The organism is Mesorhizobium huakuii (assembly GCF_030160235.1).
GTDB lineage: Bacteria > Pseudomonadota > Alphaproteobacteria > Rhizobiales > Rhizobiaceae > Mesorhizobium > Mesorhizobium huakuii.
On record NZ_BSNY01000021.1, the window covers coordinates 225,646 to 281,498 of the forward strand.

Consider the following 55,853-nt stretch of genomic DNA (forward strand, 5'->3'; position numbering starts at 1 on the left):
TATCAGCGCCCGCTCGGTGATCTCGGCGCCGACCAGTTCGCGCTTGACCGCGCCGTCATAGAGCACCAGCACGCGGTCGCAGCAGCCGATCAGCTCGTCATAGTCGGTCGAATAGAACAGGATCGCTGCCCCGGCGTCCGCCAGCTTGCGCATCAGCTGGTAGAGCTCCTGCTTGGTGCCGACATCGATGCCCCGCGTCGGATCGTTGAGCAGGATGATGCGCGGCTGGCGCATCAGCCATTTGGCGATGACCACCTTCTGCTGGTTGCCGCCCGACAGCGCGCCGACCGGGATATCGAGACCCGCCGTCTTGATCGCGAGCAGGCCGACCATGTCGTCGATCAGCCGCTGCTCGGCGGCGCGGTCGATGATGCCGCCCTTGGACAGCCGGTCGAGCGCGGCGAAGGACAGGTTCTCGCGCACCGTCATCGGCAGCATCAGTCCTTCGGTCTTGCGGTCTTCGGGAATGAGCGCCATGCCGATGCCGTCCTCGCGGGCCGCCGAGGGACTGCGGATTGCCACCGGCTTGCCGTCGATCAGCACCTCGCCGGAAAGGCCGCGCAGCACGCCGAAGAAGGCAAGCAGCAATTCGCGCTGGCCTTGGCCGTCAAGACCGCCGAGGCCAACCACCTCGCCTGCCCTGACGGTCAGCGAGATGTTGTGCAGCCGGTCGGTCCACGAGAGCTTGCGGGCTTCAAGCCTGGGCGCGGCTGCAGCTGGCACGGCCGCCGGCTTGGGCGGAAAGATGTGGCTGTATTCGCGGCCGATCATCAGCTCGACCACCTCATTGTCGCTCTTCGAGCCGGCCTTGTAGCTGGCGACATTGCGGCCGTTGCGGAACACCGTGCACTGATCGGCAAGTTCGGCGATCTCGTTCATGCGGTGCGAGATGTAGAGCAGCGCCAGCCCTTCCGAGCGCAGCCGCTTCAGGACGCTAAAAATCTTCGAGACATCCGCCGCCGTCAGCGCCGAGGTCGCCTCGTCGAGGATGAGAATGCGCGGCTTTCTGGCCAGCGCCTTGGCGATCTCGACCATCTGCCGGCGTGACAGTGGCAGGTCCTTGACCAGCGCCAGCGGATGGATATCGGCCGCGCCCGCGCGGGCAAGGGCTTCCTCCGCGATGCGACGTTGCGCCTTGCGGTCGATCATGCCGAAGCGTTTGGGCGGATCGGAAATGACGATGTTGTCGGCGACGCTGAGATCTGGAACCAGCGACAGCTCCTGGAAGATGCAGACGATGCCTGCCTGGTTGGCGGCGGCCGGCGACAGGAAGGTCACCTCCCGGCCATCCATCGTCATGCGGCCCTCATCGGGCGCCACGACACCGGCCATGACCTTGATCAGTGTCGACTTGCCGGCGCCGTTTTCGCCAAGGATGGCGTGGATGCTGCCGGATGTGACGACAAGCTCCGCCTTTTCCAGGGCTCGCACGCCACCATAGCGTTTGGATATGCCTTCCATCTGGAAGAGCGGAACCGCACTGTCCATCGGCCCTCCCGGGGCGCTTTGATCACCAGCATGTCAAGTGACCGGCGCCGTGGGAAGTCCCACGGCGCCGGGAGTGCAGCTTACTGGTCCGCCTTGGTCTGCCCCATGATTTCCTGCGCGGTGAAATTGATGCCGCAGGTCGGGAAGGAATTGCCGACGAAGAAATTGTCGGACTGGTCGGGGAAGAAATCCTGCCCAGCCTTGAAGTTCGGATCCTCGACGATGGCAAGCGGCAGCTTGATCGACTGCGGGACGACATTGCCTTCAAGCGCTGCGATCGCCGTCTTGATGGCAACCGCCACCTGTGCGGGGCCGGTACCGGCGGACGAGCATTTCAACCCGTCGGCCGCGTGGGCCGCGCAGAATTTGCGGAAGCCGTTCTCGGTCTCGCCGCCGAACGGCACGAAGGGATGCTTGGCATCGATCATCGCCTGCACGATGCCGGTGTCACCGCCCTGCCCGGTGACGCCGTCGAAGGGGCCGTTGGTGGCGATCGCATCGGCCGAAGCCTTCTGCGCAACGCCGTCATCCCACTTGCCGACGACCTCGGTGACGGCCCATTTCTTGCCGGAGGCATCGAGAACCTCGTGGATGCCATTGTGGCGGTCGGTGTCGACCGATGTTCCGGCAACGCCGCGCACCTCGAGCACCTTGCCGCCATTCGGCACATGGGAGACCAGCCATTTGCCCCACAGCTCGCCAAGCCCCTTCTGGTCGACATTGACGTTGATGGCGTCCTTGGTGTCGAGGATGTTGTCGAAGGCAACCAGCACGACGCCGGCTTCCTTGGCGCGCTTGATCACTGGCCCGAACGCGGTCGGGTTCTGCGCGTTGACAACGATGGCGTCATAACCGGAATCGATGAAGTTGTTGATCGCCGAAATCTGCGCCGGGACATCTTCGCCGGTCGAGACGACCTTGAATTCCTTCAGCTTCGCGGCGACGTCCTTCTGCGCCGCGTAGGCCTTCGCGGTCTGCACCATCTGGATGCGCCAGGTGTTGGCGATATAGCCGTTGGCGAGCGCGATGCGATACGGCCCGGCCTTCTTGGGGAACTTGAAGAATTGCGTATCAGCGGCCCAGGGCGCGAAACAGTCAGGCTCGGCAGCCGGACCCTTGACGATTTCGGGGCCTGCGGCCATCGCCGACGAGCTCAGCATAACGAATGCACTGGCGGCAACGATGCCACCGACGAGTGACTTGATCATCGATAATCCTCCCGATTGCAGTTCTGATTTGTTGGTTCAGTTTCATGTAATTCCCGCGTTTCCGGCAGGCCCTCCCGCCTTGCCCAGTCACGCTTCCCAGGTGCCAACGACCTTCGCGCCCCCTCCCCTTTGCCGTCCCCATCCACCGAAGAAAAACTATCATATTATACATAATAAACAAGCGTGAGCTGTTGCTTATGTATAATAAACAAGCCCGGCGCCTCGGAAGCGGAATTCGTTCAGGAAAATGGTAGCGCTACCATTACGCAGTGTAAAGCGCCATTTGAGCGCGTTCTTAAAAGCGTGTTCAGCGGGCTGTGCTCTCGCGGCGCTTGAGCTCGAAGCCGAGATCGACGACCCGCTGCTCTGGCCGGTCGCCGGCGATCGCCGCCAGCGCCATGGCGACCGCCCGCCTGCCGATTTCGTAGCGGTAGGTGCGGATGCTGGTGATCGAGGGAAACGCCACCTGCATCATGTCGAGGTCGTTGAAACCAACGATGCCGATGGTCTTCGGCACGTCGATCGCGGCGCGATGGCACTCGAACAGCACGCCGAGCGCGATGTCGTCATTGTTGCAGAACACGCCGTCGAGCGACGGCACCTTGGCCAGGGCATCGCGGAACAGTTCCCGGCCGAGCGGCACGCTGGACAACAGCGGCGTGGTGGTGATCAGGCGGGGGTCGAACAGCCCGGCCTTCTCCATCGCCGCGCGGTAGCCGGCGAGGCGCCGCTGCGAGCGCGGGTCCATGCGTGCGCCGATGAAGCCGATGCGCCGATACCCCATTTCGATCAGGTGCTCGGTCGCCGTCCTGCCGCCGTCGAGATGCGAGAAGCCGACCATCATGTCGACAGGATCAGGCCCGGTCTCCATCACTTGCACCACCGGGCAGCCGGCATTTTCGAGCAGTTTTCTGGACGTTGGCGTCTGGTCGATGCCGGCGACGATCAGGGCTGCCGGCCGCTGCGAGCCGAAAAGTTGCAAGAGCCGCTCCTCCTCGAGGCCGGAATAGTGGGTGTTGCCGAGTTGGATGCGGAACGGGCTGTCCGACAGGCTGTCATAGATGCCGCGCACCACTTCGGCGAAGACGTTGTTGGTGAGCGACGGCACCAGCACGCCGAACACCTCGGCACGCGCCGAAGCCAGCGCCCGCGCATTGGGGTCCGGCACATAGCCGAGCTCGTCGACGGCGGCCTGGATCTGGCGGCGCAATTCTTCCGAGACGCGCTCTGGCTCGCGCAGCGCACGCGACACGGTGATGGCGCCGACGCCGGCCTTGCGCGCGACATCCGCTATGGTCGGGCGGCCGCCGCCCCGGCGCGAGCGCGGCTTGATCAAGGCCATCGCCCGCGCATATGGCCGCCGAAGCGCGCCCGCAATACGATCATCGCCATCTCACCGGCCTGTTGCCGCAACCCTTGGCCTCTGGGGTCGCGCAGCCCTTGCCCATTGTCAAGCCGAAGCGCCTCAGGCCGCCACGACGGCTCTTTGCCTTGCCTTCCACATGAACAGCCCGATCGCGACGATGTTCAGCAAATTCCAGGCGATGCCATTGAGGAAGGCCACGGCGTAGGAACCGGTCAGGTCGTAGATCCAGCCCGACATCCAGCCGCCGATCGCCATGCCGAAGATCGTCGCCATCATGACGATGCCGATACGCTGGCCGGCTTCCTTCGCCGGCAGGTACTCGCGCACGATGATCGCATAGCAAGGCACGATGCCGCCTTGCGACAGGCCGAACACCAACGACACGACATAGAGCGAGGCGAGCCCGTCGAAAGGGATGTAGAACAGCAGCGACAGGCATTGCAGCACCGAACCGATAAGCAGCGTCTTCGCGCCGCCGATGCGATCGGCGATGAAGCCCGAGGCAAGCCGGCTGACGACGCCCGCCGCCATCATGATCGACAACATGTCGGCGCCATGCGCGATGCCGTAGCCCAGATCCATGCAATAGGCGACGATGTGCACCTGCGGCATCGACATCGCCACGCAGCAGCCGAGGCCGGCGATAACCAGCAGCACCTGCAACGCCGCCGGCGACATGGGCATCGGCTGCACCGAACGGCTTCCCGGCGAGCCAGCGGCCGCGGCCTCCGGAGCACCACGCCGCAGCATCAGCACCAGCGGCACCATGGTGACCAGGCAGAAGATGCCGATGGCCGCATAGGTGAAGCGCCAGCCTTCCGCCTTGATCAGCGTCGGCATGATGGTCGGCCAGAGCGCGCCGGCGAGATAGTTGCCGGCCGCCGCCGCCGTGACGGCAACGCCGCGCCGGCGGTTGAACCAGTGCGAGATGTCGGCGATCAGCGGCCCGAAGATCACCGACGTGCCGACACCGATCAGCAACCCTTGCGCAAGGGTGAATTGCAGGATCGAGGTCGACAGTGCGGCAAGCAGCAGGCCGGCCGAGAGCGCCACGGAAGAAACCAGCGCCGGGATCCAGTACCCCATGCGGTCGATGGCGCGGCCGACCAGCACATTGCCGGCGGCGAAGCCCACCATGGTCGCGGTGTAGGGCATGGATGCAGCGGCGCGGTCGACGCCGAACTCGGCTTGCACCGCGGGCAGCACAACGACGACCGCCCACATGCCGACCGCACCGATCGTCGCCAGCACCATCGAGATGGCCAGCCGCATCCAGGCATAGGAGCTGTCGATGCCGGGGCTTGGCCGGCTCAAGTCGGTTCGGGTCAAAGGCGTTTCCTGTCGACGGTCGCGAAAACCGGCTGTCGTTTGCACCACTATCGGCACATTCCGAGCGCACAGCAGCGCCACAACTGGCAAATCCGTGGCTCCAGAGCGGCCAGGAGGGCGGGAACCGACGCCAATGTCTGGAGTTTCCGGTCATCAGCCCGCATAAGGAGTCTTTGCCATGCCCCCTGCCAGGCAAAAATGGTCGGCCGAGGTGACCGAGCACAGCGACGCCATGGATCTCGAGGAGCACATCTTCGAATCCGACGATGCCAGGAAGATCGCCGCCTCGCTCAAGCGGTCGGCCGAACACAGCCATCGCCGCAAGGCCGAACCGTTCCAATCCGCCATGTCGATGCTGAATTTCTACATCAACCGCGCCGGCAAGAACCTGCCCGCCGCGCGCAGGCGAGTTCTTGAGCGCGCCAAGGACGAATTGCGCGTGGCCTTCGGCCGCGAGAAGGAGAATTAGCGCCTAGCGCGACTTGATCACGTGGTCGGTGTTGGCAAGCAATTTCCGCACCGCGGCGCGCGCCGCGTCCGGGCGTTGCAGCCGGATGTTCTTCTCGATCGCCTCGTGCAGCTTCTGCACGTGGTTGAGGTCGTCGACCGCCCGCGTGGTGAAGGTGAAGAGATGGTCGAACGCGGATTCGATCAGCACGCCGAGCGGCACCAGAAGGTCGTTGCCGGAGGCCCGCAGGATGGCAAGGTGGAAGCGTGTGTCGGCGCGCGTGCGTTCCTGCAGGCTAACCGCCTCCCCCATCTCGCGGCAGGCCTGGCTGATCTCGGCCATCTGTTCGTCGGTCCGCCGCATGGCGGCGAAGGCGGTGGCTTCCGGCTCGATGATGTGGCGGAACTCCTGTACAGTCTTCAGGAACACCTCGCGGTCGGGCGACGTCGCGTACCAGGCGAGCACGTCACGGTCGAGCAGGTTCCAGCGCTCCTTCGGCTCGACCCAGCTGCCGATCTTGGGGCGTGATGCCAGGAGGCTCTTGGCCATCAGCATCTTGATCGCCTCGCGCACCGCCGAGCGGCTGACGCTGAAGGTTTCCGACCATTTGGCTTCGTTGGGCAGGATGGTGCCGGGCGGGTAGTCGCCACGCACGATCCGCAGGCCAATTTCGCTGGCCAGCGACGTGTGCACGCTGGCGCCGGGAATACGCGCCGCGTCGGGCCGGCGAACACCGGAGGGGCGTTCGGCGGATGCCGGCTTTTTCGGCGATTTTTCCTTGTTCGGCTTTGCGTCCCGCATAGGCTTCAGAAAGGCCGGTTTGTGAAAGCTGTCAAGCGCCAGCGGGCGGTTGGGCCGCAAAGCGCGTCGCTATGCACAACCCAACCCCGTTTGCCTGCTTAGTCAGGCGGTTTTGACATATTTGCGCCAGCTGTGCTCCGGACGGAAGCCAAGCATGTCGCGCGCCTTGCGGTTCGACAGCAACGTCTCGTACTCGCCGAGTTCGGCCTTGACCGGCACGTTGGGATAGAATCGCTTCAGGAGTTCGGCCGTCGGCAGGTCGGACGAGGTGTCGTCATTGGCGGCGTTGAACACCTGGTAGCCGAGCCCATCCTTTTCGATGGCGCGCAGCGTGATCTGGCCGAGATCGCGCGCGTCGACATAGCTCCAGGCGATGCGCTTGCGGAAACCCGGATCGGCGAACCATTTCGGGAACAGCGAATACTCATGCGGCTCGATGACATTGCCGATGCGAAGCGCATAGATGTCCGTGCCGTTGCGCTGCGCGAAGGCCCGCGCGGTCTTTTCGTTGACGACCTTGGACAGCGCATAGCTGTCCATCGGGTCGACGTCATACTCCTCGTCGAGCGGGAAATATTTGGGGTCGCGCGGCTCGTTGGCGAACACCAGGCCGTAGGTCGTCTCCGAGGAGGCGACGATCACCTTGCGGATGCCGAGCTTCACCGCGGCCTCGATGACATTGTAGGTGCCCATAGCGTTGATGCGGAACACTTCATTGTCGGGGGTGATCATGATGCGCGGGATGGCGGCGAAATGCACCACCGCATCCACCGGCTGCGGGCGCAGCGACGGGTCGAATTCGTGCAGGCCCATATAGCTCGACAGCGCGTTGAACACCTGCCCGCTATCGGTGATGTCGGTGATCAGCGTGCGCACCTTGGGATTGTCGAGCGGCTTGGTGTCGATGTTGAGCACCTGGCAGCCCTGTTCGACAAGATATTGCACGACATGACGCCCAGCCTTGCCGCTGCCGCCGGTGAACATGATCCGCTTCGTCATTGTGGTCTCCATACAGGCTCTGGAATTACCGTCTATTGTCAGACAATATTGCTTTCTGCAACCGCATAGGGCTAAAACAGCGGCGCAATTATCGATAATCCGGGATAGGACAGACGACATGAACACCTCCGCCGCACGCGAGACGATCGGCTTCATCGGCCTTGGCCTGATGGGGCACGGCATTGCCAAGAACATCGTCGACAAGGGCTATCCCCTGACATTCCTTGGCCGCAAGAACCGCAAGCCGGCGGAGGACCTCCTTGGCCGCGGCGCCAAGGAAGCATCGACCTCGCGCGATGTGGCGGCGGCGTCCGATATCGTCTTCATCTGCGTCACCGGTTCGCGCGAGGTGGAAGCCATCATCCGTGGCCCCGGCGGCCTCAAGGAGGGCTTGAAGAAAGGCTCGGTGGTCGTCGATTGTTCGACCTCGGACCCGGTCTCGACCGTGGCGCTTGCCGCCGAACTCAAGGCGCTTGGCATCGACTATGTCGACGCGCCGCTGAGCCGCACGCCGAAGGAAGCCTGGGAAGGCACGCTCGACGCCATGGTCGGGGCACCCGATGCCGTCTTCGCCAGGGTCAAGCCGGTGATCGAGACCTGGGCCGGCCGCATCGTCCATATCGGCGATACCGGCGACGGCCACCGCATGAAGCTGCTCAACAATTTCATCTCGCTGAGTTACGCCGCCATTTATTCCGAGGCGCTGGCCCTGGCCGAAAAGGTCGGCATCTCGCCGCCGCGTTTCGACAGCGTAATCCGCAACGGCCGCATGGATTGCGGCTTCTACCAGACCTTCATGCGCTGGACGCTGGAAGGCGACCGCGACGCCCACAAGTTCACCATCGCCAACGCCTTCAAGGACCTGACCTATCTGGAATCGATGGCGGGGGCCGCTGGCATCGCCAACCCGCTCGGCAACGCCACCAAGAACTCCTTCGCCGGCGCCCATGCCGCCGGCCCGGCCGAGCAGTTCGTGCCGATGCTGGCGACGCATATCGGCAAGGTCAACGGCGTCGACCTGATGCCGACCAAGGATGGCAAGAAGCAGACGATTTAAGGCTCACAAGGCCGGACGGCTACCGCCGCCGGCTTCCGATCCCCTCATCGGTGTCGGCGAGCAGCTTGTGCACGGCGTTGCGGGCCGCCGCCGGCCGCTGCAGGCGGATGTTCTTCTCGATCGCCTCGTGCAGTTTCTGCGCCCGGTTCTGGTCGCTGACCTGGCGTGTCGTGAAAACGAAGAGATGGTCGAGCGCGGACTCGATCAGCACGCCGAGCGGCACCAGAAGATCGTTGCCCGAGGCCCGCAGGATGGCGAGGTGGAAGCGTGTGTCGGCACGGATGCGTTCCGGCAGGTTCGCAGCCTCCCCCATCTCGCGGCAGGCCAGGCTGATCTCGGCCATCTGCTCGTCGCTGCGCCGCATGGCGGCAAAAGCGGATGCTTGCGGTTCGATGATGTGGCGAAACTCCTGCACGGTGCGCAGGAAGGTCTCTCGGTCGGGTGCCGTCGCGTACCAGGCAAGCACGTCGCGGTCGAGCAGGTTCCAGCGCTCCTTCGGTTCGACCCAGCTGCCGATCTTGGGACGTGATGCCAGAAGGCTCTTGGCCATCAGCATCTTGATCGCCTCGCGCACCGCCGAGCGGCTGACATTGAACGTCTCGGCCCATTTGGCCTCGTTGGGCAGGATGCTGCCGGGCGGATAGTCGCCGCGCACGATGCGCAGGCCAATCTCGCTGGCGAGCGAGGCATGAACGCTGGACCCGGGAAAGTGCGCCGCATCCGCCCTGCGCACGACCGCCGGATCGCGGCTGGCTAGCGCCTTGGCCCGGCTGGCTTGCTTCTTTGCCTTGTCCTGGGGCATCCACGTTCCAATAGGTCGGCCGCCTGTCGCCCGGAGATACTCCGAACCCTTTGGCACGCCGATCCCGTCACCGAAAAATCCGAACCACGGACGCGTCAAGGCCGGAGCCCGTTGCCCCTCGCCACGGCGTGCCGCTCAGGAATTGACGGGGCGCCCGTTGCCGAGCGCCCCGGATCGAAAGACCTATTTCTGGATGCAGGTGTCGACCGTGTCCTTGGTGCACTCGTCGAGGCCGGTGAAGACCGGATCGTCGACCTTCTTGCCCGTGATCAGGTCGATCATCACCGACGGCGCCTTGTAGCCCATTTCAAAGGGCCGCTGGCCGACCAGCGCGGTGACCAGGCCATCCCTGGCGATCGCCACTTCGTCGCCGATCGTGTCGGCGGCGCCGATGACGAAGTCGTTCTTGGCCAGCCGGTCCTTCAGCGGTCCGATCAGGTCACGATAAGGCTGCGGCGCGCCGAACAGCGGCCAGCCGCCCATGATGCCGAAGGCGTCGAGCTTGGGGTTGGCGGCGAGGATGTCGGTCATCGCCTGAACGCCCTTGGCGCCGTCGTCATTGGTGAACACCGGGCAACCGGCGACTTCGGTCCAGCCGCCTTCGCCGGCAAGAGCCGCGAGGCCTTCCTTGCCCGTCAGAGCGTCGCGCAAGCCTTGCGCGCGGCGCAGGATGTTGTCGGCCGCGGGATTGCCTTCGATCGTGCAGATCGTGCCGCCCTTCGGCTTGGCCTTCTTGATGTACTCGCCGATCTTCTTGCCCATCAGGTAGTTGTCGGTGCCGAGATAGGTCTTGCGCAGCGCGGCGTCCGCCTTCGCAAGATCGGCGTCGACGGTCATGATCGGGATCGACGGATTGGCGGTCTTGAGCGTCTGTGCGATCAGCGGTGCGTTGGACGGCGAAATCGCCATCGCCACGGTGTCGGGCTTGCTCAGCATATCCTGGACGATCTGTGCCTCGCCGGCCTCGTCGGAAGTCGACGCCGGACCGGTGTAGAAGCACTCATATTCCGAGCTGGCATTCTCCTTGTTCCATTTCTCGCAGCCCTGGTGGATGGCTTCGAAGAACGGATTGTCGAGACCCTTCACCACGATGACGAGCTGCTTCTTGGCCAAAGCCGGCCCGGCGCCCAGCGCCATGGCGGCGACGGCGGCGAGCAATACTGTTTTCCTCATGTCAGTCCTCCCTTGGAAACAGACGGACACGGCGTGCCCGCCACACAAATCGACCGGATGCGAGAAGGCAGAGCCAACGCTCGTGCCGCCAGGCAAGGCCGATAAGCATTTTCAGATGCGACCGGACCGGCAAGGTGCCGGAGCGGCCGATAACCTCCCGCGATCCCGCCGCGACGGCGGCCTGGGACCAAGTATCTTTCTCCGACCGTCAGCTAATAACGGCGCGGCGCCAACGTCAATCGCTATTTGTCCTACAAAACGGATTTTTCGAAACCGTATTTCGCTATTCGTCTGACAAATACCTGTTTCTTGTCGATCCGACAATTGACGCCCGCTCGGGCATTCGCGTAAATGCCGGTCAACGTTGCTTCCGGGAGGAATGGGGAGCACGATGTAAACGCTGCGACCCGGAGCAGGCTGGCAGCAAGGCATTGGGAGGCTATAGGCTGGTGGCGGTTCTCGAACTCACCAATATCTCGAAGCATTTCGGCGCCATCCAGGCGGTCAATGACGTGTCGCTGTCGATCGAACCCGGTCAGGTCGTCGGCCTGATGGGCGACAATGGCGCGGGCAAGTCGACGCTGGTCAAGATGATCGCCGGCAATTTCCACGCCAGCCATGGCACCATGCGCATGGACGGGAAGGAATTGATCCTGAACAAGCCAGCGGAAGCCCGCCAGCATGGGATCGAGATCGTCCATCAGGATCTTGCGCTCTGCAACAATCTGACGGCCGCAGCCAATGTCTATCTCGGCCGCGAGCTGCGGCGCGGCATCGGCCCATTCCGCATCCTCGACTATGCCGCCATGTACAAGCGCGCCGGCCAGCTCTTTGCCGAATTGAAGTCCGAGACCCGCCCGCGCGATCTCGTCAAGCAGATGTCTGGCGGCCAGCGACAGGCGGTGGCGATCGCCCGCACCATGCTGTCGCAGGCCAAGATCGTGCTGATGGACGAACCGACCGCGGCGATCTCGGTGCGGCAGGTCGCCGAAGTGCTTAACCTGATCCGCCATCTGCGCGACCAGGGCATCGCGGTGGTGCTGATCAGCCACCGCATGCCTGATGTGTTCGACGTCGCCGACCGCGTCATCGTGATGCGGCGCGGACGCAAGGTCGCCGACAAGGCAATCGCATCGAGCTCGCCCGAGGAAGTCACCGGGCTCATCACCGGCGCCATCGAGCAGGTCTCGTAAGCGCGGCTAATTTCACCAGGCTGGCGCGGATCGCAGCCGGCAGGAAAGGTCGATAATGGCAGTCACCCTTGACCAGACGATCGCACAGAAGCAGCACAGTTTCTTCTCGCGGCTGTTCTCCACCCAGACCTTCTGGGTGGTGATCGCCGTCATCCTCGCCTGCATTTTCCTGTCGTTCGCCACCGACGCCTTCGCAACGTCGAAGAACCTCTACAATATCACCCGCAACATCACCTTTGTCGCCATCGTCGCGCTCGGCATGACCTTCGTCATCATCACCGGCGGCATCGATCTGTCGGTCGGCTCCGTGCTGTGCCTGTCGTCGATGGTGCTGGCCGTCACCATGCATGCCGGCTACTCGATCGAAATCGGCATCCTGGCCTCGATCGCCACCGCGCTCGCCATCGGCGCCTTCAACGGCATCCTGACCGCCTATCTCGGCTTTCCACCCTTCGTGGTGACGCTCGGCATGTTGTCGATCGCCCGCAGCCTGGCCATGGTCGCCTCCAACAACACCGTCGTCTTCCAGTTCGGCCCGGACCACGACAAGCTGCTGGCGCTCGGCGGCGGCGCCTGGCTGTTCGGCATCGCCAATCCGGTGCTCTACATGATCCTGCTGGCGCTGATCACCGGCTTCATCCTGCGCTGGACCAAGTTCGGCCGGCACATCTTCGCCATTGGCGGCAACGAGCACGCGGCAACGCTGACCGGCGTCCCCGTGAAGCAGATCAAGGTCGCCGTCTACATGATCTCGGCGCTGTCGGCGGGCATTGCCGGCATCATCCAGACCGGATGGCTCGGCGCCGTCACCACCAATCTCGGCACCGGCATGGAACTGCAGGTCATCGCCGCCACCGTCATCGGCGGCGCCAACCTGGCCGGCGGTGTCGGCACCGCCTTCGGCGCCATTGTCGGCGCGGCCCTCATCGAGGTGATCCGCAACAGCCTTGGCCTGCTCGGCATCAATGCCTTCTGGCAAGGTACCTTCATCGGCGGCGCCATCCTGCTGGCGGTGCTGTTCGACCGCATCCGCAATTTCCGGCGCAGCGACTGACGTTCAAGTGCGGGTCCTTCTCCCACGACAAGGGAGAAGGGCAGTGCCAGGCGCTGTTCGTTCCGGTTCCTATCGATCAGTCTGAAAATCAGCCGGAGCGAGCCGCCACCGACCCGGGCCAACAGCCCGTGTCTTGACGGAAACCGGAAACCGGCCGCACAATCCTCGATGCAGGCGAAGGGAGGCCAGTCGTCTGCGGGAGGATATACCCATGACGGAAGCGATCAGGCTCTACTGGGGCCGGTTCGGACATGTTTCTGTCCTGAATGTCGCAAGCGACTTCGTCACCCATGCCCATGTCGAGGCGCATCTCATCATCTGGCTCGAAGGCACCGCCGGCGAGATGACCATCGGCCGCGAGACGGTGCGGCTCGGGCCCTGCACCGCCGCCGGTATCAATTCCTTCCAGCCGCACAGTCACGTCCTGTCGCAGAACGGGACGCCCGGTCTGTTTCTCGCCTTCTACATCGATCCCGACTGGGCGCGCCGCCGGCGCGACCTGCCCTCCTCCGCGCCGCTGTTTGCCCAGGCCGCGATCACGCTGGAGCCCTGGCTGCACCAGGCCGCCGCCAGCCTGCTCGATCACCTGACCGACAATGAAAGCATCGACGACGTCGCCAATTACGAGATCGAGCGCTTCATCGATTCGGTGCTCGATGCCGCCGATGCGTCGGCGCCGCAGGAGGCGCGCACCCGCATCAACACCATGCAGGATTTCCGCGTCCGCAAGGCCATCCAGCTGATGAAGGCCAACGTCTGCGAGCGCATTTCCTTCGACGATGTGGCCCGCAGCGTCGGCCTGTCGCGGCCGCATTTCTTCGCCCTGTTCAAGGAACAGACCAATCTGACGCCCAACGTCTACTGGAACACGCTGCGCATGGAGGAAGCGGTGCGGCAGTTGCAGTGGTCGCAGGAGCCGCTGATCTCGGTCGCCTGCAGTCTCGGCTTCACCACGCAAGGCAACTTCTCGCGCTTCTTCCGCGACCATGTCGGCGTGCCGCCGACGCTCTATCGCGAGGCCGCGCGGGCGAATGCCTGAGCCGGCCTGCCGGGCCTGTATTTTCAGACTCCCTCTATTTTCAGACTCCTTGATACGCGCATGAGACGCATTGATAAGCGTCGCCCGGGCCACCGCCCTACCCTTGCCCGACTGTCGCATTCGCAAGGGAACGTCCCATGGCAAAAGTCACCATCTCCAGCGTCATCGACGCGCCGGTCGAAAAGGTCTGGGCGCGCATACGCGACTTCAACGGCCTGCCGGGCTGGCATCCGCGCATGGTCGAAAGCCATATCGAGGACGGCAAGAACGCCTCGACGGTCGGCTGCGTGCGCAATTTCGAGCTGGTCACCGGCGCGCGGCTGCGTGAAAAACTGCTCGACTTTTCCGATGAGAACTTCCTCGTCAGCTACTCCATCCTGGAGACGCCGCAGCCGCTGACCAACCACAAGGCGACGCTGCAATTGCGCCGCGTCACCGATGGTGACCGCACCTATGCCGAATGGACCGCCAGCTTCGATGCGGCACCCGAAGAGGCAGACAAGATCGCCGCCGGCATGGGCGCCAATGTCTTCCAGGGCGGCTTCAACGCACTGAAGAGCCATTTCTCCGGCCAGGACTGAGAACAGGAGCGTTCCATGGCGCTTGCCCTCCAGACTTTCCCGACCGTGAAGGACGCCAATGCGGCGCTGAAGGCGGCCGGCACCCGCTATCTCGGCGGGGGTACACTCGTGGTCCGCGCGGCCAATGAAGGCGATGTTTCGGTCTCCGGCCTGATCAGGTCGACCGACCCGGCCCTGTCGGCCATCGCGGTCGCCGGCGGCAAGGCCCGCATCGGCGCTTCGGTGACGATGGCTGCGATAGCCCGTCATCCGGACCTCGGCGCCCTCGCCAAGGCCGCGCGCGCCGTCGGCGGTCCGGCGATCCGCAACACGGCGACCATTGGCGGCAATCTGTTCGCGCCGGCGCCCTATGGCGATTTCGCCGTGGCCTTGCTGGCGCTCGACGCCACCGTCGATACCGAGGATGGCGAATTGCCGATCGAGGCTTTCCTGGCCAAGCGGGACGATAGCCGTGCCATCGTCAGTTCAGTCCGTTTCACGCTGCCAAAGGCCGACGGCTTCCGTTTCCTGAAAGTGTCGCGGGTCAAGCCCAAGGGCGTTTCGGTGCTCAGCATCGCGGCCGTTCTGGAACGGGCCGCCGACGGAACCGTGTCCTCGGCGCGGATCGCGCTTGGCTGCATGGCCGACCGGCCAATGCGTGCCAAGGCGGCGGAACGGGCGCTCAAGGGAAAGAAACTCGACCAGAACGGCATCGCGGCGGCACTGGCCGCCGCCACCGAGGGCACCGCGCCGATCACCGATCCGATCGCCAGCGCCTGGTACCGCGCTGAAGTCCTGCCGGTCCATCTCGGCCGGCTGCTGCTGGCCTGAAATCACCTGTTGGGGGGCGCGCGTCTGTCCGATCCGTCGGGCAGGCGCGCAAGGAGGAAACATGGCGAAGGTCCCGGTTCAATTCACGCTCAACGGCTCCGAAAAAGCCGAATTCGTCGAGAGCGGTACGACGCTGCTCAACGCCCTGCGCGACAAGATCGGCGACACCTCGCCGAAAGGCGGCTGCCACCAAGGCACATGCGGCGCCTGCTCTGTCATCATAGACGGCGAACTCAGGCTGTCTTGCCTGACGCTGGCCGAAACCTGCAATGGCGCCGCCATCACCACGACATCAGGCCTTGCCGAAGGCGGCGTCCTGCATCCGCTGCAGCGCGCTTTCCTCGACACTTTCGCCACGCAATGCGGTTTCTGCACGCCGGGCATGATCATGGCCGCCAAGGTGCTGCTCGACCACACGCCCAACCCCAGCCGCGACGAGGTGGTGGAGGCGCTGTCGGGCAACATCTGCCGCTGCACGGGCTACGAGCCGATCATCCAGGCGGTGCTCACCGCCGCCCGCGCCAATTCGCAGAACGCGGCCTAGAGCCGGATGATTTCAGATCTGTTCGACCTGAAATCTGAATCCGGCTCTAAATCAAAGAGATAGAGCATGATGTCGTCCGAAAACCGCTTCACACTTTTCGGCATCATGCTCTGAGGGGCAAAAGAATGGAACTGCGCAAGAACTACTTCGCCGATGTCCGCAAGGACGATCTACACGAAATCGGCCAGCCCCGGCCCCGTTCGGATTCGCCCGGCCATGTCACCGGCAAGACCGCCTTTTTCGCCGACCGCAGCTTTCCCGGCATGCTGCACCTGAAGATGGTGCGCAGCCCGCACCACCACGCCCGCATCCGCTCGATCGACACATCGCAGGCGGAGAAACATCCGGGTGTCGTCAAGGTGCTGACCGCCAAGGACGTGCCGCACAACGTCTACACCATCCTGATCCTGATCCAGATCGGTCCCGAGGACGAGACGGTGCTGGCCGACGGCAAGGTGCGCTGGAAGGGCGAGGCCGTGGTGGCGGTGCTGGCCGAGACCGAGCGCGCCGCGCAGGAGGCCGCCGCCAAGGTCAAGGTCGACTACGAGGTGCTGCCGGCCGTCTTCGACATGGAGGAAGCGCTGAAGCCCGGCGCGCCGCTGGTCAACGAATATCACGGCCAGAACTACTACCTCTATGACAGCGGCGAATGCCGCAAGGTACGCTTCGGCGATGTCGAGGCGGGCTTCGCCGGTGCCGACCACATCCTGGAGCAGAGCTACCAGTCCTCGCCGATCGAGCATGCGCCGACCGAGACAACCGGCTGCGTGGTGGCGCCCGAAGGCAATGACCGCTTCACCTGCTACACCAACACGCAGGCGATGTTCTTCACGCTCGACAACACCTCGATCATCCTGCAGATGCCGGGCTCGAAGCTGCATTTCGTCGGCGGCACGGTCGGCGGCGGCTTTGGCGGCAAGGTCGACGTCATCGTCGAGCCGATCGCCATCCTTGGCGCCAAGCTAACAGGACGACCGGTCTGTTTTGTCTACAGCCGCGAGGAGGAGATGCAGATCTCCTCACCCCGCGCGGCCGAAAAGGTCGTCATCAAGGACGGCGTGATGAAGGACGGCCGCATCGTCGCCCGAAAAGTCACCGGCTATACGGATGCCGGCGCCTATTCGCGCCACTCGCCCTATGGCGCGCAGAAGGGCGCCGGACATTATCCCGGCCCCTACACCATCCCGAACGTCTGGATCGACACCTATTGCGTCTACACCAACCGCACGCCGTCCTCGGCCATGCGCGGCTTCGGCGTCACCATCGGCGACTTCGCGCTGGAGGTGCAGATGGACAAGCTGGCGCGGCTGATCGGCATGGACCCGCTCGAATTCCGCTTCGTCAACGCCTATCGCGACGGCGACATGAAGGCGCATCGCCAGCCGACCGAAGGGGCGGCACTCATCGAGTGCATGCAGGAAGCCTCGCGCGCCGCCAACTGGCCGGTGGCGGAAAAATACATGGCGATGTCCTCCTACAGGAAGGGAGCCTGATATGGCGATCCGGCGTGGACGCGGCGTGGCCGCGATCAACTATCCGACCGGCATGAACCTCGGCGGCGACCCGACCCAGGCGCTGGTGCACTCGACACCGACCGGCAATTTCATGGTCACCCTGTCATCAGTCGATCTCGGCCAGGGCATGAAGCAGATCATGGCGCAGATCTGCGCCGAGACGATCGGCGTGCCGACCGACCGCGTCGTCGTCGATACCGCCGACACCGATACCGGCCCGCACTGCATGGGCACCTTCGCCTCGCGCGGCACGCACCGCGCCGGCAACGCCGTCATCCAGGCCGCCAGGGAAGCGCGCCAGGTGATGCTGGAAGTGGCCGCCGAAGAACTGGAGGTCAACGCCTCCGACCTCGAGACCGACGGCCAGGGCAACATTCTGGTCAAGGGTGCGCCGCAGAAATCGATCTCGATCTTCGATGTCGCGCTGTCGGCGCATTTCAAGCGCGGCCGGTCCATATCGGGCCGCGGCATGTTCCTGATTCCGCGCTCCTATCCGGAGAAGGAGACCGGCGCGATGAAGCCGTCGACCTGCTACGCCCATGCCTGCACCGTGGCCGAGGTCGAGGTCGACGACGAGACCGGCGAGGTCACGGTGCTGACAGTCAAGAACGTCTTCGAGATCGGCCGCGCGCTGAACCCGAAAATGGTCGAGCAGCAGCTGGTCGGCGGCTCCTGGATGGGCATCAGCCACGCGCTCTACGAGACCACCGAGCCCTACTACCCCAACCGCGACCATGGCGGCACCGACTTCAACCAATATCTGATGCCCGGTCCCGGCGATCTTGCCGAGACCGAGATCATCGTCCTGGAGCGACCTTCGGCGGATGGTCCCTACGGCGCCAAGGGGCCGGGCGAAATGTGCGCCAATCCGCAGATACCGGCGGTCGCCAATGCCGTCTTCGACGCTGTCGGCGTGCGCATCGACACGCTGCCGATCACGCCGGAACGCATCCTGCGCGCGCTCAAGGCGCAAGCGGCGAACTGACATGCCCGAGGTCAACGCCGAGACTGTCGCGACCTCGCCGGAAGCGGTGGCGCAGCACCTCGCCGCCTCGCGCTATCTGGCCGACGACAGCCTGGCGACCGCCATTTTCCTGGCCATACGCCTGGGCAAGCCGCTGCTGCTCGAAGGCGCGCCGGGCGTCGGCAAGACCGAGGCGGCCAAGGCGATCGCCGAACTGCTCGGCCGCGATCTGGTGCGGCTGCAATGCTATGAGGGCATCGATGCCGCGCATGCGCTCTACGAATGGAACTATCAGCGCCAGCTGCTCGCCATCCGTCATGCCGGCGAGCATGAGATCGACATCTATGACGACCGTTTTTTGATCGCCCGCCCGCTCCTGCAGGTTTTGCGGGCACCGGAGCAGCGCGTGCTGCTGGTCGATGAGATCGACCGCTCCGACCATGAATTCGAGGCGTTGCTTCTCGAGTTCCTCTCCGACTTCCAGATCAGCATTCCGGAGCGCGGCACCATCCGCGCCGCCGCGCAACCGATCGTCATCCTGACCTCCAATCGCACCCGCGAACTCGCCGAAGCGCTGCGCCGGCGCTGCGTCTACCACTGGATCGGCTATCCCGACGCCGAACGCGAGGCCGCCATCATCATGCTGCGTGCCGGCGATGTGGCGCAGGCCACCGCACGCGCCGTGGCGGCAGCCGTGCAGACCATCCGCGCCCGGCCGCTCGCCAAGCCGCCCGGCATCGCCGAGGCGGTCGAATGGGCCAATGCCGCGACCATCCTGGAAAAAGGCGGCAGCCCTTGGCCGGAAGCCTTCCGCCGCGCCATAGGTGTGCTGATCAAGGACGAGGAGGATCTGTCCTACATTACGCCTGTGCTCGGCAGGATTGTCGAGGAGGCGCTGGGGTGAGCCGCGACCTCAACAATCCCTTCTCCCCGTTCACGGGGAGAAGGTGCCCCGCAGGGGCGGATGAGGGGCAGCGCCAACGGAGACAGGAAAGCCTGCCGCGCGCCGCAGTGCCCCTGCTCGGTTTCGGCCGCCTGCTGCGCCGCTACGGCTTTGCCGTCTCACCCGAACAAATCTCAGCTTTCATGCAGGCCGTGACCTTGCTCGGCCCCCGCTCGATGGCCGACATCCGCGAGGCCGCGCTTGCCACACTGGCACCGCCACCCGACCGCCGCGACGAATTCGAAGCGCATTTCCAGAGCCATTTCTATGGCAGCACCTCGGCCGTCATCGAAGCCGACGCCGACGAGGAAATCCGCATCAAGGATGATGGCGGCGCCGACGACAAGCGGATCGAGGCGGAGCACCGCCAGGAAGGCGGCGAACTCTCCTCCGCACTGGAACAGTTGAGCAGCCGCGACTTCCAGCGCGACGACCACAGCCTGACCGCCTTCCGCCGCAAGCTCTCCTCCGCTTTGCCCGCCCGCCGCTCCTTCCGCACCGTGCGCACCCCCTCGCGCGGCAAGCTAGACCTGCGCCGCTCGCTGCGCGAAATCGTCAGCGCCGATGGCGACGTGCCCTCGCCGCTGCTGCGCCGCCGCCAGACCGTGCCGCGCAAGCTGCTGCTCTTGATCGACGTCTCCGGCTCGATGAAGCTGCACACGGCGGACTATCTCAAGCTGGCGCATGCCGCCGTGCAAGGCGCCGACCGCGCCGAGATCTTCACCTTCGGCACGCGGCTCACCCGCATCACCTCGGCCCTGCGCATCCGCGACCGCGATCAGGCGCTGGCCCGCGCGGCGGCCCAGGTCGACGACTGGGACGGCGGCACCCGCATGGGGCCGACGCTGCTCGCCTTTCTCTCCGTGCCGCGCTTCTCGTCCTTCGCGCGCGGTGCGGCGGTCGTGATCCTGTCGGATGCGCTGGAGCGTGGCGACCATGCCGAACTGGAGACCGCGATGCGGCGGCTCAGCGCCCGCGCCTTCCGGCTGTCGCTGGCCACGCCTTTGGCCGGCGACCCGCGCTTCCGGCCGGCAACGGCGGCGCTGCGCGCCATCTTGCCTGACCTCGACGATCTCATCGACGGCTCGTCGCTGGCCAGCCTCACCGGTTTCATCCTGTCGCTGGCCCGCCCTGCCCCCGCGGCCGAGACCATCTGGAAAAGGGTATCGTGATGCAGAAAGCCATCGACGCGCATTTCCACATCTGGCGCCAGAAGGATCAGCCCTGGCTGGTCGGGCCCATGGTGCCGCGCATCTTCGGCCCCTATGAGCCGATCCGCCGCGACTATCCGATCGGCGAATTCCTCGGGGACCAGAAGGGATCAGGCGTCGAGAAGGCCGTCTATGTCCAGACCAACTGGGCGAAGGAGGATTTCGAGAAGGAGGTCGCCTTCCTGCAGAAGACCGCCGACGAGACCGGCTGGCCGCATGCCATCGTCGGCTATGCCGACATGACGATGGACGATGTCAGGCCGCAGATCGACCGGCTGAAAAAGTACCCGCTGCTGCGCGGGGTGCGCATGCAATTGCACTGGCACGAGACGCCGGCCTTCCGGTTCGCCGCCTCGGCGGATCAGGTCGTCGATCCCAAGGTGCAGGCCAATGTCGCCAGGCTGAAGGACTATGGCCTGTCCTTCGACCTGCAGCTCTTTCCCGCCCAGATGAAGGACGGGTTGACGCTGGTCGGCGAAAATCCTGAGACCAACTTCATCCTCACCCATGCCGGCATGCTGACCGGCATGGAGCCGGAAATCACCGAGGCCTGGAAGGAGGGCCTACGCACGCTATCGGCCGCGCCCAATCTCTACGCCAAGCTCTCCGGTCTCGGTACTTTCGTCCATCGCAACGACCCGGCGCTGATCGCCTATATCGTCGACAACGCCATCGACATTCTGGGCGCGGACCATCTGATGTTCGGCTCGAACTTCCCGATCGAGAAGCTCTGGACCAGCCACGCTGAACTGATCAAGGCGCATCGCGATGCGGTGGCTAGGCACGGCGCGGCCGCCGAGGCCGATGTCTTCTGGAATACGGCGGAGCGGGTGTATCGGCCGGTGTAGCGCCCTCTTCCCTTCCCCCCTTGTGGGGGAAGGTGGATCGGCGCGTCAGCGCCGAGACAGATGAGGGGTGTTCCAGCGGAGTGAGACGGTGACGTTCCCTGGAACACCCCTCATCCGTCCTCGCTCCGCGAGGCCACCTTCTCCCACAAAAAAGGTGAGAAGGAAGAAGCCATTGCAAGCCCGTTACTGCGTCGGCAGCATGCCTTCGACGTCGTTGGCCGCGTCATTGAGCGCTTCCTTGGGCGAGGCCGACTGGTCGACGATGCGCGACAGATTGTCGACGATCGTCTGCGTGACCTTGACCCCATTGGTGCCCGGGAAGGCATACCACGGAACCATCAGCGGCATCTGGCTGAGCCCGGCCTGGAACAGCGGGTTCTTCTTGTAGAAATCGCCGAGATAGTCCGGCGATTTCGCCGCCAGCTCGTTGTTGGGAACATAGCCGGTGCCGGGCACGACGACGGAGGCGCCATAGGGGCCGGCGGCGAATTTCGCGAACTTCCAGGCAGCCTCCTGCTTCGCCGTATCCTTGGTCAGGATGACCACGGCGTTGCCGCCGGTCGGCAGATGGCCGTTGACCGGATCGATCAGCGGGATCTTGGCCGTGCGCAGCGTGAACTTGTCGCCGACATTCTTGATGGTGTTGACCAGCGCACCGGTGGTCTGGAATTCGAAACCGACCTTGCCGGCCGCGAAAGCCTGTTCGCCCGCCGGCTTGGTGAAGACCGGCATGCCGCCCTCCTTCACCATGCGCTCGAGGATCTCCACCGCCTTCTCGCCTTCCGGCCCGTTGAAGGCGACCTTGCTTTCGTCCTCGTTCAGCATCTTGCCGCCGGCGCCGAACAGCAGCGCCGAGAACATCCAGTCGTCGCCCTGCCAGCGGAAGTCGATGCCGTCGACGCCATTGCCGAGAGCCTTGATCTTGCCGCCGAGCGCGATGACCTCGTCCCAGGTTTTGGGCGGATTGTCCGGGTCACCGCCGGCCGCCTTCACCAGGTCGGCATTGTAGTACATGATCGGATTGGAGGTGGCGAAGGCGAGGCCCACCTGCTTGCCGTTGACCTGCGCCAGCTTCAGGATCGTCTCGGAGAAGCCTAGCTCCGCCATGTTGCCTTCCTTCTTGACCAGCGGGCCAAGATCGACGGCGACGTCACGCTCGTTGAGCATGCGCAGGCGGTTGAGGCCGATGAAGGTGATGTCGGGCATCTCGTCGGTGCCGGCCTGGCGAAGAATGGTCTGGATGCCTTCTTCATAGGTCGCCGACGGGCTGGCGAACTGGATCTTGATATCGGGATTTTCCTCCATGAACTTCTTCGAGATCGTGTCCATCACGTTCTTGAAGAAGCCGGGCATCGGGTAGTGAACCGTCAGCGTCGTCTCGGCATAGGCCGGAAGGGCCGCCGCCAGCGACACCGCCGCTGCGGCAAAAATCCTGGAGAAATGCTTCATCGTTCGTGCTCCTTGTTGGCCCAGTCAGTTGTTGGCAAATTCAGCCTTTGAGGCCGGTCATGGTGATGCCCTCGACGAAGCGCTTCTGCGCGAGCAGGAAGGCGGCGACGAGAGGAAGGGTGATGATCAGCGTGGCAGCCATCAGCGCGCCATAGTCGTCGCCGGCCTCGGCGGCGCGGAAATACATCAGGCCGAGCGGCGGCGTGGCATAGGCCTGCTTGCTGACGACGATCAGCGGCCAGTAGAGGTCGTTCCAGTGCGCGACGACGGAGAAGATCGCGAAGGCGGTGACCGCCGGCCACGCATTGGGCACGATGACGCGTGCGACGATGCCGAGTTCGGACATGCCGTCGAGCCTTGCCGCGTGCAGCAGGTCGTCGGGCATGGCGCGGAAGAACTGCAGGAACATGAAGATCGCGAAAACCGATATGGTGAAGGGCGCGACGAGCGAGATGTAGCTGTTCAAGAGCGACATCCTGTCGAAGGCAACATAGAGCGGCAGCGCCGTTGCGTGGATCGGCACCAGCAGGCCGAGCATGACCAGCACCATCATCAGCCGCGCGGCGCGGAACTTCAGCTTGGCCATCGCATAGGCGCAAGGGATCGCCACCACGACCTGGAAGAAGAAGATCAGGCCGCAGACGATGACGCCGTTCCACAGCAGCGTCGCCATCGGCACCTTGGCAAACGCCTTGGCGAAGTTTTCCGCGAAGTAGAAATGTTGCGGGATGAGCGCCAGCGACGAGGTGAAGATGTCGCTCTGCGTCTTGCCCGCCGTCGAGATCATGAAGATGTAGGGCGCAAGGATCATCAGCGCGCCGAACGAAAGCAGCGCGAAGCGGATGATGCGGCCGGCCGGGATGCTGCTCATGTGTAATGCACCCGCCGGTCGAGCACGCGGTATTGCAGGAGCATCAGCACGACCAGTATCGCGAGGAAGACGACCGTCATCGCCGAGGCATAGCCGACGCGCAGGTAGACGAAACCCTCCTGGTAGATGGTGAAAAGCAGCACTTCGGAGGCCTTGTTGGGGCCGCCGTCGGTCAGCATCTTCACCGTTTCGAAGACCTTCACCGCATTGGTGATGCTGATGGTGACGACGAACAGCGTCGTCGGCCCGAGCATCGGCCAGGTGACCAGGAAGAACCGGTCGAGCGCCGATTTCGCGCCGTCGACGTGAGCGGCGGCATAGAGCTCGCGCGGAATCGCCGTCAGCCCCGCCAGGAACAGCACCATGTTGAAGCCGACCGACTGCCAGATGCCGATGATCGACAGGCTGTAGAGCACGGTGTTCGATGCGCCAAGCCAGTTCGGGCCGGGAACGCCGACGAGCGAAAGCAGCGCGTTGAGCGGCCCGATCGTTGGGTGGAAGATGTATTGCCAGACAGTCGCCATGGCGACGATCAGCGAGGCGACCGGCAGGAAATAGACGGTGCGGAAAAAGCCGCGCGCCCGCCCCTCGCCTTCGATCAGCAGGGCAACGCCGAGGCCAAGCACGATCGAGACCGGCGCGACGATGGCCGTATAGACCGAGGTGTTCCACAGCGACCGGCGGAAGGTGCGGTCGTTCAGGAGATGCGCGTAGTTCTCGAAGCCGACGAAGCGAAACTTGCCGTAGCCGAGCTCGAAATCGGTGAAGCCGAGAAAGATGACGGCAGCCACCGGCAACAGCACGAACAGCAGCAACAACACGATGGCCGGTGCCGCCAGCAGCCAGGCGGTTCGGTCCTCGCTGCGCGCACGCCGTGCCGCGGCGCTCGCGATATTGCCCGCCAGGGCGACGCTAGGCATAGGCCGACTCCTGCCGTGCGCCCGCTGTATCCGCGATGCGCAGCCGCTTTCCCTCCGGCCCGAAGACCATCGCCTGTTCAGGGGTCAGGACGACACCCACCTTCATTCCGGCGATCAGGTCCCTCGCCTCATGCGGCGCCAGCTTGGCGACGACGCTGTAGCCGGAGGTGTCGAGGCGGCAATGGGCAATGACTTCCGAGCCGAGGAATTCGAGGCGTTCGATCCTCCCGGCAAGGCCGCTCCGGCCGCTGGGAGACAGTTTCACGAATTCCGGCCGGATGCCGAGGCTGACCGGGCCGTTCGCCACCTTCTCCAGCAAGGCCAGCCGGATGCCTTCGAAGCCGACACCGCCGTTTTCCGCCTGCGCCTGGATGATGTTGATCCGCGGCTGGCCGACGAAACGCGCGACCTCGACATGGGCGGGATCGTTGTAGATCACCTCGGGTGCTGCGAGCTGCAGCAGATTGCCGCCGATCATCACCGCCACGCGGTCGGCCATCGAAAGCGCCTCGGCCTGGTCGTGCGTCACATAGAGCGTCGGCACGCCGGCGCGGCGATGCAGTTCGACGATCTCGCCGCGCGCATGGACGCGCAGATTGGCATCGAGGTTGGACAGCGGCTCGTCCATGAGGAAGATCGAGGGCTGGCGCACCATGGCGCGCGCCAGCGCCACGCGCTGGCGCTGGCCGCCCGACATCTGCCCCGGCTTGCGGTCGAGCAGGTGGTCGATCTTGAGAAGACCCGCCATCTCGCGGACATCGCGCGCGATGCCGGTGCGGATTTCCCTCTGGCCGGGCAGCAGCGAGCCGACCAGCGGCAGGCGCTGCGACCGGCTCAGCCGCTTCATGGCAAGCGGCACGGCGATGTTCTGGCCAGCCGTCAGATGCGGGTAGAGCGCGTAGGACTGGAACACCATGGCGATGTTGCGGTCGGCCGCGGCAACCGGTGACATGTCCCTGCCGCCGACGAAAATCTCGCCGCTGTCGGCATGGTCGAGCCCGGCCAGGATGCGCAGCAAGGTGCTCTTGCCGCATCCGGAGGGGCCGACGAGCGCGATGAATTCGCCGGCTTCGACATCGAGGCTCACGCCGTTCAGAATGGCGTTGCCGCCGAAGGATTTTCTCAGGCCGCGAAGCGACAGCGCGCTCATGACGCCACCCGCTTTCGAACCTTGTGCGCCTCGTGCGGATAGACCTCGGCCACCACGTCATCGAGGACGTAAGCCGTCATGCCGGGTATGGCGACGATCTCGCTGGCGACCGTGTCGCCGAATTGGTGGATAACGGCGCCAAGCAGTCGCTCGCCCGGCATGTCGCGCTCCATGTCGCCGACCACGAAGGCCGCCGACGGACCCCATACCAGTGACGTGCTCTCGTACGTGCCTTGCCATGCCCGATGCAGGTGGCCGCTTGCGAACAGCGCGACATCGTGGGCGGCGATCAGGTCGTAGAGGCGCTGGCGCTGCGCCGGCCTGACACTCCAGTAGCCGGTATCGCGCTCGCCGGGCTGGTCGATAAACAACGGCTTGTGGGCAAAGAGCGCGACACGCCGGCCGCCGCGGCTTTCCAGTGCAGTGCGCAGCCAGTGGAACTGCGCCTCGTCCTCGGCATCGTCAAAGCCCATCAGCAGGCTGTCGAGCCCGACGAGGCGCCAGTTCCCTGCGTCCTCAATCCAGTAATCGGGGCCGACCAGCCGGCGCCAGCGCTCGAGGCGTCCGGCATTGACCGGCTGCAGCGAGCCCGGCAGATGGCCGACATCGTGATTGCCGGGCACCAGCAGCATCGGCGCGGAGATTTCCCGCATCAGATCCATGCAGAAGGCGATGTCGTCGTCCTTGTCGGCCCCGTCGACGCTGAGGTCGCCGGTGTGGACGACAAGGTCGGCGCCGCTCTGCTCGATCCAGGCGGCGAGCGGCGCCCAATTGCCGTTGAAGTGCGGCTTGGTCGGACTGAAATGTGTGTCTGTGATCTGAACGATTCTCATGCCGGCTCCACCATGCGAGCCGCGCCCCCAGGCAAGCGGCATCGCATGGAGGCTTCCTTAGTGCCGTTCCATGTCACTTCCTTAACAGCAGCCGGGCAAACTGTGGACTAGCGCCGGTGGGAGCCTCAGCGGCGGCCGCCAATATGCATTATTCCAGACACGCAAGCGTGCTGGATGGGTCGCGTCCTCCGGGACGCGCAACCGATTTGTTCACAACGGTCGGCCTAAAACCTCGACCATATGCCGCTTGGAGCCGATGCTGACGGGCCCCGCCATCCGTACCGGGCCAAAACCTTGCCCCTGCCAAAAGCGAAGCGCCTGCTCATTTTCCGTGAGTACGCCGAGCTCGACGCGAGTGACCCGCTGCGATTTCAGCCACCTGAAAAAGTCGTCGCACAGGGCTCGTCCCACCCCTTGTCCGCGAAGGGCTTGATCGACCATGAGCAATGCAATCCACCAACACCCAGCTTGCGGATAATCGCGGTCGCAGGCCAGCAAGCCGACAAATTCGCCATCGATGGCTTTCAATCCAAATACGAACTTGTCGGCATCCGTGCGGTTGGGCGGAAAGCTTTCGAATTCCTCCCTCGCGCTGTTGGCATTGGGCGGCTCGCCGCGCTCCAGCTCAACATAGTCCGAGCAGGCCTGGTATAGCGGCGCCAACCGTGGAGCATCGTTTCCGACCAGCCCTTCAATCTCGTAGCCGGAGAGCGAAATTGGAAATCTGGTCGTCTTGTCCATGAAAATTCCGATTCTGGCGCAGCCCTTACTTCACCTCGAATTGCGGATCGACCGGGATCTGCATTGCCGTCACCAGATGGTTGGTCTGGCCGGCGAGCCCGATGATCGACACCAGCTCGCCATGCTGCGCGTCGGTCATGCCCTTGGCCCGCGCCGCGGCCGTATGCGAATGGACGCAGTAGGAGCAGCCATTGGCGGTCGAGACGGCGATGTAGATCATTTCCTTGGTCAGCGGATCGATGGCGCTGTCCGCCACCATCACCGCCTTCAGCTGCTCCCACACCCGCTTCAACGACACCGGATCATTGGCCAGCCCGCGCCAGAAATTGTTGACGAAATCCGATTTGCGCGTCGCCCTGATGTCATCGAACACGGCCTTCACCGCCGGGATGTTTTCGACCTCGGCATCGTTGGGGAGTTTTGTCGTGGCCATGGTGTGGTCCTTTCGTGTGGATTGAATCAGGTCTTGAGCAATCGTCGCCAATCCACTCGCCCGATTCACTTTTCCAGCGCTGGCGTGGAGATTCAGGTCAGGCCGAGTCGAAAACGGCGGGTTCCGAGAACCGGAGCGGAGCGTACTTAAAGTACGTGAGCACCGGAAGCGCAGGAAGCCGTCGTTTGCAGGCCGGCCTCACCTGAATCTAATGCACCGCCGCGTACATGATCTTCTCCTCCGTGGCCTCGGCTGGCGAAAACTCCTCGACGATACGCCCTTGCCGGCACACCAGAATCCGGTCCGACAGGTTCATGATCTCCGGCAGGTAGGAGGAAATAACCACGACGGCGAGCCCCTCATCGGCGAGCCGGTTGATGATCTGGTGGATTTCGGCGATGGCGCCGACATCGACGCCGCGTGTCGGCTCGTCGAAGATGACGATGCGCGGCTTTTGCACCAGCCCCTTCCCGATCACCACCTTCTGCTGGTTGCCGCCGGACAGTTCGACCACGCGGGCATTGTCGTTGATCGCCTTGATGTTGAGCGTCTTGGTCCATTCAGCCGAAAGCTGCCGCATCTCCTGCTGGTTGATCACCCAGGCCTTTTCGCGGCCTGCGGCGAGCAGCCCGCCGAACAGGTTCTCGGCAATGCCCATCGTCTCGAAAATGCCTTCGCTCTTGCGGTCCTCGGTGACGTAAACGATGCCGTCGGCGACCGCTTCGCTCGGCACGAGATAGCGCACCGGTCTGTCGTCGAGCTCGATCGCGCCGCCGCGCAGAAAATCGCGCTTGTAGATGCCCGAGACGATCTTGAAGGTCTCGGTGCGGCCCGAGCCGATCAGCCCGAACACGCCGGTGATCTGGCCCTCGAAGATCGAGAAGGAATTGTTGCGCACGACATTGCTCATCGAAATGTCCTGCACCGACAGCACCTTCTTGCCGGCCTTGCGCAGCTTGGCCTCGTCGCGCTGACGGTAGATCTGGCCGGACAGCGTGCGCCCGACCATGGCGGCGACGATCTTGTCGCGGTCGAAGGCCGACGTGTCGTCGGTGATCACCAGTTCGCCATCGCGCAAAATGGTGATGCGGTCGGCAATGGCAAGCGCCTCTTCCAGCGCGTGGCTGATGAAGACGATGGACACGCCGCTCGCCTTCAGCCGCCGGATCAGGGCGAAGAAATGGCGTTTCTCCTCCGGCGTCAGCGTCGCTGTCGGCTCGTCGAAGATGATGATCTCGGCATTGTGGTGCACCGCGCGCGCGATCTCCACCATCTGCCGCTTGGCGGCTCCCAGTGTCGCCACCATGGCATTGGGGTCGACCGGGAAATTCAGCGACTGCAGGAATTGCTGTGCTGAAATATACGTGCCGCGCAGCCGGTTGAGGAATTTTTCAGTGCCGAGATAAAGGTTCTGCGCCACCGTCATCGACGGCACCAGGCTGGTTTCCTGGAACACCATGGCAATGCCGGCTTCAAGCGCCGCATGCGGCGAGGCGTAGGCGATCTCCTGGCCCTTGTGGAACATCTTGCCCGAGGTGGCGTCGACCACCCTGCGATGATCTTGGTCAGCGTCGATTTGCCGGCGCCGTTCTCGCCGAGCAGCGCGTGGATCTCGCCCTTGCGCAGGTCGAAGCTGACATTCTTGACCGCCGGCACGCCGCGATAGTTTTTGGTGACGTTTTCCAGGCGAACGATCGGTTCCATCAAAAACCTCCCGCGTCGAGCACACAGTCGCCGCCCTTGGCGGCGATGAACAGCCGGCCGTCCTTTTCCGCCACGCTGCAGATGCCATGGCGCGTGCCGTTGGCGCGGCTGTGCAGGCTGAATTGCGGCTGCATCTTTGCGTCGAGCCTGACCACCAGCCCGTAGGAGCGGCTGGGCGACCACGGCTTGTGGATGCCCATGGTTCTGATACCGCCGCATTGCAGCGGTTCGAGGAAGCTGCGGTTGGAGGCGAGCGCCGGCGCGATCCAGTAGGCCGGCGGCACCTGGTCGATCATGTCCTGGCGGTAGTGCGTCTCCTGCAAAACGAATTCGATCAGCCGGTTGCGCGGCGCGAACAGCGCCAGCCAGGCGCCGCCATCAGCGGCCGGCGACAGCCGCGCGGGATAGCCGGGCAAGTGCGTCAGCACCGTCGAACGGCTGCCTGTAGCGCCGTCGAAGCGGATAAGCTGATGGTGCCAGCTCTCGCTGACCAGCACGTCCCCGCCGAGAGGATGGAGCCCATAGGGGAAAGCGAGAGCGCCGGCCACCTTGCGGAATTCGCCGCCCGTCGCGTCGCGTTTCCAAAGCGAACCGGACGCACCCTTCTTCATCAGATCGGCGGCCCATTGCGACGGCGCGTGCTCGGCCGACCCGTTGGCCAGCCACAGCGTGCCGTCTTCGGCATAGGCAAGCGCGGTGATGCAGCTGATATCAGCCGGCAGCGAAGCCTCCTTGCCTGATATCAGCAGCTTGCCGCTTTCGAGCGCCACAGTCAGCTCGCCCGATGGCGACAGCGCCAGCGCCGTGATCGGCGACGGAAAAGTCTCGATCACCTGGGGCTCGGCTCCGGCGGCAAGCGAATAGACGGCGTTGCCGCTGGACGCGAGCAGCCGGCCACCGGAGACCAGCAGATTGTCCGGCTCGCTCAACTCCGCGAAGGCCGGCGCCTCATCCAGCCGCGTGTTGGGCCGGAAAGCGCCGTCCAGCGGCGGGATCGTCACCGCCTTGCCGCGAAACATATCCAGGATCGGATCGAGGATCATGGCTTTGCGCCCCAATACGAAGCTGGGCTGGTCCAATTCGGGTCGGCGCCCGAGATCTTGTAGCGGCCGACGCGGTTGTTGAGGATGCCGCCGACGAAGAGATGGCCCTTGTGTTCGCGCATCGAGGTGACCATCGGATGCGCGTCGCCGGAGAGGTCGCCCAGCGCCTCGACGATGCCGCCCTTCTCGTTGAATTTCACGACGCCGCCGGTGTTGATGTTGGGGAACAGCCATTCGTCCTGCGGTAGCCGGCGCGTCATGCGCTTGCGCATGTCGGGATGGCGCAACGACAGGTCGAAGCTTGGCGTGCGCATGCCGAGCCACGCCATCCAGTAATTGCCGTCGGAAGCCCGGTTGATGTTGTCGGGATAGCCCGGCATGTCGCGGATGACGCATTCGGCGGTGCCGGTCTTCGGTCCTTCCAGCCAGTAGCGATGCACGCGGCAGGCCCAGCTTTCGGCGAAGAACAGCGACTTGCCGTCATGCGCCATGCACACGCCGTTGGTGTAGCGGTAGCCGTCGAGCAGCGTCTTGGTCGAGCCGTCCCTGGGGTCGTAGACCAGCAGCCGGCCGGTGGCGCGGTTCTCGATCGAATCCAGCGCCCAGTCATGCGCGTCATAGCGCTTGGTCGAGTCGGTGAAATAGATGCGCCCATCGGGCGCGATGTCGCAATCATTGGGGTCGCGCAGCCGCGCATCGTCGACGATCGAGGTCCAGGAGCGCGCGGTCTCGGCCGAGAGCCGCTTGACCTCGCGATCCGGCGACACGGAATAAAGCCCCATGGCGCCGACACAGCTGATCAGATTGCCCGATTTGTCGAAGGCCAGCCCCAGCGGGAAGCCGCCAATATGGGCAAAGACTTCCGACTTCACATAATCGGGCGCGAAGAAGCGGACGATCTCGCCGTGGCGGGTGCCGCAATAGAGATGGTCGTCGCGGTCGAGGATGACGTCCTCCGGCCCTTCCAGTTCGCCGAGCCCGATATGGTCGGCCGCCGACAGCCGGTTGTCGAGTTCGTAAGGCGTGCCGGAGCCCGGCACCGCCGACTGCGTCTCGCCCATCTTGAGATAGACCGGCGCGACATAGACTTCGTTCAGCACCTTGTGGCGGTTCTTCAGCCAGCGGATGTCGATGGTCACCGCCACCGCGAGCATGATGCCGAGCACCATCTGGTTGGTGCCGGTGCCGTAGCCCAGCCGGATCAATCCGTTGGTCATGGTCAGGACGATGATGGCGCCCATCAGCCCCTTGATCACCGAGCCGCGCCCGCCGCCCAGGCTGACGCCGCCGACCACGGCGGCCGTCAGCGCCATGATTTCGAGGTTGAGGCCGGTGCCCGGCCCTGCCCCGCTCAAGCGGCAGGCGATGAGAAAACCGCGATCGAGGCGCAGAAGCCCGAGAAGACATAGGTCATGAACACGGTGCGGCGCACGCGGATGCCGGCATTGTGCGCCGAGCGCCTGGAGCCGCCGACCGCCAGCACGTGCCAGCCCGGCCGCGAACGCGTCAGTGCGATATGGGTGACGATGGCCAGGATGATGGCCAGCCACACCGAGACGGAGAGGCCCCAGAAAGTGCTGTCGCCGATGAAGTCGAGCACGTCGGATGTGGCGGTCGAGAGCTGCACGTCGGCGGCATAGGTGGTGACCAGGATGTCGAACAGCGCCCGGCCGAAGATGAAGGTGACCAGCGTCGTGAGAAAGGCGCGCAGCCTGAGGTAGCCAACGAGGTAGCCGTTAATGGCGCCGAAGATCAGCCCGGTTGCGAGCGAGGCCGCCAGGGCCAGCCAGATCGACTGTTCGAGGATGAAGAAAACATAGACGGCGGAGAAACAGGACAGCGCGAAGATCGAGCCCACCGACAGATCGATGCCGCCACCCAGCATCACCACCGTCATGCCGGTGACGACCATGGAGAATTCGCCGAGCTGGCGGGTCGATTCCTGCAGCGCGTTCAGCTTGAAGAAGCCCGGAATGATCGAACCGAAACTCGCCAATGTCACCACCAGCGCCAGGAAGGGAATGGCGTTGTCGGTCCAGCGTTTGGTCAGGATCTCGCCGACCAGATGGTCGGGCACGAGATTGTAGCGCCATGACTGGAGGCGTTCACGAAAGGACATGGAAGAACGCCTTGATGTGCACGAGGTTGATCAATTCGAACCGCGCCTGGCGAGCGCCAGCGAGAAAGCCGAAGCCAGCAGCGCCCCGCCACAGACCCGCTCCAGCCAGTGCGCATAGCGGGACCGGACGAGCCGTACTCCACGCGCGCCAACCAGCGCATATGCGACCATGATCGCCAGCTCGGTGATCGAAAACACCACCGCCAGTTCGGCAAACTGCCGGAACTGCGGCTGAGCCGGATCGACGAATTGCGGCAGCAGCGCGGAGAAGAACAGGTAAGCCTTCGGATTTGTAATCGCGACAACCATGCTCCTCAGCCCGATCGCGAGGGCAGAACGCTCCGGCTCCGATTGCGTCCGCCGCGCCATGGAGGCCAACGTCTCGTTGGACAAGAGCATTTTGAAACCGAGCCAGGCCAGATAGGCAGCACCGACATATTTCAGCACCGAGAACCAGAATTCCGAGGCGGCCAGAAGCACGCCCAGCCCCGCCGCAACAGCCACGATCAGGATCAGGTCTGAAATCAGCACCCCGACCATGCCAGCGAAGGCGCGACGCAGGCCGAAGCGCGAGCCGTTGACCAGCGCCAGGATCACGTCTGGACCTGGAGTCGCAACAGCGACAAATGTCACAGCCACAAAAGCCAGAACGGTGGTGATATGCATGCCGCCTCACACGGTTTGGTGGTCAAGCCGAAAATGCGGTGGCGGCGGATATCCGCCGCCACGCATTCATTTGTCCATTGGGCTTATTTCGTCGCCGCTTCGGCCTGCAGCGCCTTCAGATCCCAGCAGCTGTCGGGCTTGAGGTCGGCCTTGGTCGTCGCCTTCTCCAGCGTGTAGATGTAGGTGTGCGAGGTGCCGGCCGGCTGACCGCTCTGCAGCAGGAACTTGATGATGGCGTTCATGTCACCCGACTGGCGGGCAAGCTCGGTCATCACCACGGCGCCGTAGGTGCCGTCCTGAAGCTTGTCGCAATCGGCCGCCTTTTCACCGCCGCCGGTGGTGACCAGGAACACTTTGCCGTCGAGCTTGGCGTCGCGGATCGCGGCGGATGCGCCGGTAGCGTCACCGTCCCAGAAATCGATGATCGAGCAGATGTCCGGGTTCTGCTGCAGCATCGTCGTCGTCACATTGCGCGAGGTCGTCGCGTCCCAGTTGGAGTCGGGCTTGGCCACCACCTTGAAGTCAGGATGCTTGTCCAGCACCTTCATGATGCCGGCATACTGGTAGAGGCTGGAGGAGTTCGCCTGGTCGCCCTGCACCAGGCCGATCTTCTTCGACGAGTTTTCACCGCAGCCCTTGATCGCCGCTTCGGCCTCGAGCTGGCCGAGCCGGTCCCAGTCGCTGCCGACAAAGGCGTCGGCCGGGAAGTTGGCGGGATTGTCGACCAGAAGCACATAGGTGCCGGCGGCCTGCGCCTTCTTCATCAGCTTGGAATAGGAGTTGAGGTCCGGTGCGTGGATGATCAGCACGTCGGGCCTGGTGTCCGATGAGATGGCGTCGGTGATCGCCTGCGCGCCGGCATCGACCACCCAGTTCGGATCGCGCGTCTCGAACGTGCCGCCCCAGGCCTCGACCTCCTTCTTCAGATAGTGCGCCCAGCCCTGCGCCAGGTCGAAGCCCATCGCCAGCGGCACCAGCATGACGCGCTTGCCCTTGAGCGCCTGTGCGTAGGCCGCCGGGCCCGGATCGTCGGCGGCGAAGGTCGGCGCCACGAAGGCGGTAACGGCGAGCGCCGTTGCGGCGGCCATAAGTGTCTTGATCAGTCTCATGTCACGTCCTCTGGTTCGGTTTCATTGCCGGCCGATCGTCGCGATCGCGCCGGGTACCCCGAGCAGATGGGCTAGCCCATCTGCCCTAAATGTCGCCCTGCTGCGCGGTCTGTTCGTCGCGCGGATTGATGATGCCGTCGACGATGATGGCTCCGAGCAGGATCGCCGCCTTGATCAGGTTCTGGTAGAGCAGCGGAATGTCGATGATGGTCATGGCGTTGAGCAGGATGCCGATCAGCGCCGCGCCAACCAGCACGTTGCGCACCCCGCCCCTGCCGCCCGACAGGCCGATGCCGCCGATCACCGCCACCAGCACGATGTCGTAGAGCAGCGTCGAGTTGACGACGCGGGTGTTGATCGAATGCAGGCTGGCCGCCGTCAGCAGGCCGGCGATCAGCGCCACGAATGCCGAGAGCACGTAGCGCAGCACCAGCATCGGCCGCACCGGAATGCCGATGTTGCGGGCGGCGACCGGATTGTCGCCGGCGAAATAGATGTAGCGCCCCCATTTGGTGTAGCGCAGGAACAGGAAGAACAGGAAAGCCAGGCCGGCGAAGACGAACACCTCGATCGGAATATCGAGGAAGCGCAGGCCGCCGAGCAGTTCGACCCAATGGCCCTGCGGCACCGGCACGGCGTCCTGCGTGATCAATTGCGAGCGCACATAGCCGAAGACGAAGGAGCCGGTCGCCAGCGTCACGAAAATCGCCGGCACGTCGGCATAGGCGACGAGAAAGCCGTTGAGCAGCCCGATGGCGAGCACGCCCGATAGTACATAGGCGAAGGCCAGCCCGTCCGACGTGCCGGTGTTGAGCAGTTGCAGATACCAGGCGACCGACATCGCCATGATCGCCACGGCCGACAGATCAATGCCACGGCCGATGATGACGACCGCCATGCCGAGCGCCAATATGCCCAGCACCGACACGGACCTGACGATGGCGACGAGGTTGTTGGGGTCGACGAAGCCCGGCAGGCCTATGGCCGCTGCAACGAACAGCATCACCGCGATGGCAAAGACAATGCCTTCCTGATTCAGGCTCCTGAGATTTAGCCAGCCGTTCGCGTTCATGTCTGCATTTGCCCCGATGGCAGCGCTGCCATCCCGAAGCAAAAGCTAATCGGCTCAACGCCGGTTCGTCAAATGAATCCGCGTTCAGAACGCCGCCTTGGAGCGATATTCGCCGAGTGGACGCATCGATTGCCAAAACTGGCGCAATGCCCGGAAACTCCTGCATTTTTGGCAACCGATTGCGCCAATGCCACCAGCCGCGAAAGCGCAGCGTCGAGACGAAAGCACAGAGCGGAATTTATCTTCGCATCGGGTGAGAAAATTCGATTTTCAGTTCCCCGGCACGTGGCCGGAAACTTCGGCGCCGGCAGCGGGCGGCAGCACCAGAAAACGCAGCGCTGCCACCAGCCCGATGGCGCCGATCACGAAAAACGCGATTCGAAAATCGACGAGGTCAAGTGCCGGCTGCGCCCTGGCGATCTGCGACAGATTGAGGATCGCCGCCGCCACGGCAACGCCGAACAGCATCGCCACCTGCTGCAGCATCGAGGACAGCGTCGCCGCCGAGCTGCGCTGCGCCGCGTCGATATCAGCGAAAGCCAATGTGTTGAGCGCGGTGAACTGCATCGAGCGCGACAGGCCGGCGATCAGCATCAGCGCCACCACCAGGGCATGCGGCGTCTGCGGCGAGATCACCCCGCAAGCCATGATCGAGGCCGAGGCGATGATGCCGTTGACCACCATCACCGGGCGGAAACCGAAACGCCGCAGCGTTGGCGTCGTCACCGTCTTCATGCCGAGATTGCCGAGGAAATAGGCCAGGATCATCAGACCGGCATCGACAGGCGACAGGCCGAAACCAAGCTGGAACAAAAGCGGCAGCAGGAACGGCGTGGCGTTGATCGCCACCCGGAAGATGGTGCCGGCTGCGAGCGTCGAGATGGCGAAGGTCAGCACCTTGAACGAGGAGAGGTCGAGCAGCGGATGCGGCGCGCGCCTGAGATGCCGTACCGCCAGCCAGCCGATGACGATGCCCGCCGCGATCAGCGCTATGGTCGGCAGCATGCCGTCCTCGGGATGCGCGATGCGCTCGAGGCCGTAAAGCAGGCAGGCGAGCCCGAGCGACGTCAGGAAAAACCCGGGCCAGTCGAGCGGCTTGGGATCGGCCTCGCGATCGCCCGGGATGAAGCGGGCGACCAGCGCCAGCCCAACCAGCCCGAGCGGGATGTTGATGAAGAAATTCCAGTGCCAGGACAGAGTGGTGGTGATGAAGCCGCCGAGCACCGGCCCGACCACCGGCGCGAACAGCGCCGGCCAGGTGATCAGCGCGGTGGCGTTGAGCAGCTCGGATTTCGAGGCATTGCGCAGGACGAGAATGCGGCCCACCGGCGTCATCAGCGCGCTGCCCAGCCCCTGCACGGCGCGAGCAGCGACGAATTCGGTCAGATTTTGCGAGAAGCCGCAGGCGAGCGAGGCCAGAGTGAACAGCGCGATCGCAACCAGGAAGATGTTGCGCGCGCCGAAACGATCGGCGAGCCAGCCCGACAGCGGCACGAACACCGCCATGGTCAGCATGTAGACGGTGATGCCGATGCTCATCGCCACCGCCGGCACGCCGAAGGACTGGCCCATCTGCGGCAGCGAGGTCGAGATGATCGTCGAATCCAGCAGTTGCATGAAGAAGGCGATGGCGACGATCAGCGCCACGCGCCGCGCATTGGTGGCCGTTTCGGGTAAGGCTTCAGTCTCGGGAAGGGCAGTCATGTCGGTCCGGTTTGAACAGCATTTAGCCGGCAGCGTCCAGACACGGCGCAACAAACTTTCGTGTCACCTCGCGGCCTGCTATGGGATGGACGGGGCGACCGAGGAAAGTGCGCGCGTAAATGAAGCCCATCTATATCGACTATCTCAATGCCCTCGACATCGAAGCGCTCGCCATGACCGATGGCGAAATCATCGCCGCGGTCGAAACGGGCCTGGTGGCCCAGGGCAAGGGCCAGACGGTGATCGAGCCGCGCGTCCATCTCGAACCGGATCCATCCTTCCACGGTCACTTCAACGTGCTGCGCGGCTATGTGGCGCCGCTCGACACGGCGGGCGTGAAAATCGTCGGCGACTATGTCGACAACTATCTGCACGGCCTGCCCTCGGAATTCGGCATCCTCAATCTGTTCGATCCGCGCACGGGCACGCCGCGCGCCATTCTCGACGCCACCGTCATCACCGACATGCGCACCGGCGCCGTCACCGCCATCGGCGCCAAGCATCTGGCAAGGAAGAATTCCAAAGTGCTCGCCCATATCGGCGCGCGCGGCACCGCCTATTGGAACGTACGGCTGCTCGACCATCTCTTCGATTTCGACGAGATCCGCGTCCATTCCCGCCGACCGGAAAGCCGCGACGGTTTCGCCGCAAAACTCGCCGCCGATCTCGGCAAGACGGTCACGGCGGTCGACGACTGGGAGAGCTGCGTCACGGGCGCCGACATCGTCGTCGAGGCCTCCCGGCTGCCCGAGCCGCAACCGCTGCTCAAGACCGAATGGATCAAGCCCGGTGCGCTGGTCGTGCCCTATGGCACGATGAGCGCGGTGGAACTGTCGCTGACTGACATCATGCGGAAGATGGTCGTCGACGACTGGGGCCAGTGCAAGGGCGGCAAATTCGGCTCGCTGCGCGCCCATGTCGAGACCGGACGGCTCAGCGAAAAGACGCTGCATGCCGAACTCGGCCAGATCGCCGCCGGTCTCAAACCTGGGCGTGAAAGCGACGACGAGACCATCCTGTTCTGGCATCGCGGCCTGTCGCTCTCCGACATTGCGCTGGGCAAGGCAATGCTCGCCAAGGCTGGAGAAAAAGGCATCGGCCAAAGGCTGCGTTTCGCATGAGCGCGCTCGTCCTCGCCGGAGCCGGGGTCAGTGTCGGTGATGTCGCCACCGTCGCTCGCCAGGCGCGCAAGGTGGAGATCGGACCCGAAATCATCGGCAGGCTGGAAAAGGCGCGGCGGGTGCTGGACCAGGCCGCCGCCTCCGGCCAGCAGATCTATGGCCTGAACACCGGGCTCGGCGCCAATCTCGGCACCTCCGTCGAAGGTGACGCCAGCGCCTTCCAGCGTCAGTTGCTGGAGGGACGCAGCGGTGCGGTCGGCGAAACCCTGCCGGTCGAGGCCGTGCGGGCCACCATGGTCGCCCGCGCCTCGATGCTGTCGGCCGGCGGCTCCGGCCTGTCGCCCGCCGTGTTCGTCGCTCTGGTCGACGCGCTCAATGCCGGTGTCCATCCCGTGATGCCGTCGCTCGGCTCGATCGGCGCCGGCGACCTGGTGCTGATGACCGCCCTTGCCCGCCTGCTGGTCGGCGAAGGCGAAGCCGATTACCAGGGCCGGCGCATGCCGGCTGCCAAGGCGCTGATGATGGCCCGCCTCGCCCCGATCAGCCTGGCGCCGAAAGACGGGCTGTCGCTGATCAACGCCTCGGCGGTCTCCGCCGGCGGCGGTGCGCTGGTGGCGACGGATGCGCTGTCGGCGCTGGCCCAGCAGCAGCAGGCCGGCGCGCTGACCATGGAAGGTTTTGGCGCCAACCGCACGATCCTCGATCCGCGCCTGCAGATGGCGCGGCCGGCCGCCGGACAGCAGGAGGCGGCAAAGGCCTTGCACGACCTTCTCGCCCGCGAGGAGATGCCGGCGCCGACCACCATTCAGGATCCCCTGTCGATCCGCTGCATGCCGTCGATCCATGGCGCGCTCATCGAGGCGATCGCCCAGGCAAAGCGTGCCGTCGAGATCGAACTCAACGCAGCCGCCGACAACCCGCTGGTGATCGGCGACGACGAACTGGTGATGTCGACCGGCAATTTCCACACGGCCTCACTCTCGCTCGCCTTCGAGACGCTCAGCCTGGCCGTCGCGCAATGCGCCGCCGCGAGCGTCGCCCGCTTCATCCAGCTCACCGGCTCGGGCCGCAACGGCCTGACCAGATATCTGTCGCCCATCGGTGGCGCCTCGGCCGGTTTCGTGCCGCTGCAGAAGACGGCGACATCGATCCTGGCCGCCATCCGCCACAAGGCCAATCCGGTGATGCTCGACTTCCTGCCGGTTTCGGAAGGCGTCGAGGACCATGCGACCCAGTCGCCCCTCGCCGTTTCAAAATGCGCCGGAATGATCGCGCTGTGGCGGCGGCTGATCGCCTTCGAATTGATGGCCGCCGCCCAGGCTGTCGACCTGCGTGAAGGATTGACGCTGGCGCCGCGCACTGGCGCGATCTATGCGGCGGTGCGCGCTCATGTATCGATGCTGAAAGACGACCGGCCGCTGGGGGCCGACGCCGAGGTGCTCCACGCCATGCTCGCCGATGGCGCGTGGCAAGGCGCTGCGACGGTCGGCAAGGAAGCCGAATAATCAGCTCTTTGCGTCTACTCTTTTTATGAACAGGCTGAGTTCGGCCGGATCCATGTGCACGATGTGCCTGTCCTCGGGATAGGCGCCGCTGTTGACGTCGGCGACATATTCGGAGAAGGCCGCCACCCGCTCCGCCTGCAGCCGGTCATATTCGGCGGCGAAGTTGCGGTAGACCTTGGAGTGGCGCGGCATGTGGCCCCGGTTCTGGCCGAGAATGTCGTCGGCGAACAGATATTGCGCGTCGCAGCCGGTGCCTGCCCCCATCGACAGCATGATCAGCGAGGTGCGCTCCGAGATTGCCTTGGCGACTTCGACCGGCACCACTTCGATCTCGGCGCCGACGGCGCCGGCGGCCTCCAGCTGCTTCACCGCTTCGAAAACCTGCAGGGCTGTATCGGCGGTCTTGCCGACCGCCCTGAAGCCGCCGGTCCAGGTGGCGCGAGACGGAATGAGGCCGACATGGCCGATGACGGGGATCGCATCGTCGGCCATGCGCTTGATGGTGGCGTAGCCGGCGCTGCAATAGACCGCGTCGGCGCTTGCCTATAGAGCCGGAAGGCCCAGCGCAGGAAATCATCCGCCGTGCCGATCTCGAAGAAATTCTCGCCCGGCATGGTGAACAGGCTGGGCGCGGCATCGCGATACTCAGGGTTGAGCACCAGTTCGGGCGGCACCGAGACGATATCGACCCCTGCCCGCTCCGCGGCCTCCGCCTCGTCCAGATTGAGCACGCGCAGCATGATCAGCTGCCGCTTGCCCTTCATCGCGCGCAGATCGGCGACGGTCGGTCTCTTTCGGCTCATTTGAACGTCCCCTTTGTGATGCTGGATCGGTTGCCGCGTCAGATCTGGATCATCACCTTACCGGCCTCGATCCTGACCGGATAGGTCGCGAGATTGACGCAGACCGGCGCGCCCTTGGCCTGGCCGGTCTTGTAATTGAAGCGGCCATTGTGCTTCGGGCATTCGATGATGTCGTCCATCACCAGCCCGTCGGCCAGATGCGCCCTCTCATGCGTGCAATAGCCGTCGGTGGCGAAGAACTCGTCATCCGGCGAGCGGTAGACTGCAAAGCTGCGGCCGCCATGATCGAAGCGGATGACATCCTCTTCCTCGATATCGTCCACCGCGCATGCTTCAACCCAATCGGCCATCCTGGTCTCCCGCAAGAATTCGCGATCGCTATTCGGCCGCCGCCGACATGTCGACCTCGTGGAACTCGCCGCGATAGGGCCTGGCCGTCGGCGGCAATTCGCGCTTGAGGTAATAGTCTTCGTATTTCAGCTGCCTGAGCAGGACCGGCCAGACCTCGCGATAGGCATGCCACATCGACGGGTTCGGCTCCGGCAGGTCGTGCTTGATCAGTTCATGCAGCCTCGGCAGTGCGTGATACGGCACCATCGGGAACATGTGATGTTCGACATGGTAGTTCATGTTCCAGTAGATGAAGCGGCTGATCGGGTTCATGTAGACGGTGCGGGTGTTGAGCCGGTGGTCGACGACATTGTCGGCAAGGCCGATATGCTGGAGCAGGCCGGTCATCACCATGTGCCAGGTGCCGTAGAGGCGCGGCAGGCCGACCAGCACCAGCGGGATCCATGATCTAAGCGCGATCGCGAAAACGATCGTCGTAGCGTACACGGCCATGTGCCAGCGGGCGGCGACCACCGCCTTGTGCCGTTCCATCTCGGGGATGTAGCTCTTCTCGTCCTCCGACAGAGTGCCGAAGGCCTGGCGCACCAGCGTCGGCAGCGAATAGCGGAAGTCGAGAATGCCGGTGAAGGCCAGTGCCGCCTTCAACAGGTCGGGCGGGCGCATGACCGCGATCTCGGCGTCGCGGCCGACGATAATGGTGTCGGTGTGGTGGCGGGCGTGGCTCCAGCGCCATTGCACGGGATTGCGCATCAGCATGAAGGAGGCGATGTGGTAGACGGCATCGTTCATCCAGCGCGTGCGGAAGGCCGTGCCGTGGCCGCATTCGTGCCAGCGCGAGTCGCTCGACGAGCCGTAGAGCACGCCGTAGACGAACAGGAACGGCACCACCCACCACGAACCCCAGAGCCAGACGATGCCGGCGGCCGAACCCACGATAGCGGCGAGCCAGATGATGGTGTCGCGGATCGCCGGACCATCGGAGCGCTGCATCAACTCCTTCATCGTCTTGCGCGGCACGTCGGTGTGGTACCACTCGGCCGAGGCCAGGCCGGTCTCGATCGCCCTGCGCGTGCTTTCGCCGACCAGGCTGTAGTCGCGCTTTGTCTTGGCCGTGGTCATCTTCGCCTCCCGCGCGGCCCCTATAGGCCGTTGGCGCGGAATTTTCCGTCGAGGAATGTTTTCGCGCGCGGCACGTCATCCTCGGTCAGATGCTCGATGATGACGGGGATGTTCGGGTGCTTTTGGCTGAGCCGCTTCAGGTAAAGGTCATAGTTGAGCGAGCCGAGGCCAGGCGCCGGCAATTCGATCTCGCCGACGCCGCGGAACGTCAGTCCCTCATGCGCGTCCTGGTCGCCGATATCGGCATGCTTTTCCGACTTGTCGCTGCCTGAGCGCTTCACGTCCTTGGCATGCGCGATCCGGATCTTGTCGGTCAGCGTGTCGAACACCTGGTTCAGCACCTGGTCCATGCGGTCGATGTTGTGCGCCTCGAAGTAATTGGTCGGGTCCATCAGCAGGCCAAGGCCGGGATGGTCGACCTGTGCGAACATCCTCACGGTCTCCTCGACCGAGCCGACGACATTGTTGACATAGGTTTCAAGCAGGAACACCGCGCCGTGGTCGTAAGCCGTCTGGGCAAGGTCCGAAATCACTTTACGGCATTCCTCGAAACCTTCCTCTGTCTTGTTCCTGGGATGATGCACCCAGTCGGATTCGGTGTTGTAGGTCCCGGTCTCGGAGATCACGTAGGGCGAACCGAATTCGCGCGCGTTGCGGATGATCTCCTTGAGATAGCCGACGCGTTTCTCGCGCTCGGCTCTGTCGGGATGGATGATGTTGGTGTAGCCGGAGATGCAGCAGACCGGCAGATTGTGATCGCGGAACGTATCACGCACGGTCCTTGCCTTGTCCCTTGTGATCTGCCCGGCCGTGAGATCGATATCCCTGAAATGCAGGTCGAGCTGCACGGTGTTGAAGCCGAGCGCGCGGATGCGCCTGGCTGTCTCATCGAGTTCGCAGGGAAAGTAGCCGGTGAAGATCCCTGCCTGCATCATGATGTGAACTCCTCCCGGTAAGCGATTCAGCCGCCACGCTTATTGCGCGGTCCGTGTTCAATTGGTCGAGATCTCGGAAAGCCTGACGGTGCGGCCTTCCGCCATCGAGCGATAGCCGGCCTCGACCAGCGCCATGGTCCTGACGTTGTCGGCAACGGAGAGAGCCGGTGGCGTGCCAGTCTTCACCGCATATTGCAGCTGCTCCATCACGCCGATGAAGGCGTGTGGAAACCACATCGTATCCCATCTGGGCATCACCCACTCACCGCCCGTCGTCTGCGTCGAGGCATAGGTCAGTGTCGAGGCGACGCCGGTCGGCCAGCCGATCGTGCCCTTGGCCACACCCTTGGTGCCGTCGACACGCCAGTTGATGTGCTGGTCATCGCGATAACCCTGCTCGCGCGGGCCGGACCAGACATCTTCCAGCGAAACGGCAAGCACCCCGGAGGGGAAGCGCAGCGTCGACACGGTGATCCCGTCCGAATGGTCGAATGTCGTGCGCGGGTCCTTGCGCGTCAGCGTCGTGATTTCCTGGGGATCGCCGAACAGGAAGCGCAGCACGTCGAGATGGTGCACGCTCATATTGGCGAGCGTCAGCCGGTCATAGTCCGCGAGGAATGTCTGCCAATGCGGGATCGCATGCATGTCGATCTGCGCAAAGACGATGTCGCCCAGCGCACCGCTGTCGATGATCTGCTTCAGCACGCGCATCGACTGGTCGTAGCGCATGTTCTGGTTGACCGAGAGGATCTTGCCGGACTTGGCGGCTTCGTCGCGCAGCTTGACCGCCTCCTCCACCGACAGCGCCAGCGGCTTCTGCGCCAGGATCGCCTTGATGTGTGGCTGTTTCAGCGCATGACGGATGAGGGCCGGCTGCTGGTCCGGCGGAAAGGCAAGGTCGACGATCTCGACTTCGGAATCCTCGATCAATTGCTCGGGCGTATCGCGAACGATCGGAATGCTCCAGCGCCGGGCAACCTTCTCGGCGCTGGCCTTCGTCCGCGAGGCGATTGCAACCACCGGGAAGCCGGCTTGCGCATAGGCGGCCAGATGGCATTCGGCCATGATCATGCCAGCACCGATGCAGCCGATCCGGTATTCCCTGCTGCGAACCTCCACATCCGGTTCGAAATCCGTGCCTGCCATCCATTCCTCCCTGGAGGACAGCATATAGCGCCACGGCTTGCCGCTCAGCCAAGCCCGGCACCATCATTTCCCATCACCGCCGTCATCAGCGACACCAATCACTGGGTGCAGCAGTCATTGGGCCTTATGGAGGACCGCCTCGCCTTCCTCACCAACACGGACGGCGATCCGGTCGCCGGAAACGATCCCCGCAATGTCGCAGACCACCAGGGGCATATGGATATCGTAGAGAAACTCGGCGACGATGGCGCCCACCGCCAGGATCGGGTCGGGACGCTGCAGCAGGATACCGGCCGGCGCGGTGCCCCGGCGGATCGCTTCGGCCAGGACAGACGATGAGGAGGATGACCCTCGCCCGCTCGGCATGACCAGGATCCTGCCGGCGACATTCTGGCCGAGACCGGGATGCGAATGGTCGATGATTTCCCCCGTCTCGGCGTCGATGCCGCCCCAGAAACTGAGCGGCTGCGAAAACACCAGGGCAAGGCCATCCGCCTCGCCGGCGAGTTGGAAAGTGCCCCGCCGATCAACGGTTGCAACTGTCATGAGGCACCTCGCATGACTTGTCCGGCAGCGGCAGAGCGGATGCAATCCACCATCTCGGCGAAAGCCACGGTCACACCGATATTGCCCGGCGCGTAATGCGCCCACTTGCCGGAATTGGTCATCACCACGCCGTCGAGCCGCTCGAGGATGGAGGTGACATAGGTGCAGGTGTCGGCGACCGGGATCAGGCCGAACGCCTCCATGCCGGTCAGCGCGCCCTCTTCCTGCAGCCGCGTCAGCGTAGCGCGACCGGTGTTTACATAGATCGGGATGCCCCTGCCCGGTGCTGCCTCGCGCAGCATGGGTAACAGGCGCATCCACTCCTCATGCGAGAAATGCGGCGTGCCCAGCGACACGGCCGCCAGCGGTGTCCCGTCGGCCACTCCGGACAATCTGGACAGCGCATGATCGATGTCGGCCTGGCTGATGCGGATCGTCTCTTCCGGTGCGCGGCCGTGGAACGCTTCGTCTGGTGTGTTGGCCTCCGGCGTGATGCCGACCGCATGGAACAGAGCCACGGCACCGGTCGTGGCTGCCGCCGCCCCCAGCGCCTTCAACTGATCCTCGTCGCGCGGCCGCGGCAGGCCTGATATGACCGGAATGCGGTCGCCGCTCGCTTGTCCGACGATCAGCCCGACACCGACGAACAGGCTGTCGCGTGGTTCGGCGATGTCCAGTTCGAACAGGATGCGGCCGCGCCGGTTTTCGCTGAGATGCAGGCCCCAGGCCGGCGCCCGTCCGGTCATGGCGCAGCAGAGGTCGATGAAATCGCCATAGCGGTTGGTGCGCGCGCCGATCACCGAATTGGCGAAGACGATGGCGTTGGATTCGCCCCAGGCGACCTGCTGGCCGAATGCAGGCCGGAATCGCGTCTGGTAGGGCGCACAGGTGAAGGTCGCTTGGCAACCAAGCTCCAGATGCGCCTTCATCAGCCGACGTGCCGGCACCTCCTCGGCCGCCGGCATCTTCACCATGCCGGGATGGATGAGATCGAACGAGCCGACATTGAGCGTCGTCGGCACCTGCACGCGCCCACCACCCTCGACCAGCCTTTCGACGAAATCGAGCCCGGCCTTGCCATGGTAGAGGCAGCCGTCGATATGGGCGCCCGTGATGTCGAGCAGGCCGCGTGCGCCGACCGCGTTGGAAAACGCGACGAGGATTTTCATGGCGGCGGCTGCCGATGGGCCTTGCTCGCCGTCGAGCATGGATTGGTCGCGCGCGGTCAATTCTAGCGTCATCGGAAAACTCCGGACTTTTGCCCGGCTATGCTGTTCCTGATTGCGAACCGTCTGGCAAGACCCGTTGCAAGTCTCAGCTCGTAGCGATCAGCACCGTGCTCTCCGGCGACCAGCGCAGCACCACGTCCTGCCCTTCCGCCAGCCTGTCGGCGCCGGTGTTCTGCACGATGACTTTCAGTGTCTGGCCGGCACGCTCGACGAAATAGGTGCTGTTGTTGCCGGCGAAGATGCGCTTGGAGACCTGGCCCTTCAGCATATTCGCATCGCCATCCAGAGCCCCGGCATCGATGCCGATCCGAATGCGCTCGGGCCGCACGGCGCAGCTCGCCTTGGCCCCGGCGGCAAGCCGGTCGCCGGCCCCGGCCGCAATCGCGGTACCATCCGGCAGCCGGATGCCATTACCCGTCGAGTCGCCGCGAAAGATGTTGGCGTCGCCGAGGAAGGTGGCGGCGAACTCGCTTTTCGGCCGGTCGTAGATCTCCTCCGGCGGCCCTTCCTGCACCAGCCTGCCGTCGCGCAATATGCCGATGCGGTCGCTCATCGTCAGCGCCTCTTCCTGGTCGTGGGTGACGAAGATGGTGGTGATGCCGATCTCGCGCTGGATGCGCTTCAATTCGATCTGCATGTCGACGCGCAGCGCCTTGTCGAGGGCGCCGAGCGGCTCGTCGAGCAACAGTACGCGCGGCTTGGTGACGATGGCGCGGGCCAGCGCGACGCGCTGGCGCTGGCCGCCGGAGAGCTGGTGCGGACGCCGGCCGCCGAGCTTGCCCAATTGCACGAGGTCGAGTGCGCGCTGCACTTCCGCTGCAATCATCGCCTTGGCCTCGCCGCGCACCGAGAGACCAAAGGCGACATTGTCGGCGACGCTCATATTGGGAAACAGCGCATAGTTCTGGAACACCATGCCGATGCGCCGCTTTTCGACCGGCACACGTTCCACACTTTCGCCGCCGATGGAAATACGACCGGTATCGGGAAAATCGAAACCGGCGATCTGCCTGAGCAGCGTGGTCTTGCCGCTGCCCGAAGGCCCAAGCAGCGCATAGAAGCCGCCATCGGCGAAATCGATGGAGACATCGTCCAGCGCCTTGTGCGCGCCAAAGCTGCGCGAGACATTTGATACCTGCACGCCGGCCATTATTTCTCTCCGCCGAATTTGAAGAAGCGCGCCGTGAGCAGCATCAGCGCCATCGACACGACAATGATGATGGTCGACACCGCATTGATCTCGGGCGTGAAGCCTTTGCGGATCGCGGCGTAGATTTCGACCGGCAGCGTCGTCTGGCCGGGCGTCGACAGGAAGTAGGAGACGACGAACTGGTCGAACGACACGGCGAAGGCGAACAGCCCGCCGGCAATGACGCCCGACATGATCCACGGCAGCGTGACCCGCATCGTGACTTGCCATTGGTTGGCGCCGAGCGAGCGGGCCGCCTCTTCCAGTTCCGGCGCGAAGGTCTGCAGCCGCGCCGAGACGACGACGATGACATAGGGCAGCGCCAGCGCTACATGGCCGAGCAGGATGGCGAACAGGCCACGCCCGATGCCGACGCCGAAGAAGAAGATCAGCATCGCCGTGCCGGTGATCAGCCACGGTATGGCGATCGGCGGAAACAGCAGCGCCTGCAGCACCTTCTTGCCGCGAAATTCGTAGCGGTAGAGCGCCAGCGACGCCGCTGAGCCGAGCACCACGCTGATCAGCGTGGTGATGATTGCGATCTCGAGGCTGTTCCAGGTGGCCGCGATCAGCTGGTCGTTCTGCCACAGCGAGGCGTACCACTCCGTCGTCCACTCGAACGGCAATTGGTAGAAGGGCGAGACGTTGAACGACATCAGCGCCATGATGATGATGGGCAGATAGAGGAAAGCGAGCAGCAGGAAGATGTAGAGTCGGCCGAGCCCTTCCAGGATGCGGGTGGTGGCCATCACGCGGCCCTCCGCAGCACCGGCGAGGCAAGCGCCAGGATGACCAGCACGACAGCCAGCAGGATGAAGGACAGCGCCGCCCCGAGCGGCCAGTTGAACACGGCGACAAACTGGTCCTCGATCACCGTACCGTAAAACGTGCCGGTGCGCCCGCCAAGAATGCGCGGTTCCATGAACGAGCCGACGACGGGCACGAAGATCAGCGCCGCCCCCGCCACGAGGCCGGGCATGGACAGCGGGATGATCACCCGCTTCAGCACCTGCAGCCGCGAGGCGCCGAGCGAGCGCCCGGCCTCGATCAGCGAGTCGTCGATCGCCTGCAGCGTGAGGTAGCAGGTCAGCACCATGTAGGGCACGTAGGAGTGCACCAGGCCGATGATGACGGCCGGGTAGGAATACATCAGATCGATGTTGATCTTGAATGGCAGCACCGCGTTGAGCGCGGTGTCGAGGATGCCGCCCTCGCGCAAAACCATCGCCCAGGAGAAGATGCGCACCAGCCCGTTCGACCAGAACGGCAGGATGACGAGGAGGAAGATCGCCTCGCGGCTGCGCCCCTTCAGCACCTTGGCCAGCACGTAAGCGGCGGGATAGCCGATGACGATGCACCACAGCGTCACTTCGAGGCCGAGGCGCAGCGAAGCGAGCAGCAGCGTGAGGTAAAGGCTCTGCGAGAAAAAGGCGGCGTAGTTGCCAAGCGTGAAGGCCCAAGGCTTTCCGGTCAGCGGCAGGTCGGTCATGAAGGAGAAGAAGACCATGGCCGACAGCGGCAGGAAGATCGCCACCGTCAGCCAGAGATAGGCCGGCGCCAGCAGCGGCAGAGCCGATCTCAGCCCGCTGCACGATGCGGTTGCGCTCTGTGCTGCCATGCCACCCTCCTCCCCAGGATTGAAGGACCAGCCGGCGCGAACCGCCGGCTGGTCCGGACGTGAACTTTACTTCACGTCGACCTTGAGCTGCTGCCAGAGCGCCAGATAGGCCTCGCGCTGGGCATCGGTGATCGGCGCCTGGAACTGGATGCGCTTGGCGACCTCGGGATCACCCATCACCTTGCGGTTGAAGGCATCCTGCGGCAACGCTTCCACCGCCTTGGTGTTGGCCGAGACAGGTGCGCCGACCTTGGTGACCCATTCGACGTAGAATTTCGGGTCGATCATCCAGTTGATGAACGCCTGCGCGCCCTCGACATTCTTGGAGCCGACCGGGATGGAAAACGCATCCAGCCAGGCAACGGCGCCTTCCCTTGGAATGACCAGCGAAACCGGCAGCTTGAAATGCGTCTTGGCACGATCGGCCGAGCCGCTCCAATAGGTGCCGATATCGATCTGGTTTGAGGCGACCATCTGGTTCCAGTCGTTCTCCGAGCTCCAGAACGTCTTGATCTGCGGCATCAGCGAGGTGAGCTTCGTCTTGACCGCATCCATATCCTTGATGTCGTTGATGTTCTGGCCGGTGGCGATGGCGCCGAACTGCACCGCCTCGACGGCGTCGTCGCGGATGACGACGCGGCCCTTATGCTTGGGATCCCACATTTCGGCGATCGACGTCGGCGGCTTGTCGAAGGATTTTTCGTTGATGGCGAGCGCCGTCAGGCCCCACACCCACGGCACGCCATAGACCTTGCCGTCATGGTCGAGCATCGGCGAACCGGCCTTGTCCTTGCTGATGTCGGCATAGTTCGGCAGTTTCGAGGTATCGATCGGCTGGATCAGCTTTTCCGCCATCGCCTGGTCGTTGAAGGCGGCGTTGATCATGACCACGTCGTAGAGGCCGGGATTGGTCCGGATCTTGGTCAGCATTTCCTGTTCGGAATTGAAGAAGTCGTTGACGACCTTGTTGCCGGTCGCCTTCTCGAAGGCGGCGACCGCCCAGGGCTCGTCGGCGCCGTAGCCTTTCCAGTTGAGCACATGCACTTCGGCGGCACTGGCGGCCAGCGTGAGCGCGGTGGTGAAGACGGCGGTCGCCGTCAAGAGAGCAGTAAGTCTTGGCATGCGCATGTTGGTTCCTCTCTTTGTTTGCCCGCTTGGCGGGGCTTGTCAGGCTGTCTGATGGGCCTTCTGGTTCTGGCCCGGCGTGCCGATCGCGGCGGCCTGGCTCAGGAAAGTCTGGATTTCGGCATGGGTCGGCGCCGATGAGCCGCCATGGCGTGTCACCGAAATGGCCGCCGCCGCGTTGGCGTAGCGCCCCGCCTCGAAGGGATGCACACCGCGCGCCAGCGCGCTGACGAAGGCGCCGATATGGGTGTCGCCGGCTCCGTTGGTGTCGACTGCAGTGACCTTGAAGCCGGCTATGGTCTGCGCCGTGCCGTCGGCCAGCCTGACATGGCAGCCCTTGGCCGCGGAGCGGATGACGACACCGGCAGCGCGGGGGCAATGGTCGGCAAGCAGCCGCACCGCGAGGGCCTCGACATCACCAGGGCCGGCGATCTCGGCCGCTTCCGCCGCGTTGCAGCTCAGCCATGTGGTGCGGACAAGCACCCGCGACAGGATGGGACGCGGAATGTCTGAAATGACCGGCGTCGGATCGAAGACGAACGGCGTTTGCGCAGGCAGCGCCTCGATCCATTCGGTGAGCGCGTCGCGGCTGCCGGGATAGCTCAGCGTATATCCCGAGGTGAACACCCAATCATCCGGCGCCGCCGATACCGGCGCCATCATCTCGAGGCTGAGCACACTTTCGGCGCCCGGCCACGAGACGAAGGTGCGTTCGGCATCGCCCGAGATCATGGCGACGCAATTGCCGCTGTCCATATGAGGCGATGGCGGCGTCAGCGTCTCGATGCCCTCGGCGGCGAAGGCGGCGCGCAGGAAATCGCCGTTCGGCCCGCTGCCGAGCTGGCCGCCGAATACCGCCGTCATGCCGGTGCGGCCGGCCGCGACCATCATGTTGAAGCCGCCGCCGGCGACCTGGGCAAAGCTCGATGCCGTCTTCTCGGTGCCCGGCATCGGCAAGGCATCGATGCGGTAGACATAGTCGACCACCGCGCTGCCGATATGGACGAGGCGGCCGCTCATGCCGCCGCGTCCTTGCCGGAGCCGGTCTTTGCCACCCTTGCCGCCACGAGATCGGCGGCAAGCGCGCGCACCTCCGACATGTTGATGCCGACCAGCCGGGCAATATGCTGCTGCGGCAACAGTGAAAAGCCGGTGCAGGCGCCGGCCATGCCGGCGGCTATGGCGCCGATCGTGTCGGTGTCGCCGCCGAGATTGGCGCTGATCACAGCCGCCTGCCAGGGATCGCCGCCGGCGACTTCCAGCACCGCGAAGGCGGCAGGGACCGATTCCTGGCTGGCGACGCCGGTGCCGATCAGGTCGGTGATCAGCCGGATCGCATCCCCCGTCACCTTTCCGCGCACCAGATCCTGCGCCCAGGCGATACGCGAGGCGATGTCGCCGCCGGTCACCCAATGGCCAAGCGCCGCCCCTCGCCTCGCCGCCGCGACGGCACTGTCGGAGGCAGCGCGCCAGTCGCCGCCGGAAACGCCACGGCTGACGGCGGCCGCGACCGCAGCGGCCGAGGCAATGGCGATCGAAGTGTTGTGCGTGGCGCGGCAGGTCTCGGCCACCTTGGCGAGGAATGCGTCGAGCGGCTCCAGCGGCATCATGATGCCGACCGGCGCAATACGCATGGCAGCCCCATTGGTGTCGCCGCTGCGTCCCGCTTCCTCGGCCGGCACGCCATTGTTGATGGCGTCGATGGCGCGCTTGGTCGAAGGCCCCAGAAGATCGTAGCTGCCGCGCGCCTTGACCTCGCGCTCCCATTCGAGCAGCGCGTTGACCCAGCGCCTGTGGTCGAAGCGCTCGCCTGAAACAACCAGAATGCGGCCGAGCAGCAGCGCCTGTTCCGTATCGTCGGTGATCGTGCCGGCCAACAATCCCTTCGACACCGGATGATCGGCGAAGGGCGCGACGAAATCGTCGACATGGCCGTAGAGCTCGGCAATGCGCGCCGGCGACAGGAGCTGCGTCGGCATGCCGAGCGCGTCTCCCAGCGCCCCGCCGACAAGCGCGCCCATGGCACGATCGAGAATGGTGCTGTCCGCCATCGCTCAAAACCTCATATGCAGCGCGAAATGCGCGGGATTGAGCAGGCTGGTGACATATTCGATCGGCCGGTCGTCGGCCGCGCGCGTCAACCGGCGGCCGCGCAGGAAGGGCGTGCCTTGCGGGCAGCCCAGGATGGCCGCGTCCTCGGCATTGAGCATCTCGATGCCGACCCACTCCTCGCCATGGTCGGGGATGAGGCCGGCGTCGCGCAGCGTCTGGTGCAGCGAGCCTTCGCGCAGGCCACGCAGCGGCACATCCTCAAGCTCCGGCGACAGCGGCAGGCGGCTGCGCTCGATGGAAATCGCGTGGCCGTCGCTGGCATTGGTGCGCACACGGTCGACAGCGATGAAGAACGGGCTTTCGATCTCCAGCAAGGCGGCGAGATCGGCGTCTTCGATGACCTCCAGCCGCAGCGTCCTCGTCTCGGCGTTGGCGCCGGCATTGGCCAGCGCCCGCGACCAGCCGATGGCGTCGTCGACCGGCTTGCCGTCAAAGGTGACGAAGGAGCCGATGCCGACCTTCGTGGTGATCAGCCCGCGGCTGGACAGTTCCTCGAGGCCCTTGCGGACCGTGTTGCGGCTGACGGAGAAGCGCTGGACGAGTTCGTTCTCGCTTTGCAGGCGGTCGCCGAAGCCGAGCACGCCGGAGCGGATTTCATGTTCCAGAACGGTCGCGATCTGCTCGGGCTTGCCCGTGCCGGGAGACAATTGAACCGCGCGCCGCTTCATATGCATACCTGTTCAGTGAACCTGTATAGTCCTGTTCAATACATGGCTGTAAGCCTCCTGTCAATGCGATGCCGAGACAGGTCAAACAGACCGCCCCTGTTCCCGATAGTGTGGTAGGTTCCGGGTCGAAGGAGCAACATGTCCCAATCAACAGAGCACAAGAATCCCAAACTGATCGTCGTGGTCGCGTTCGACCGCGGCGAGGACGGTGAATTGTTTCCGGCCTTCGGCCCCGCTGACCAGCAGAGCGAAGACCGCGCCATACGCACCGCCCGGACTCTGGCGACAAAACATGTCGGCGTCATCGCCTGGAGCCGCGATGCCGACCCGACACTTGGCGACTACGGCCCGCCGACCACGTTGTTCGTCAGCGGCGACGTGCCCGACATGGAGTAGCGGCGACGCCCTCTGCAGGCTGGCAAAATGAAATCTGGTTTTAATATTTGCCGACAGAGCGGAACCGTTTTCTCTCGCTGCCGGTTTATCTGCAGGTCGTTTATTCCAATGACCTCGACAGAGAGGAATTTCCAGATGAACTTCAAGATGCTGACGATGGGCGCGATGGCGCTTGCAATGATGACTGGGTCGGCGCTGGCCGCGTCAAATGGCAGCGGCTCCTCCGCGCTCGACAATCCGGAAAAGATGGCGCCTTTCTATACCGACGCCGGCATGAAGACGATGAAGTCCGAAAAGGAATTCAAGGTAGCCTGGATGGCGATGAAGGACGAAGACCGTGCGGGCATGATGAAGGAATGCGGCGACAAGGCCATTGCCAAGTCGCATGACAATTTCTGCAAGATGACCAAGCAGCTTGGCGGCGCGAACTGACGCTCCGCGATTGGGCACAGCCCCGATTGACCATTTGGATAAGGCGGGCCCCAGTGCCCGTCTTTTCCTTTCGGCCATAAGCCCATCACGCAGCCGCTGGCGGATTCAATTCGCGACAACGGTTCAGCAAAGATGTAGCATCAATGCTTGGAGCGGCAGAACGCCGGTCGTTTGGCTTTTGCCTATGTTTCAACCCATTGCGAATATCGAGGATGCGCAAACGCTGGCGCAGGCGATCGTCAACACGATCACCGAACCATTCCTGGTGCTCGACGAGCGGTTTCGTGTGCTGGCCGCCAGCCGATCCTTCTACAAGACATTCGAGGTCGACCCCGCGCAGACGCAAGGTACGCTGCTCTACGCCCTCGGCGACGGTCAGTGGGACATTCCCGCACTTCGCCTGCTGCTGGAGACGATCATCCCCGAGAAAACCGCCATGGACGGTTTCGAGGTCGAGCATGATTTCCCGCGGATTGGCCGCCGCACCATGCTGCTCAACGCCCGCAAGGTGCTTTACGACCACAGCCCGGCCGTCACCATCCTGCTCGCCTTCAATGATATTACCGCCCGCCGTGCCATCGAGCGGGAAAAGGAAGAGTTGCTGCGCCGCACCGAGGATCTGCTCCAGCAGAAGGACGTGCTGCTGCGCGAGATGGAGCACCGGGTCGCCAACAGCCTGCAGATCATCGCCAGCATCCTGTTGCTGAAGGCACGCTCGGTCACGTCGGAAGAGACGCGCCAGCACCTCAAGGATGCCCACCAGCGCGTGCTGTCCGTGGCCGAGGTGCAACGCCATCTCCACACCTCGGTCGGCGTCGACGAGATCGATGTCGGCTCCTACCTTCCAAAATTGTGCGGCAGCCTCGCCTCATCGATGATTGGTGAAGCCCAGCCGATCATGGTCACTGTCACGACGGAAGATGGCAGAATGGATTCGCAAAAGGCGGTCAGCCTCGGGCTGATCGTCACCGAACTCGTGCTCAACGCCATCAAATATGCCTTCCCTGAGGAAAAGGCCGCCGCCCGTATTCAGGTTACCTTCGAGACCGCTGGCAGCGACTGGAAACTGACGGTGTCGGACAATGGCGTCGGCAAGACCGCGAATGACTTGCCGAGCAAGGGGCTCGGAACCGCCATCATCGAGGCATTGGTGAGACAGCTGGAAGCCAAGGTGGAAACCATCAGCAACAACGACGGCACAAGCGTCTCGGTCACCCGGGCAACATTCACGTCGCGGGTGCCGCGCGCGGCGTAGGAGCTGCTACCCGCTCGACGGCCTTCCCGACATCGCCTCGGTCCTGGTCCATTCCGGTCAGATGTGGCGGTCGATGCCGCGTATGATCTTGATCGCCTCTGCTTCCGCTATGCCGACCAACGCAGTATGCCCTGGATGCTCTCGATATATCCGCGAGCCGCCACCCTCCGCCGCAAGGCATGAATATCATCGCGAATTGCGCAGAGTGTGGTTCTGAGTGTTGCAGGCATTTGGGCTGCCTTCCGCAAACTCGACTGTCTCGACGCAAGCCGGTTCCCTCGGCTTCAACGCAAAAGCCCGCTCCGGGATACCGGGGCGGGCCTTGGAGGAGGATGAAGGGGTGGGACCCTCTCCTCTTGTTTCCACGGGGGGGTGTGGACCGAAATCACCATACGCTAGTCCTGCGGGATTTCGGATCACAAGCCGGCTTGCCTACATCACAATCCGGTGCGCCTCGACCTCCGCGCGGTCACGAGATTGCGATCATCCTGGTGGCTGGCAGGCAGCTAGATGCGTCCTAGCACCACGAGGATGATGAGGATCAGCAGCACAAGGCCGAGCCCGCCGCCACCATAGTAGCCTGTCCCATAGAACGGCCCGCCGCCGAGGCCGCTGAAGCCGCCAAGCAGCGCAATGACAAGAATGATGATGAGTATCGTGCCTAAGCTCATTTTTCCCGTTCCCTTGGGCGCCGATGCGCCGGTTTGAGCACCGCCGGACGCGGTGTTTCGAAGACGAGAACGTTCGAGCCGCCTTACCGTTCCGCCCCTGACGTTCGCCGGCGAACGAAAGGACCCGGTCTTTCGGACAAATACAGGATGGGAATTGAAAGCGCCCGACATGCAGGAAGCCCGCCCGAGTGGCGGGCTTCCAACCGCCTGGAGGCCACGGCGTCAAAAGCCTCACGGCTCCATCCATGGGCCTTGCTTCAGCGACGGGCGATCAACAGGCAGAGTTGACGCAGATCGCGATCATAGCTGCCCTCGCTGCTAAGCACGTCGACACAGCGCTTCTTCATGCGCGCCACCTGGCTGCTGGACATCTGCGCCACGACACCCGGCAGGCTCGGATGGCTGGGATTGCTCGGATTGCTGGGGTTCGAGGGATTGCTGGGATT

54 protein-coding genes and 3 pseudogenes (2 of these 57 only partly in view) are annotated in these 55,853 nt (G+C 64.1%); 18 read left to right on the top strand and 39 right to left on the bottom strand.

The genetic code is table 11. The features are described from left to right. The 4 genes from QQK95_RS11265 to QQK95_RS11280 form a co-directional block, all read right to left on the bottom strand. Positions 1-1,488: the 5' portion of a sugar ABC transporter ATP-binding protein gene (locus tag QQK95_RS11265; protein ID WP_284272256.1), read on the bottom strand. The gene continues 60 nt to the left of window position 1, outside the view; the window shows 1,488 of its 1,548 coding nt (coding positions 1-1,488); it begins with the start codon at positions 1,486-1,488; its stop codon lies beyond the left edge, outside the window. Between the two features lie 80 nt (positions 1,489-1,568). Beyond that, positions 1,569-2,696 carry a sugar ABC transporter substrate-binding protein gene (locus tag QQK95_RS11270; RefSeq protein WP_284272257.1) on the bottom strand — a complete coding sequence of 376 codons (1,128 nt, stop codon included), beginning with the start codon at positions 2,694-2,696 and terminating at the stop codon, positions 1,569-1,571. Positions 2,697-3,003: 307 nt separating this feature from the next. Continuing rightward, positions 3,004-4,038, bottom strand: coding sequence for an HTH-type transcriptional regulator GntR (gntR, locus tag QQK95_RS11275; protein ID WP_284272258.1), 1,035 nt, complete (start codon positions 4,036-4,038; stop codon positions 3,004-3,006). Positions 4,039-4,161: 123 nt separating this feature from the next. Next, positions 4,162-5,391: an MFS transporter gene (locus QQK95_RS11280; RefSeq protein WP_284272259.1), complete on the bottom strand. Its 1,230-nt coding sequence runs from the start codon at positions 5,389-5,391 to the stop codon at positions 4,162-4,164. Between the two features lie 178 nt (positions 5,392-5,569). On the opposite strand from QQK95_RS11280, the gene QQK95_RS11285 reads away from it, so the two are divergent. Further along, positions 5,570-5,860 carry a DUF3175 domain-containing protein gene (locus QQK95_RS11285; RefSeq protein WP_284272260.1) on the top strand — a complete coding sequence of 97 codons (291 nt, stop codon included), beginning with the start codon at positions 5,570-5,572 and terminating at the stop codon, positions 5,858-5,860. A 3-nt stretch (positions 5,861-5,863) separates the two neighbouring features. Here QQK95_RS11285 and QQK95_RS11290 read toward each other — a convergent pair whose 3' ends face one another. After that, positions 5,864-6,640, bottom strand: coding sequence for a FadR/GntR family transcriptional regulator (locus QQK95_RS11290; protein ID WP_284272261.1), 777 nt, complete (start codon positions 6,638-6,640; stop codon positions 5,864-5,866). Positions 6,641-6,742: 102 nt separating this feature from the next. Further along, the gene (locus QQK95_RS11295) at positions 6,743-7,639 is read right to left on the bottom strand and encodes an NAD-dependent epimerase/dehydratase family protein (RefSeq protein ID WP_284272262.1); all 897 of its coding nucleotides are present in this window, start codon (positions 7,637-7,639) and stop codon (positions 6,743-6,745) included. Between QQK95_RS11295 and QQK95_RS11300 the strand changes: the two genes are divergently transcribed. Beyond that, positions 7,623-8,696 carry an NAD(P)-dependent oxidoreductase gene (locus tag QQK95_RS11300; protein ID WP_284272263.1) on the top strand — a complete coding sequence of 358 codons (1,074 nt, stop codon included), beginning with the start codon at positions 7,623-7,625 and terminating at the stop codon, positions 8,694-8,696. The two genes, QQK95_RS11295 and QQK95_RS11300, sit on opposite strands and share 17 nt — an antisense overlap. 19 nt (positions 8,697-8,715) lie before the next feature. Here QQK95_RS11300 and QQK95_RS11305 read toward each other — a convergent pair whose 3' ends face one another. After that, positions 8,716-9,498, bottom strand: coding sequence for a FadR/GntR family transcriptional regulator (locus QQK95_RS11305; RefSeq protein ID WP_284272264.1), 783 nt, complete (start codon positions 9,496-9,498; stop codon positions 8,716-8,718). Positions 9,499-9,681: 183 nt separating this feature from the next. Further along, on the bottom strand, positions 9,682-10,671 hold the full coding sequence (locus QQK95_RS11310) for a substrate-binding domain-containing protein (RefSeq protein ID WP_284272265.1): 990 nt from the start codon (positions 10,669-10,671) through the stop codon (positions 9,682-9,684). 449 nt (positions 10,672-11,120) lie between these two features. Between QQK95_RS11310 and QQK95_RS11315 the strand changes: the two genes are divergently transcribed. The 11 genes from QQK95_RS11315 to QQK95_RS11365 all read left to right on the top strand — a co-directional run bounded on the left by QQK95_RS11315 (position 11,121) and on the right by QQK95_RS11365 (position 21,372). Next, complete coding sequence (locus QQK95_RS11315; protein WP_407660541.1) at positions 11,121-11,864, top strand: ATP-binding cassette domain-containing protein; 744 nt, start codon at positions 11,121-11,123, stop codon at positions 11,862-11,864. Between the two features lie 55 nt (positions 11,865-11,919). Further along, complete coding sequence (locus QQK95_RS11320) at positions 11,920-12,918, top strand: ABC transporter permease (RefSeq protein ID WP_284272267.1); 999 nt, start codon at positions 11,920-11,922, stop codon at positions 12,916-12,918. Positions 12,919-13,129: 211 nt separating this feature from the next. After that, a complete protein-coding gene (locus QQK95_RS11325) occupies positions 13,130-13,957 on the top strand; it encodes a helix-turn-helix domain-containing protein (RefSeq protein WP_284272268.1) in 828 nt (275 codons plus the stop codon). 137 nt (positions 13,958-14,094) lie between these two features. Beyond that, a complete protein-coding gene (locus tag QQK95_RS11330) occupies positions 14,095-14,538 on the top strand; it encodes an SRPBCC family protein (protein ID WP_284272269.1) in 444 nt (147 codons plus the stop codon). A 15-nt stretch (positions 14,539-14,553) separates the two neighbouring features. Then, on the top strand, positions 14,554-15,348 hold the full coding sequence (locus QQK95_RS11335; RefSeq protein WP_284272270.1) for an FAD binding domain-containing protein: 795 nt from the start codon (positions 14,554-14,556) through the stop codon (positions 15,346-15,348). A 61-nt stretch (positions 15,349-15,409) separates the two neighbouring features. Then, positions 15,410-15,892, top strand: coding sequence for a (2Fe-2S)-binding protein (locus QQK95_RS11340; protein ID WP_284272271.1), 483 nt, complete (start codon positions 15,410-15,412; stop codon positions 15,890-15,892). A gap of 125 nt (positions 15,893-16,017) precedes the next feature. Next, positions 16,018-17,385, top strand: coding sequence for a xanthine dehydrogenase family protein molybdopterin-binding subunit (locus tag QQK95_RS11345; RefSeq protein WP_284272272.1), 1,368 nt, complete (start codon positions 16,018-16,020; stop codon positions 17,383-17,385). A 1-nt stretch (position 17,386) separates the two neighbouring features. Next, positions 17,387-18,391 carry a xanthine dehydrogenase family protein molybdopterin-binding subunit gene (locus QQK95_RS11350; RefSeq protein WP_023756899.1) on the top strand — a complete coding sequence of 335 codons (1,005 nt, stop codon included), beginning with the start codon at positions 17,387-17,389 and terminating at the stop codon, positions 18,389-18,391. Position 18,392: 1 nt separating this feature from the next. Beyond that, positions 18,393-19,274 (top strand): AAA family ATPase, encoded by an 882-nt coding sequence (locus QQK95_RS11355; RefSeq protein ID WP_284272288.1) that lies wholly within the window; start codon positions 18,393-18,395, stop codon positions 19,272-19,274. After that, a complete protein-coding gene (locus QQK95_RS11360; RefSeq protein WP_284272291.1) occupies positions 19,271-20,485 on the top strand; it encodes a vWA domain-containing protein in 1,215 nt (404 codons plus the stop codon). The genes QQK95_RS11355 and QQK95_RS11360 overlap by 4 nt, the downstream gene beginning before the upstream one ends. Continuing rightward, positions 20,485-21,372 (top strand): amidohydrolase family protein, encoded by an 888-nt coding sequence (locus tag QQK95_RS11365; protein WP_284272293.1) that lies wholly within the window; start codon positions 20,485-20,487, stop codon positions 21,370-21,372. The genes QQK95_RS11360 and QQK95_RS11365 overlap by 1 nt, the downstream gene beginning before the upstream one ends. Positions 21,373-21,555: 183 nt before the next feature. Here QQK95_RS11365 and QQK95_RS11370 read toward each other — a convergent pair whose 3' ends face one another. From QQK95_RS11370 to QQK95_RS11435, 15 genes and pseudogenes are all read right to left on the bottom strand, one after another. Beyond that, positions 21,556-22,821: an ABC transporter substrate-binding protein gene (locus QQK95_RS11370; protein ID WP_284272295.1), complete on the bottom strand. Its 1,266-nt coding sequence runs from the start codon at positions 22,819-22,821 to the stop codon at positions 21,556-21,558. Between the two features lie 40 nt (positions 22,822-22,861). Beyond that, complete coding sequence (locus QQK95_RS11375; protein WP_284272297.1) at positions 22,862-23,692, bottom strand: carbohydrate ABC transporter permease; 831 nt, start codon at positions 23,690-23,692, stop codon at positions 22,862-22,864. Further along, positions 23,689-24,612, bottom strand: a complete 924-nt coding sequence (locus QQK95_RS11380) for a carbohydrate ABC transporter permease (RefSeq protein WP_284272299.1) — start codon at positions 24,610-24,612, stop codon at positions 23,689-23,691. The genes QQK95_RS11375 and QQK95_RS11380 overlap by 4 nt, the downstream gene beginning before the upstream one ends. Then, positions 24,605-25,762 (bottom strand): ABC transporter ATP-binding protein, encoded by a 1,158-nt coding sequence (locus QQK95_RS11385; protein ID WP_284272302.1) that lies wholly within the window; start codon positions 25,760-25,762, stop codon positions 24,605-24,607. Before QQK95_RS11385 ends, QQK95_RS11380 begins: the two co-directional genes overlap by 8 nt. Next, positions 25,759-26,595: a metallophosphoesterase family protein gene (locus QQK95_RS11390; RefSeq protein WP_284272303.1), complete on the bottom strand. Its 837-nt coding sequence runs from the start codon at positions 26,593-26,595 to the stop codon at positions 25,759-25,761. The genes QQK95_RS11385 and QQK95_RS11390 overlap by 4 nt, the downstream gene beginning before the upstream one ends. A 210-nt stretch (positions 26,596-26,805) precedes the next feature. After that, positions 26,806-27,336: a GNAT family N-acetyltransferase gene (locus QQK95_RS11395; RefSeq protein WP_202359624.1), complete on the bottom strand. Its 531-nt coding sequence runs from the start codon at positions 27,334-27,336 to the stop codon at positions 26,806-26,808. Between the two features lie 25 nt (positions 27,337-27,361). Then, positions 27,362-27,769 carry a carboxymuconolactone decarboxylase family protein gene (locus QQK95_RS11400; RefSeq protein WP_284272307.1) on the bottom strand — a complete coding sequence of 136 codons (408 nt, stop codon included), beginning with the start codon at positions 27,767-27,769 and terminating at the stop codon, positions 27,362-27,364. Between the two features lie 208 nt (positions 27,770-27,977). Then, positions 27,978-29,042 carry a sugar ABC transporter ATP-binding protein gene (locus QQK95_RS11405; protein ID WP_409371683.1) on the bottom strand — a complete coding sequence of 355 codons (1,065 nt, stop codon included), beginning with the start codon at positions 29,040-29,042 and terminating at the stop codon, positions 27,978-27,980. Further along, positions 29,037-29,473: pseudogene (locus tag QQK95_RS33470) on the bottom strand (ATP-binding cassette domain-containing protein); the annotation flags it as partial. The pseudogene QQK95_RS33470 and the gene QQK95_RS11405, both read right to left, overlap by 6 nt. Next, positions 29,473-30,516 (bottom strand): SMP-30/gluconolactonase/LRE family protein, encoded by a 1,044-nt coding sequence (locus tag QQK95_RS11410; protein ID WP_284272308.1) that lies wholly within the window; start codon positions 30,514-30,516, stop codon positions 29,473-29,475. The gene QQK95_RS11410 and the pseudogene QQK95_RS33470, both read right to left, overlap by 1 nt. Further along, positions 30,513-32,635 (bottom strand): annotated as a pseudogene (locus tag QQK95_RS11415) (ABC transporter permease). Before QQK95_RS11415 ends, QQK95_RS11410 begins: the two are co-directional and overlap by 4 nt. A gap of 30 nt (positions 32,636-32,665) precedes the next feature. Continuing rightward, positions 32,666-33,301 (bottom strand): LysE family translocator, encoded by a 636-nt coding sequence (locus QQK95_RS11420; protein WP_284272310.1) that lies wholly within the window; start codon positions 33,299-33,301, stop codon positions 32,666-32,668. An 83-nt stretch (positions 33,302-33,384) separates the two neighbouring features. Beyond that, positions 33,385-34,410 (bottom strand): sugar ABC transporter substrate-binding protein, encoded by a 1,026-nt coding sequence (locus tag QQK95_RS11425; protein WP_284272312.1) that lies wholly within the window; start codon positions 34,408-34,410, stop codon positions 33,385-33,387. 85 nt (positions 34,411-34,495) lie between these two features. Beyond that, positions 34,496-35,482, bottom strand: coding sequence for an ABC transporter permease (locus tag QQK95_RS11430; protein ID WP_284272314.1), 987 nt, complete (start codon positions 35,480-35,482; stop codon positions 34,496-34,498). 270 nt (positions 35,483-35,752) lie between these two features. Further along, positions 35,753-37,186, bottom strand: coding sequence for a DHA2 family efflux MFS transporter permease subunit (locus QQK95_RS11435; RefSeq protein ID WP_284272316.1), 1,434 nt, complete (start codon positions 37,184-37,186; stop codon positions 35,753-35,755). 119 nt (positions 37,187-37,305) lie between these two features. Here QQK95_RS11435 and QQK95_RS11440 point away from each other — a divergent pair, with 119 nt between their 5' ends. Both QQK95_RS11440 and QQK95_RS11445 read left to right on the top strand, forming a co-directional pair. Further along, on the top strand, positions 37,306-38,307 hold the full coding sequence (locus tag QQK95_RS11440; RefSeq protein WP_284272318.1) for an ornithine cyclodeaminase family protein: 1,002 nt from the start codon (positions 37,306-37,308) through the stop codon (positions 38,305-38,307). Then, positions 38,304-39,812 (top strand): HAL/PAL/TAL family ammonia-lyase, encoded by a 1,509-nt coding sequence (locus tag QQK95_RS11445; protein ID WP_284272320.1) that lies wholly within the window; start codon positions 38,304-38,306, stop codon positions 39,810-39,812. Before QQK95_RS11440 ends, QQK95_RS11445 begins: the two co-directional genes overlap by 4 nt. Here the strand turns inward: QQK95_RS11445 and QQK95_RS11450 are convergent. From QQK95_RS11450 to QQK95_RS11515, 14 genes and pseudogenes are all read right to left on the bottom strand, one after another. After that, a pseudogene (locus QQK95_RS11450) lies at positions 39,813-40,615 on the bottom strand (3-methyl-2-oxobutanoate hydroxymethyltransferase). 38 nt (positions 40,616-40,653) lie between these two features. Then, entirely contained in the window at positions 40,654-40,965 is a 312-nt protein-coding gene (locus tag QQK95_RS11455; protein ID WP_284272322.1) for a MocE family 2Fe-2S type ferredoxin, read from the bottom strand. Between the two features lie 28 nt (positions 40,966-40,993). Next, on the bottom strand, positions 40,994-42,085 hold the full coding sequence (locus tag QQK95_RS11460) for a fatty acid desaturase family protein (protein WP_284272324.1): 1,092 nt from the start codon (positions 42,083-42,085) through the stop codon (positions 40,994-40,996). A 20-nt stretch (positions 42,086-42,105) separates the two neighbouring features. After that, positions 42,106-43,020, bottom strand: a complete 915-nt coding sequence (locus QQK95_RS11465; protein ID WP_284272325.1) for a sugar phosphate isomerase/epimerase family protein — start codon at positions 43,018-43,020, stop codon at positions 42,106-42,108. A 57-nt stretch (positions 43,021-43,077) separates the two neighbouring features. Next, complete coding sequence (locus QQK95_RS11470) at positions 43,078-44,166, bottom strand: Gfo/Idh/MocA family protein (protein WP_284272326.1); 1,089 nt, start codon at positions 44,164-44,166, stop codon at positions 43,078-43,080. 114 nt (positions 44,167-44,280) lie between these two features. Next, a complete protein-coding gene (locus QQK95_RS11475; RefSeq protein ID WP_284272327.1) occupies positions 44,281-44,712 on the bottom strand; it encodes an aconitase X swivel domain-containing protein in 432 nt (143 codons plus the stop codon). Continuing rightward, positions 44,709-45,953, bottom strand: coding sequence for an aconitase X (locus QQK95_RS11480; protein ID WP_284272328.1), 1,245 nt, complete (start codon positions 45,951-45,953; stop codon positions 44,709-44,711). The genes QQK95_RS11475 and QQK95_RS11480 overlap by 4 nt, the downstream gene beginning before the upstream one ends. A 73-nt stretch (positions 45,954-46,026) precedes the next feature. After that, positions 46,027-47,091, bottom strand: a complete 1,065-nt coding sequence (locus QQK95_RS11485; RefSeq protein ID WP_284272329.1) for an ABC transporter ATP-binding protein — start codon at positions 47,089-47,091, stop codon at positions 46,027-46,029. Further along, positions 47,091-47,879 carry an ABC transporter permease gene (locus QQK95_RS11490; RefSeq protein WP_284272563.1) on the bottom strand — a complete coding sequence of 263 codons (789 nt, stop codon included), beginning with the start codon at positions 47,877-47,879 and terminating at the stop codon, positions 47,091-47,093. The genes QQK95_RS11485 and QQK95_RS11490 overlap by 1 nt, the downstream gene beginning before the upstream one ends. Beyond that, positions 47,879-48,748 (bottom strand): ABC transporter permease, encoded by an 870-nt coding sequence (locus QQK95_RS11495; protein ID WP_284272330.1) that lies wholly within the window; start codon positions 48,746-48,748, stop codon positions 47,879-47,881. Before QQK95_RS11495 ends, QQK95_RS11490 begins: the two co-directional genes overlap by 1 nt. A gap of 66 nt (positions 48,749-48,814) precedes the next feature. Next, positions 48,815-49,876, bottom strand: coding sequence for an ABC transporter substrate-binding protein (locus tag QQK95_RS11500; RefSeq protein WP_322791214.1), 1,062 nt, complete (start codon positions 49,874-49,876; stop codon positions 48,815-48,817). A gap of 39 nt (positions 49,877-49,915) precedes the next feature. Further along, entirely contained in the window at positions 49,916-50,893 is a 978-nt protein-coding gene (locus QQK95_RS11505; RefSeq protein ID WP_284272334.1) for a carbohydrate kinase family protein, read from the bottom strand. Beyond that, complete coding sequence (locus QQK95_RS11510; RefSeq protein WP_284272336.1) at positions 50,890-51,924, bottom strand: ADP-ribosylglycohydrolase family protein; 1,035 nt, start codon at positions 51,922-51,924, stop codon at positions 50,890-50,892. Before QQK95_RS11510 ends, QQK95_RS11505 begins: the two co-directional genes overlap by 4 nt. A 3-nt stretch (positions 51,925-51,927) precedes the next feature. Then, positions 51,928-52,653 carry a GntR family transcriptional regulator gene (locus tag QQK95_RS11515; RefSeq protein ID WP_038647889.1) on the bottom strand — a complete coding sequence of 242 codons (726 nt, stop codon included), beginning with the start codon at positions 52,651-52,653 and terminating at the stop codon, positions 51,928-51,930. A 138-nt stretch (positions 52,654-52,791) separates the two neighbouring features. On the opposite strand from QQK95_RS11515, the gene QQK95_RS11520 reads away from it, so the two are divergent. From QQK95_RS11520 to QQK95_RS11530, 3 genes are all read left to right on the top strand, one after another. Then, positions 52,792-53,049: a hypothetical protein gene (locus QQK95_RS11520; protein ID WP_284272342.1), complete on the top strand. Its 258-nt coding sequence runs from the start codon at positions 52,792-52,794 to the stop codon at positions 53,047-53,049. A 135-nt stretch (positions 53,050-53,184) separates the two neighbouring features. Beyond that, a complete protein-coding gene (locus QQK95_RS11525; RefSeq protein WP_284272344.1) occupies positions 53,185-53,481 on the top strand; it encodes a hypothetical protein in 297 nt (98 codons plus the stop codon). A 184-nt stretch (positions 53,482-53,665) separates the two neighbouring features. Continuing rightward, complete coding sequence (locus QQK95_RS11530; RefSeq protein ID WP_284272346.1) at positions 53,666-54,736, top strand: sensor histidine kinase; 1,071 nt, start codon at positions 53,666-53,668, stop codon at positions 54,734-54,736. A 506-nt stretch (positions 54,737-55,242) separates the two neighbouring features. Here QQK95_RS11530 and QQK95_RS11535 read toward each other — a convergent pair. Next, positions 55,243-55,407, bottom strand: a complete 165-nt coding sequence (locus QQK95_RS11535; protein WP_202353493.1) for a DUF3309 family protein — start codon at positions 55,405-55,407, stop codon at positions 55,243-55,245. 257 nt (positions 55,408-55,664) lie between these two features. Further along, positions 55,665-55,853 carry the 3' portion of a hypothetical protein gene (locus QQK95_RS11540; RefSeq protein ID WP_284272348.1) on the bottom strand. 408 nt of this gene lie beyond the right edge of the window, so the window shows 189 of its 597 coding nt (coding positions 409-597); its start codon lies beyond the right edge, outside the window; it ends in the stop codon at positions 55,665-55,667.

What these genes read in the sequence shown, in the direction of transcription:
- QQK95_RS11385 (WP_284272302.1), bottom strand. Translation starts at nt 25,762, where the DNA reads ATGAGCGCGCTGTCGCTTCGCGGCCTGAGAAAATCCTTCGGCGGCAAC.
- QQK95_RS11520 (WP_284272342.1), top strand. Translation starts at nt 52,792, where the DNA reads ATGTCCCAATCAACAGAGCACAAGAATCCCAAACTGATCGTCGTGGTC.
- QQK95_RS11335 (WP_284272270.1), top strand. Translation starts at nt 14,554, where the DNA reads ATGGCGCTTGCCCTCCAGACTTTCCCGACCGTGAAGGACGCCAATGCG.
- QQK95_RS11530 (WP_284272346.1), top strand. Translation starts at nt 53,666, where the DNA reads ATGTTTCAACCCATTGCGAATATCGAGGATGCGCAAACGCTGGCGCAG.
- QQK95_RS11355 (WP_284272288.1), top strand. Translation starts at nt 18,393, where the DNA reads ATGCCCGAGGTCAACGCCGAGACTGTCGCGACCTCGCCGGAAGCGGTG.
- QQK95_RS11525 (WP_284272344.1), top strand. Translation starts at nt 53,185, where the DNA reads ATGAACTTCAAGATGCTGACGATGGGCGCGATGGCGCTTGCAATGATG.
- QQK95_RS11425 (WP_284272312.1), bottom strand. Translation starts at nt 34,410, where the DNA reads ATGAGACTGATCAAGACACTTATGGCCGCCGCAACGGCGCTCGCCGTT.
- QQK95_RS11420 (WP_284272310.1), bottom strand. Translation starts at nt 33,301, where the DNA reads ATGCATATCACCACCGTTCTGGCTTTTGTGGCTGTGACATTTGTCGCT.
- QQK95_RS11410 (WP_284272308.1), bottom strand. Translation starts at nt 30,516, where the DNA reads ATGATCCTCGATCCGATCCTGGATATGTTTCGCGGCAAGGCGGTGACG.
- QQK95_RS11395 (WP_202359624.1), bottom strand. Translation starts at nt 27,336, where the DNA reads ATGGACAAGACGACCAGATTTCCAATTTCGCTCTCCGGCTACGAGATT.
- QQK95_RS11390 (WP_284272303.1), bottom strand. Translation starts at nt 26,595, where the DNA reads ATGAGAATCGTTCAGATCACAGACACACATTTCAGTCCGACCAAGCCG.
- QQK95_RS11465 (WP_284272325.1), bottom strand. Translation starts at nt 43,020, where the DNA reads ATGATGCAGGCAGGGATCTTCACCGGCTACTTTCCCTGCGAACTCGAT.
- QQK95_RS11400 (WP_284272307.1), bottom strand. Translation starts at nt 27,769, where the DNA reads ATGGCCACGACAAAACTCCCCAACGATGCCGAGGTCGAAAACATCCCG.
- QQK95_RS11490 (WP_284272563.1), bottom strand. Translation starts at nt 47,879, where the DNA reads ATGGCCACCACCCGCATCCTGGAAGGGCTCGGCCGACTCTACATCTTC.
- QQK95_RS11505 (WP_284272334.1), bottom strand. Translation starts at nt 50,893, where the DNA reads ATGAGCGGCCGCCTCGTCCATATCGGCAGCGCGGTGGTCGACTATGTC.
- QQK95_RS11375 (WP_284272297.1), bottom strand. Translation starts at nt 23,692, where the DNA reads ATGAGCAGCATCCCGGCCGGCCGCATCATCCGCTTCGCGCTGCTTTCG.
- QQK95_RS11300 (WP_284272263.1), top strand. Translation starts at nt 7,623, where the DNA reads ATGATCCGCTTCGTCATTGTGGTCTCCATACAGGCTCTGGAATTACCG.
- QQK95_RS11510 (WP_284272336.1), bottom strand. Translation starts at nt 51,924, where the DNA reads ATGGCGGACAGCACCATTCTCGATCGTGCCATGGGCGCGCTTGTCGGC.
- QQK95_RS11305 (WP_284272264.1), bottom strand. Translation starts at nt 9,498, where the DNA reads ATGCCCCAGGACAAGGCAAAGAAGCAAGCCAGCCGGGCCAAGGCGCTA.
- QQK95_RS11470 (WP_284272326.1), bottom strand. Translation starts at nt 44,166, where the DNA reads ATGGCAGGCACGGATTTCGAACCGGATGTGGAGGTTCGCAGCAGGGAA.
- QQK95_RS11455 (WP_284272322.1), bottom strand. Translation starts at nt 40,965, where the DNA reads ATGGCCGATTGGGTTGAAGCATGCGCGGTGGACGATATCGAGGAAGAG.
- QQK95_RS11345 (WP_284272272.1), top strand. Translation starts at nt 16,018, where the DNA reads ATGGAACTGCGCAAGAACTACTTCGCCGATGTCCGCAAGGACGATCTA.
- QQK95_RS11330 (WP_284272269.1), top strand. Translation starts at nt 14,095, where the DNA reads ATGGCAAAAGTCACCATCTCCAGCGTCATCGACGCGCCGGTCGAAAAG.
- QQK95_RS11495 (WP_284272330.1), bottom strand. Translation starts at nt 48,748, where the DNA reads ATGGCAGCACAGAGCGCAACCGCATCGTGCAGCGGGCTGAGATCGGCT.
- gntR (WP_284272258.1), bottom strand. Translation starts at nt 4,038, where the DNA reads ATGGCCTTGATCAAGCCGCGCTCGCGCCGGGGCGGCGGCCGCCCGACC.
- QQK95_RS11285 (WP_284272260.1), top strand. Translation starts at nt 5,570, where the DNA reads ATGCCCCCTGCCAGGCAAAAATGGTCGGCCGAGGTGACCGAGCACAGC.
- QQK95_RS11435 (WP_284272316.1), bottom strand. Translation starts at nt 37,186, where the DNA reads ATGACTGCCCTTCCCGAGACTGAAGCCTTACCCGAAACGGCCACCAAT.
- QQK95_RS11370 (WP_284272295.1), bottom strand. Translation starts at nt 22,821, where the DNA reads ATGAAGCATTTCTCCAGGATTTTTGCCGCAGCGGCGGTGTCGCTGGCG.
- QQK95_RS11350 (WP_023756899.1), top strand. Translation starts at nt 17,387, where the DNA reads ATGGCGATCCGGCGTGGACGCGGCGTGGCCGCGATCAACTATCCGACC.
- QQK95_RS11515 (WP_038647889.1), bottom strand. Translation starts at nt 52,653, where the DNA reads ATGAAGCGGCGCGCGGTTCAATTGTCTCCCGGCACGGGCAAGCCCGAG.
- QQK95_RS11475 (WP_284272327.1), bottom strand. Translation starts at nt 44,712, where the DNA reads ATGACAGTTGCAACCGTTGATCGGCGGGGCACTTTCCAACTCGCCGGC.
- QQK95_RS11500 (WP_322791214.1), bottom strand. Translation starts at nt 49,876, where the DNA reads ATGCGCATGCCAAGACTTACTGCTCTCTTGACGGCGACCGCCGTCTTC.
- QQK95_RS11340 (WP_284272271.1), top strand. Translation starts at nt 15,410, where the DNA reads ATGGCGAAGGTCCCGGTTCAATTCACGCTCAACGGCTCCGAAAAAGCC.
- QQK95_RS11365 (WP_284272293.1), top strand. Translation starts at nt 20,485, where the DNA reads ATGCAGAAAGCCATCGACGCGCATTTCCACATCTGGCGCCAGAAGGAT.
- QQK95_RS11320 (WP_284272267.1), top strand. Translation starts at nt 11,920, where the DNA reads ATGGCAGTCACCCTTGACCAGACGATCGCACAGAAGCAGCACAGTTTC.
- QQK95_RS11405 (WP_409371683.1), bottom strand. Translation starts at nt 29,042, where the DNA reads ATGGTGGAGATCGCGCGCGCGGTGCACCACAATGCCGAGATCATCATC.
- QQK95_RS11430 (WP_284272314.1), bottom strand. Translation starts at nt 35,482, where the DNA reads ATGAACGCGAACGGCTGGCTAAATCTCAGGAGCCTGAATCAGGAAGGC.
- QQK95_RS11445 (WP_284272320.1), top strand. Translation starts at nt 38,304, where the DNA reads ATGAGCGCGCTCGTCCTCGCCGGAGCCGGGGTCAGTGTCGGTGATGTC.
- QQK95_RS11325 (WP_284272268.1), top strand. Translation starts at nt 13,130, where the DNA reads ATGACGGAAGCGATCAGGCTCTACTGGGGCCGGTTCGGACATGTTTCT.
- QQK95_RS11485 (WP_284272329.1), bottom strand. Translation starts at nt 47,091, where the DNA reads ATGGCCGGCGTGCAGGTATCAAATGTCTCGCGCAGCTTTGGCGCGCAC.
- QQK95_RS11440 (WP_284272318.1), top strand. Translation starts at nt 37,306, where the DNA reads ATGAAGCCCATCTATATCGACTATCTCAATGCCCTCGACATCGAAGCG.
- QQK95_RS11295 (WP_284272262.1), bottom strand. Translation starts at nt 7,639, where the DNA reads ATGACGAAGCGGATCATGTTCACCGGCGGCAGCGGCAAGGCTGGGCGT.
- QQK95_RS11460 (WP_284272324.1), bottom strand. Translation starts at nt 42,085, where the DNA reads ATGACCACGGCCAAGACAAAGCGCGACTACAGCCTGGTCGGCGAAAGC.
- QQK95_RS11480 (WP_284272328.1), bottom strand. Translation starts at nt 45,953, where the DNA reads ATGACGCTAGAATTGACCGCGCGCGACCAATCCATGCTCGACGGCGAG.
- QQK95_RS11535 (WP_202353493.1), bottom strand. Translation starts at nt 55,407, where the DNA reads ATGAGCTTAGGCACGATACTCATCATCATTCTTGTCATTGCGCTGCTT.
- QQK95_RS11290 (WP_284272261.1), bottom strand. Translation starts at nt 6,640, where the DNA reads ATGCGGGACGCAAAGCCGAACAAGGAAAAATCGCCGAAAAAGCCGGCA.
- QQK95_RS11310 (WP_284272265.1), bottom strand. Translation starts at nt 10,671, where the DNA reads ATGAGGAAAACAGTATTGCTCGCCGCCGTCGCCGCCATGGCGCTGGGC.
- QQK95_RS11270 (WP_284272257.1), bottom strand. Translation starts at nt 2,696, where the DNA reads ATGATCAAGTCACTCGTCGGTGGCATCGTTGCCGCCAGTGCATTCGTT.
- QQK95_RS11380 (WP_284272299.1), bottom strand. Translation starts at nt 24,612, where the DNA reads ATGCCTAGCGTCGCCCTGGCGGGCAATATCGCGAGCGCCGCGGCACGG.